This window comes from Barnesiella sp. An22 (genome assembly GCF_963931395.1).
GTDB classification, from domain to species: domain Bacteria; phylum Bacteroidota; class Bacteroidia; order Bacteroidales; family Barnesiellaceae; genus Barnesiella; species Barnesiella merdigallinarum.
This window is the reverse complement of sequence record NZ_OZ007014.1, coordinates 2,306,351-2,347,500: the sequence shown is the minus strand read 5'-3', so window position 1 is coordinate 2,347,500 and position 41,150 is coordinate 2,306,351. Positions and strand designations below refer to the sequence as shown.

Below are 41,150 nucleotides of genomic sequence, written 5' to 3'. Positions count from 1 at the left end.
TATATCACATTCCATTCGCAAAAAAGCACCCCTCATGCTTTTGCCCGCAGGGGGCATTCCTGCCCGCTTTCCTGCCTGCCTCCTGCTTCCCATTGCAGCCGGAACAGACGCCTGACGGATGCTTTGCGCAAAGCCGGCTGTCGAACTTCCGGTCATGACCCTCCACGCAGGACTTTTTGGCCCGCCATTGGCTCCTTTTTGCCGCTTCAATGTCAAGCGGGTGTGGCTGGCCAGCCGACTTCATGCCGGCACTACGGGGAGAATATGCCTGCTTGCGCCTTGCGGACACGTCCTTCCGAAGCCCGTCGCTTCGTGTTCTACTTTTTCACTACTGCTTTTGGCCGAAGTCACAATCATTTTCCGCCGCAAAGATAGTATGCGGTCGGGAGCGGCTTGACAAGCCTTGACCAATGCACAGCTGTACAAATCTTCCTTTATCGGGCCTGCGGTTTTGGGAGACCAAAAATAAAGAGTATTTGCTGGCAGTCCTTGGTGCATCCCTTTGCGGCACCTACTTTTTGGGGCATCGTAAAATTGATTTGTTTAACTTCTAAAAGCATTGAATTATGAAAAAGATTGAGAACACATTCACAGTGACAGGTTTCGTAGGTAAGGACGCTGAAATCCGCAGTTTCACCAGCGCAAGTGTAGCACGTTTCTCCCTGGCCGTAGGCCGTCAGGAGAAGTCCGGTGATCAGACCAGCCGGATATCCGCTTTCCTGAATTTTGAAGCGTGGCGCAAAAACGAGAACAAAGGGTCTTTCGACTACCTGGCCAAAGGTACCTTGCTTACCGTGGAGGGCTATTTCAAGCCCGAAAGATGGACAGACAAAGACGGCATCGAGCATAATAGCATCACGATGGTAGCCGTCAAGTTCTACCCGGCAGCGGAAAAGGAGGAAGCTCCTGCGGAACCGGCAGCGAAACCGAAACGGGGCAAAAAATAACCTCCTGCTTCCCGGTCAAAAGCGGCCTTCGGGTCGCTTTTCTTATGCTCATTGTTATCCTCTTCGAGCCTGTTCCTTTTATACTGCATCCATGCCGGTCCCGCCGTCCATTGATTTTCCTGTGCAAAGTTAAGCCGGGCGGGAACCGTCAAGGCGCGGCTACATTTGTGGTTAACAACCATCAACTCGCAAGCTCGTCAATACTTCTTGAACACAAATGCAATCGTCATGGACTGTCCGCTTCCTCCTTGCCTTGTTCCCTCCTTTCCGGCTTGTATCCTGCACATAAAATCAAATCCCGTCGGACGAGGCGAAACCTCCGAAGAGAGGGAAGAAAAACAAACAATTAAAATCATATCAAATGGAGACAATTTACAGCTTCAAAGGATGGGTAAAAGCAATCATCGACAATGAAAACGCAGAAGTTCTGTGTCAGTTGGAAGAAAATGGGGTCGGCAATATAGGGAAAAAGACTCTGGTTGAAATGGCGAAAGCGCAATTTGAACACTGGAAAGAGTTTTGCCAACTACTTGACACAGAGAGCAGAATAGCGGTGCATGTTTATGTATACGGCAATGACATTCTACCCAACGGCTTACTTTGCCGGAAAGAGCACGAATGTGTCTATAGGGACTTCGTTAAAATTGAGCCGCACAGGAAGAATATTAACTTATAAAATTAAAAGACATGAAACAGATTATTTGGTCGAGCGAGGACAGGTTGGATGATAATGCAAGAGAAAGATACCAGGAATTTCAGCGTGAGGTGCAAGATGACAACACTTACATTGTCAGTGAAGAAGAATGGGCGGACGAGGTGTACGGCTATTTGGATGACGAACGGCATAACTTGAACAAGCACATTGACGGCGTTATCATGGTGTTTGCCGATTTAGGGCTGTGGTATGGCCGGAGGCAAGGCTACCAAATACTGGGCAGCAATATCGCCGACATATTGCACTCCCAATGTGATGAAGCCGAGTGGTACGGTGATGGTTACAACATTCGGGGGCGCATGATTCACCATGACGGAACAAACTATGTTTTGTACCGTATAGCCAAAGACAGGGACGAAGCGGAACGCATTGCCGCCAAAATCTACAGTGGGGAAATCGACGAGGAAGGCTTTCGCCGGAGAACCCGCTCCCTCTATCCGTATGTCGCCGATGTTTACGGCTGGAAGACCAGAAACCGTAAAAAGTCCGCGTGAGAATGACAAACATGGCAATGAATGCCGCAGCCGTCTATGGGATGTGTTGCGGCATATTCCTTTCATTCTGCATGAAAGACCCTTTTGCGGGCCGGGCAACCTGTTCTGACTCATCCGGACTAACCTTTATATATCTTTCCCTTTTCTATTATTCTCTGTACACCTACCTCTATAATCCGGACCGTAAGCCGTCTATTGTTTCTGCAAATTTCGATTGCCGCCTGTCAGTCCGCTCAAGGACCTCCTTGTTTGCTGGCGAAAAATCTTCCTCACCGTCTCCGCTGGCGAGCGTATTTTTCGCAGCATCCTTGTTCTTGGACTGGCCGCCAATCCTCGGGCAGAAAAATAAACAGCCTTCCGGTACAGGATTGTATCAGAGGGAAAATAAAAAATCAAACTTAAAATTGAAGTATTATGACATTCAGAGAATTTATGAGCGAGAACGGTTACACGGTACAGACAACCTTTTGGGAAGATTTCACAATAGCCGACCTGTTTGGGCTTTCGGCTATCCGGGACACATACAACCGTGCTTTCAAGGAGTGGAATGAGGACTACAAGTTTCTGACCGAATTGGTATTGGTTCTCAATCACAAGATTTGGCAGCATCACAAGAGCCACCCCGAAGTCGCAGCACTTTACAATGACCTATGGAAGCAGGCAGACCTATACGCGGTTGAAAATCTGAAAGATGACGAGTTGAATTATTTTTTTGAGGTAACGGATTAAACAGATATTAAAATAGAAAAGATATGACAAAAGAAGAAGTTTTACAGCATGACAAGAAGTTCCGCTATATGCTTTTGTCCCGAATGCAGTCGGATTGCGAGTATTATCTGAATTATGGCAACAGGAACCCAAAACGCCTGTGGGCTGGCGATGAACAGCGACAAATCGAGTACATGATACTGTTGCATGACAGTTTCAAGGAGGATGAGAAACCGCAGTGGCTTTCGCTTGATGAAATTCTCGATTACCAAAAGAGAATGCTTAAGCCTGTCGCCTGATGCGAAAAGTAGCTGCAGCCGTCCTGATGGTGGCGGCTGCGGCATTTGCTGAGGTCTATCCCAACTCCTTTTTTATCGGCCACCGACATTCGCTTCTGACATTTTTATTCTATTCAATGCCATGCGGCATAATAATTTATGAAAAGGTTTTATGAAAAAGAAGTATATCCGTCCCAAAGCATTGTGAAATTTAACGGATGTGCAGATACTGATTGCCTGCTCCGATTTTACCAGCTCGCCACACTCAATCTTGATTTCAAGAAATAGATGCCTGTCGTCTTTTTCAATTTGTATGTGATTGGTGGAGTTCTCCGTTATAAGGTCGTTAAAGCCGTTACTGGTTTTCAGCCCGAACCTTTTTACAATTTTATTACGGATATTGAAAAGCAACCTTACAAGAGGAGGATAGTCGGAGAAAATCATGTCGTACACCTCCTGTGCCGTAATCTGCTTTTTCGTACATACGCTTATCGAATATTTGTCTATGTAATCCATTTTACTGTTTTTTATTGCAACATTGCACGTTTATAATTTGACAATACATTTTCTATTCGGTCAAAAAACATTCCCCATCAATGTCTTTAATACGGATGACAGGAATACCCGTGCCATCCTCAAACTGTAGAACCCCTTTGTCCGGCTCTACACTCTTGACAATCCCGGTCGCCGTATGATAACTTCCACCCTCTTTCTTATCATCAGGCACAAAATAAGTAACACTAATAGTCGGCTTTTCATCCAATGATTGCAGATAAGCCAGCTTCCTGTTCAGCACTTCAGCATCACTTTCGGACAGTTCCTGTTCCGCCTCCGTCAGCCTTGCAGCTTCCGTGATGGCCGAATCATGTCCGGTCAATGCGGCAAAGGGAGCAAACTGGGCAGCACGGTTATACATGGACATCTGCGGATGCCTTTCGGAAACATGGTGTGGCAGGTCGATAATGTCATCATATGGATGCTTCATGCCTTGTGTCCTCCTATCTGTTCATTACGTTCCTTGGCAGTGGCGCCCTCTTCATAATTCAGTCCTTTCAGAATGGCGTTCTTACCGAACTGTTTCTTGATGTTCAGAATGGCCGTCTGTATTTGGCGCTCCTTGGCAAGCCTTTCCTTTTCTTCCCTCTGTTCCCTTTCCAGCGCTTCATAGTCTGTGAACAGGTCATACTGCACCGGAGCTGGGTTCTTGGCTGCCGTTTCTTCATCGACGACATGGTTCGTGGTCAGGTTGATGCGTCTCACCAGCAGGTTGGGATTGACAATCCGGTCGAAAAGTTCCATGACGGCTTCTGATATGAGCCGGGCGGATGATGTCGGGCTTTCAAGGTTGGCCGTGCCATGTGCGTGCTTCGGGACTTTCCGGCCATAGTAGTCGGTCGTTACTTCACCCTTATATGTTGTCCGTGCATCTTCATTGGACAGACTGGCTGTATCATAGCCGATGGTCAGCACGAGCTGGTCTGTAACCATCCTTTTGTCAAGCAGGTCGAGAGCGGCACTTTCCGCCATTTCCCGGACTACCACACGGGCTTTCCGTACCGTGTATGGCTCCTGGAGCACCTGCCCGCTGCTGAACGAGTTCGTTGCCGGCTTATAGGCTTTTATAAATTCCATCGTGCAAGGCTCCCATCCCCAGGCATGGTCTATCAGCAGCTCTGCATTGACGCCAAACAGCTGATACAGCACCTCCTCGTTCCTGACGGACTGCCTTGCGATGTCTCCCATCGTGTAGATGCCGTATTGCTCCAGTTTGCTGGCTATGCCTTTTCCCACACGCCAGAAATCCGTCAGCGGTCGGTGCGTCCACAGCTTCCTGCGGTATGTCATCTCGTCCAGTTCCGCTATGCGCACACCGTCCTTGTCCGCCGGGATGTGCTTGGCCTCGATGTCCATTGCTACTTTGCAGAGGTACAGATTGGTGCCAATCCCTGCGGTTGCCGTGATGCCAGTCTGCCGCAGTACATCGCCGATCATTCTTCTTGCCAATTCGTGTGCCGTGACTCCGTAGGTGGACAGATAATCCGTTACGTCCATGAACACTTCGTCTATTGAATATACATGGATGTCCTCCGGGGCAATATAGTTGAGATATATCTTGTAGATGCGCGTGCTGTGCTCGATGTAATAAGCCATGCGGGGCGTAGCGGCGATATAGTCCACCTCCCAGTCCGGATGAGCTTTCAGATCAATGTCCGACACAGATTTTCCTGTCAGCCTGTATCCCCTTGAGTTTCTTCTGCGCCCGGCATTGACTTCCCTTAATTTCTGCTCAACCTCGAACAGCCGGGCCCGGCCGGGAATGCCGTATGCTTTTAGCGAAGGACTGACGGCAAGGCAGATGGTCTTTTCCGTCCGGCTCCTGTCGGCCACGACGAGATTGGTCGTGAGCGGGTCAAGCCCACGTTCCACACACTCGACCGAGGCGTAGAACGACTTCAGGTCAATAGCTATGTATGTCCTGCCTGTGTCCTGCATGTTCATCTTTCCAACGGGTTATCGGTCTCTCCGGTAATCAGACTTCCTGAATCCGCCCCACAGCCCTTTAAGGATTTTGCCTACTACCCAGAACACGGCTATAATCACCAGAATTTCCATACTCTTCTCTTTTTATATAACCATATAATTATGCACTTATATAATTATGATTTTATATAATTATATATTATAACAATATCAATTCTATAACTCATTGAGGCTCTCCTCATTCTCCTCAATGTAAGTCATTATTATTGCGGCTGCAAGCGACCTCAAAGGAATATTACGGTGTGCATTAAGGCGGATTAGTTCAAGCCGTTTCTTTACCTCTTTGGGAAGCCAGATGGCAAATCCCTGCTCGCTTATGCCGGTATATTTTGCGAGGTTTTCCTCAAAGGCTTTCTTGCCTCTCTTGCGGCGTTTTGTCTCCCTTTCTGCGGCAGGGTCGCCGTTCGCATCCACGACGGGTTCTTTATCCTTGCCTGGTGTCGTTATGCCCCGCACGATGTCGTCCAGTCCCATGTTCGCAAGCGGGTTGTCTATTTCTGGTCTGCTGTTCTTTGCCATAGCCTTTATTTTTTAAGATCAAGTTCCTCGATGATTTTATTGAAAGCCGGTTCAAGCAGTTCCGTCTGGTTTTTCTCCAACGGGTACAGCGTGGAATATCTCTTTATGGCCACGCTCTGCCTCACCATCGGTGTAACGGTGCCGACCAGCCCGAGATACCCGATGGTCTGTTCCCGTTGCCGTATCTCTTCCGCCTTCCTCTCGGCCGCGTTGATTCGGTTGGGGATGAAAATCAGGCCGGCTGATGACACCGACTTCAGAGCCTTGACGAATATGCCTGTGGCGTCCACAGTGTCCGCGTCGAATGATATGGGTATTATTGCCGTATCCGCTGATTGGTAGATGTATGCCAGGTTGCGGTCGTTCAGGTTTCCCGGACAGTCTATCAGTACGATGCCCGGCACTTCTTTCAGTTTGCCCATTACCTGCACGAGCCGCTTATGGTCGGACGTGTCAAGCATCTCCACGTTCCACGGGATCTGTGCGTCCGGTGCGGCGTCCTTTTCACGTTGGCGGTGACGGAACAGCGATGCCTGAAGGTCCGCATCTATCACAAATGAGGGGAAGCCATGCTCTATAAGATGATTTGCGAACAAGGCACAGAGGGTCGTCTTGCCAACGCCTCCTTTGATGTTGCTGAATATGACAATCTTGTTTTTCATGTCCATGCGAATTTATGCTATATAATTCACCTACAAAGATACAAAATTATCGGCTCACAGCAAAGGAAAGACAGTTAATAATTATATATTTATGATTTTATATATTTATATAATTATATAGTTGCATCTATTTCGTATCTATTTGTATATCAAATATGAAGAATGTCATATAGTGAAATTGTACAAGAATGAATATAAGGTGATTGAATTCATTTTATATATGATTATATAACTATATAATTATATAATCACACGATAGAAGTCATTTCCGTCTGAAGGCTTTTCAACAAGGTTGTAGTAATTCAGCTCCTACTTACCACCTTGCATTTGAAGCAATCCGTTCACATCACCATTCCCGATATAAGCCAAGCATCTCCGTATCTTTTCGGCAGACAAGTCCCACCATTTCAGTGTTTCGAGTTTCCGTATCACTTCTTCATCGAAACGCTTCCTTATCGGTCGGGCAGGGACACCACCGACTATCGTATAGGGCGGCACGTCTTTCGTAACAACGGCACGGGCGGCTATGATTGCCCCATTGCCGATGTGAACACCAGCCATAATCACCGCTTCGTAGCCTATCCACACATCGTTGCCTATCACGATGTCACCTTTGTTGTCCCAAGCCGTTGCCACGTCCGATTTCTCCAAATCCCAGTCTTCATAAAAGAGCGGGAAGGTGTAAGTGGATAGGGATTTTAAGGTATGGTTGGCACAGTTGAACAGGAATTTCGCGCCGCAGGCAATGGAACAGAACTTGCCGATTATCAGCCGCTCGTGGTTGATAGGGTAATGGTAAAGCACATTATTTTGCTCGAAAAGCAACGGGTCGGACACAAAATCATTATAGATGGTATAGTCTCCCACCTCGATAGACGGGTCTTTCACGACGGCATTCAGGTACACGGTCTGCGTGTCGCCTGCGCGTGGATATATCTTTTTCATTATGACGTTCTGTTTTTAATAGTGTTTATATTTCAGATAAATGACAGAAAGCAAGCCGAGTAATATCACATACAGATATTCTGCTGTCCAATAAACGGACAATGACGTGCTGAAACTGCTTATGCTCCACAAATAAATTTGATAAGCCACGATAGTTATCAGTTGGAAGATAAACGTCATGCGTGTCGCCCCCGTACCTGTTACGCTGTTCATATAGACATAGCCGGGCAAGGCAAAGATGTAGTTCAGCAACATGACTACAAACGGCAAATGGGCAATCTGCATCAGAGCTGTGCTTCCCGTATAAATACCGATAATCGGACGATAGAAAATCACGGCAAGGATGACCAGCGGAAAGCCGATGGCATATCCCAAACGGACAACACAGTTACATAGCGGGATGACCTGTCTCTTTTGTCCGGCTCCCAACAAATTGCTTACCAGCGAACCGGTAGTAGCCGCCAGCGAATTGACGATGACAAAGAACACCGTCGAGACACTGCGTATGACATTGGTGGCTGCCAGTTCCATTTCTCCCAAATGCTCGACAGCTACGAAGAAAGCAAGCCACGAGGCCACTCCGATAAACGAATGGAACATGCTCCATACGGACACACGACAAACATGATGTAACAAACCTTTATCAAAGTTCCAATACAAACCATAAAGTCGTCTGTCCATTTTCCGTAAGACATGAATTGTCAGCACAGCCAATGAACACGCTTCGGCAAAAGACGATGCGACGGCTGCACCCGCTATCCCCATGTCCCAATGGAATATGAGCAGCCAGTTGCCCGGAATGTTCACCAATACGGCTGTCAGGGCCGCCACGTTCAAGGCTTTTGTACGGGTAATGCCGACCAAGAAAGAGCGCAAGGCAAGGAACGGAAAAGAGAACAACAGTCCCCAAATTCGCCCATCCAAATAATCAATCACGGCATGATAGACTTCCGCAGAAGTAATCAGCCGACTTAGAATAATCGGAGAAAACAGTTTGGAGAGCAGACACAAAAAGACAGCAAGTCCCGACAGGAAAAACAATCCTTGAAAGAACGTCTTCCCTGTTTCGGAATAGTGTTGTTCGCCGTTGCGCCGTGCGATAACGACCTGCAAGCCCAGACTGAAACCGAAGCCGAGCATATAGACAGCCAGATACCAGATCCCGGCAAGGGCGGATGCGCCCAATTCTATTTCTCCCACATGCCCCAGGAAAATGGCATCGGTGATATTGATAAGTTGTTCGATAAGGATGCTCATCATTACAGGAAAGTTGATGAGCCAAATATGCTTATATGTATAGTTCATTGTTCAACTTGATAGGATGCGACAAATCCTGCTGCATAAGGCGGCATGACACATCGCATGGTTATAAATTTGGAATAATGGCAAAACAAGAAAGGACAAACCTGTTATAAGCCTGTCCGTTGCTGAATAGCTATGACTAAAATGCTATCCGTTAAGCGCAGCTATATGCACACTTGCCATTTCATATTGGTTGAACAATTCTATTTTTTCTGTTACCTTTGCAAAGGTAACATTTGTTCTTGATTATACCTCCAAGTTTCCAGTTTCTTTTTGTAGGATTTCCAACATTTCCCTCAAATTGACTTCGCTTTTTGGGGGATATGCACATTCCGGGTATTCACATCTTGTTTTTAATCCACTTATAAATTCTGGGTGTTACGATTTGCATCAGGCAAAGATTGGCAATACAAATAACCAGGCTTAAAACACCTAACAAAGCGTTTTCTACATTGGAATATTGCTCTTGACCAGCACTTATTGCCATGACGCAATAAGGCAAACATAACACGGTGCTGACAATGGCAGGAATATATTTGCGAATGATAAAGAATTGTATAATGTGGGCAACGAAATGCAAACTGAAAGCCAGTAAACAAATATACCAGAACAACATGTTTCCTGTAATGATTGTAGCCATAGTACAAGCACTTACAATAACAAACTCCTCACATACGGCAATGCCGAATGCAGGACTTTGTAGAAAAGAAAATTTTGACCGCAATGCGGGAAACCTTCGGGATAAATCTTTTTCATTCTTTTCAATCCATGCAGGCAGCATAACCATTTCCTCAAACTCATGGAGCATGAATAGGATAGGAAGCAAATATATCAATATTAAAGTCATTCCATTCTATATTTTCGTTTCAAATTCAGCAAAATCAGTGTTGCTTGCTTCAATCCGCATCTTGCAATGTTGGCTTCCGCGTAAAATAGATTCACAAATGGTTACTTGGAATGTCCTGTCTTTCCACAACGACTGTAAGACATAAAGGATGCTTTGCCTTGAGCATTCACAGAGCAGAGGTGTAGAGACATAGCCCCGCTTGTGCAGTTCACATGTACATTCCAGAAAATACAGGTTATAAACAGCGTCTTTCTCTACCGTTTCACATCTTACGCCGGGCTGTTCATCGGCTATGGCGAAAAACCGGTCAAGGTCTCCGGCCGCCTGTTCATACAGGTCTTTATAAACCTGAAGTGTACCGCACTGCACGCAGTTTCTACCGCACTCGCGGAAGAAAGTCTCTCTTTGCTCTTCCGACAGTTTGGCGATTCCATCCTCAAAGCCTTTGAACCAGTTCGATAATTCCATAAAATTGATATTTTAGGTAATCAAACTATTATCTTTCTTTTGATATATAAACAGGGTAATCGTCTTTAGACAAACTTTTCACCAACGTGTCTGGATTTACATCCCAAAGCGTAGGAAGATACTCAAACACGGCTTTCCCCTTATCAAGATGAAAACGGACTTTGGCATCGAACGCAGCAGGCTTATAATTGCCATCTCCTATGGGGCTGTCTCTATACAACAACTGGTTTTCTTGCCATTTCAGCTCTTTGCCGTCAAAGTTCACATCGAATATTCCGCATACCACGGCTTCCATCGTCTGATTTTTAACTGTCGTTGAGATACAGCGCATATAGCCGGTAAACTGACCGGTGCTTTTCCGCATGGCCAGTTCATAACAGAACACGCTCGTCCCGGTGTAATCCTTGGCAACAGTTGTCCTGTTGTCTTTATTATCCACATAATATATCAGTTCATGAGTAATGGTTGTCATATTGAACTTAAAACCATTTTCAGTCTGCACCAAATCAGAGAAAATCATTCTGTCGCTATATACGCCTTCCAATTTCCCGTTTTCCAGTTTATAGACAACATCCTCGGTAAACAAGTTCCTGCCAATGATGTTTTCCTTCAAAAATAGAATTATTCCGTCTTTCATATCTGTCATTTATAATACGATGTGCTTGAATTTTCGGTCTATCCAGAAAGTGGCTTCTTCTGCATGAAAGCAAAGAATACAGTAGTCCGGATCGTCCGGACCTTCCGGAAAATAATGCTTCATAAAGTCTTTCCAGAGAGCATGGCGGGTTTCCATGTCTGAAATGATTTCAGCCGTTCCAGTTAAGGTAACGCTGTCAGCCTCATGGACATAACAGATTCCGGCCTTTGGCTCCTTTCTCAAATGTTTCACTTTTTCCGAAGACAACGAGGTCGTCATCCACAGTGTTGCTATTCCGTCATGTCGCAGCACATCTATGGCCACAGGGCGGGGGAACCCGTTCCCGTCGATTGTCGAAAGTATGACATATCCGCACCGGTCGAGTATCCATGCCGCCTGTTGTACAGCAGGCATCCAGCGCTTCAGGTTAGTGAGGTCTGCATGTCCTTTTCGTCCGGAGACGGCAATGGCTTTCTGCTGTTCATCAAGCGAAGCTGCTGTGAAAAATCCTTTTTGAAAGCAATTCCTGCAATATTCTGAACACGGATGCCCATCTCCATGAGTACCGAACATATATTCTCCAGACATAGGTAATCCGCAACTTTGGCAGACTTGTATTGTTTTTATGCTCATATTTCAATAGTTTAACTCTTTCTTCATTACATAATTGGTCAAATAAAGCCGGTTTGCCTTCGCTTTCTGTTCTTTCACCATCTTGTAGCCATGCTTCTCAAAGAAAGGTCGTGCGGTGATGCTGACTTCAGCACTTATTTTGTGCACCCCGTATCCGAGAGCCATTTTTTCTACCTCAGAAAGCAGCATACTCGCCACGCCTTTATGTTGCCAGTCCTTGTGGACGAACATGGAGTGCAGATAGCCTTCGGTGTTCATGGAAGAAAAGCCGATGATATGCCCCTCCTGGTCAAGGGCTGCGACATAATTGTGTACGGAGAGAACTTCTTTCCAATGCTCTATGCTGTCTCCGCAGGAAGCCCAATCTTCTACTTCCTCTTGGGTGTAGTCTTTGGAGTTGACGATAAGTACGGTATTTCTGAACAATGCCTGCAGTTCCGGAATGTCTTTTCCTTCAATCTTCCGTAGCTTATATCTGGGTTCTAACCTCCTGATTATCCTACACGGATTTCCTGCTGCAACGCATCCTGCAGGTATTGACTTTGTTACAACGCTTCCCGCACCTACCACACTGCCGAACCCAATAGTTATACCTCCCAATATTATACTTCCACCACCAATCCATACATTATCCTCCACGGTTATCGGCAATGCACTTGTCCTGAAAAATAGTTCACCTGACGACTCATCCCAGTTCTCCACGAAACGCTCCCGGTAGTCTATCGGATGAGAAGCCGTATAAAACTGCACATTTGGCGCAATCAGCACATTATTGCCTATGTGTATGTAGTTTTCGTCCATCATCGTGCAATTATCATTGACTATTGTTTTCTCTCCGATAGATATGTGTTTGCCACACTGACATGTGAAGTTCCTGCCGACACTGGAGTATTTTCCGAAATTCTTGAATATCTTTGAAATTATTTCTTCTCTGTTCTCTCCCGAGGTTTTTATGTCGTTCAGTACGGAAAGATATTCTGTTGTCTGTGCAATCATTTCTAATACCTCTGGCCCCAATCGGTTGCAGCATTCCCCAGAAAGAAAACGGCTATATGAGCCGGATTCATCCGCCGACCTTTTTGCCATTACATATTCCTCCTTGGACTCTTTTACTGCTTCAATTTTTCCCCATTCCGCCTTCGTTATCCGCATGAAATGCACGGTGCGGATATCGCCCAGAGGGGAAGGATTGCCTTCTTCTGTATGGTGGAAACGGAAACCACATTTGTCCATCACTCGGCGCGACTTCGTGTTGCCGTCATAATAGCCGCACCAGACGGCAGTCATTCCCAAATCCTCGAAACATCTCTGCAGTAGGCGGCGCACGGCCTCTGGTATAAGACCCTGTCCCCAGAACGGCCTGCCTATCCAGTAGCCTATTTCAGCCTCGCCTGCCTGCATTTGAGCACTGTGCAGACCTTCTCCGTCCATGATTCCTGCGCTCCCGACAGGCTCGCCTGTCTCTTTCAGGACCACAGCATAGGTCTCCGGAGCGGAAAACACAGTCCGGATCACATTCAGGCTGTCTTCCACAGAAGTATGAGGAGGCCAGCCCGCAATAGGGCCGATTTCGGGATCCCGGGCGTATTTATATAAGGATTCTGCATCCGACTCTTGCCAGGGACGCAATATAAGTCGCTCTGTAACTATCTCTTTATCCATTGTTAAGACTTTAATTTCACTCTGTTTCTTCTGTTCCCTTTTTCCGTCTCGGTCCTTTGGTCCGTCCTCTGTTCAAATCGACATTGTATTTGTTCAGAATACGGAATATCGAACTCCTGCTGCTGAATCCGCTTACATTGGCTATGTCATCCATAGAATAACCGGCATTGTACATATCCACGATGGTTCTTTCCCGTTCAGTCCGGGATAAAGTCTTCACCGTCTTGGCCGGAGATTTGATGTTCTTTTGGAACAGCATGATATGGCTGGAAGACTTCCGCAATGCGGCTATTTCTTCCGGAAGGGCTCCAATCATTTCAAGAACCTCCGCTGCCGTAGTTTCCTTGAACAGTTCATTACGGCTGTCAATTCGGTCATGGATGGAAATCAGACGCACGACCTTGATCCTGCACATCTCTATGCAGACGGCAAGTTCCCGCACCCCACGAACCGCGTTACTGAACTTCGATACCACAAGCTCGTCGCCCCGGTCAAGGGCATTCATGAGCTGTTTCCATTGCGGACGCATCAACTCATGGTCAGTCTCTTCCTCAATCACCTGTACACAGCCGAATTTCAACATCCATTCCTTATCGGCCTCGTATGAGTCATAGTGATTAGCCTTGAATATGTATCCAACTTTTGCCATTGTCTTATGCTGTAAATAATAACCGATGCAAAGATAATGTTTTTTGTTTGTCTGAAATCATACTCCGACATATTTATTCTAAAAATCGTATTCTGACCTTACTTTTTCTTTCACTTGTTTTCATTGGAAATCATACTGTTGAATATGAATAAAAATAATTATCAAAATGCGGTTTTACATCGCGTTTTATGGCAAATATTGTATAGTTTTGTGTCGTTTTTAGTCTGAAATTGCAAGATGATAGATACAAAATCATATTCAAAATCAAGGTCTCTTTTGACCGGGTTGGTTGCCGCATCGGCAGCCATGTTCCTGTCCGTATCTTGTAGTAACGGAAATGGCAGTGCCGAATCGTCAATGAAAGAAGATCCTGCCGGAATATACGGAAAGTTCCTGAGTGAAATCAGAAACATGGACAGCCTCCCGACGGAAGAGCTGGCAATCCATATCAACCGGTGGCAGTCCCTCAAGGATTCCGTCTTTTTCTATGCGGCACAGGACACTTCCGGCAATTCCCATTCCGACCTGTACGGTAAATGCAACGAGGTTCACGATTCTCTCCGCACGGAGTTCACCCGTCTGGCAGGGTCAGCACCGCGTTCCTATCAGGACGTGTTTGTGCTCAAGGAAAGGACTTCTCCCTATTGCGACGACAAAGAACTGGCAGACGCGGCAGACAGTATAAGGCCTTTTTTTGTTTCTCTTGACAGTATTCCGCCCCTTGCCATTGATGGCAACGGCATTCGTTCAGCATACCGTCGGTTACTTGCCCGAACGTTGCAGGGTGGAATACATAATCTTACCGACTTGAAAACTTTCATCAGAGACGAGGATGTAATGTTCCGCATATTTCTTACACACCTTGATGGTCTGACTGGAGAGGATGTGTCGGATTTGACAAAAGACACGGAACGATGCTGCTCGCTGGTTTTTCTTGCTGCGGAGAAAAAGGAGATATCCTACCGGGATGCAATGATATACATGGCCATGCGTACCAACCGCCGGATTATACAGAATGCGGTTGCCTGCCTCAATGACATCCGCGAGGACAAAGTGAAATCCAAGGCGCAGGCATTCGGATATGCGTGCATGATACTGCAGCCCTACATCTCGATGGACGGCATTTGTATGGCCTTGCTTTCCGGATACGAAAAAGAGAAGTTGCGCCACATTGCGGAACAGACGCCTGCGGCTTTTACCCTGCTGGGAGATGTCCTGCAGTCGGACAATAACGGACTGGCGGAACTGCCCGGCACGCTGATGGGGATATACATCCGGACATTATGAACGAAACACAAACAGACATGAATATGCTACGACATTTTCTGAACGATTTCCTTTCTTTCGTCCCGTTGCAGTTGCCGCAGCTTCTCGACGTGACGACAATGGAGGAACCGCAGTTCTACGGAGACTATGTACTGCTTACATTTCCTCTGCGCGACACCTACGAGTTGGAAGAGGTAATGGACATGTTCGAGGACGACATGGAACTGATTACGCTGTACCACCATATCCCGATGCCGACGGAGCAGTACGGGCACAGCACCTGTGCGTACTCCAATCCCGCATTCGGGCAGATGTTCAAGATGAACGCCAAGACCGATGCCGATGGCAGGGTCAGCTGCGTTTTCGCCACTATTTACGATTCGCTCGATCTGATGTACGGCGACCTTTGCCTTGATCTCAAACTGCATTCGAAAAGTGGCACATTGAAATACAGGAGGAACAAGGAAGACTTATTGATGGATTTTATATGAGAAATACATTGTACCGACAGATGGTGTACTGGATCAATGCACACAGGACATGGATTGAGGTGGCCGATGCCAGCCTTTACAGGGAGCACGTCATCGCAAGGAGCAACAGGACAGACTACCTCGTTTCCCGCACGCTGGTCCTACGGGCTTTCAAGCCGAACGGAGGCTGTGCCGAAGGCACCGTGTGGAACATTCCCGAACACGATTTGGACAGGGCGTTGGCCACATTGCGCAAGCAGGACAGGCAGTTCCGTCAGCGAATCAAGAAAGCCGCCATGTATCTCACGGCTCCAGATGCAGAAGCCATCATACTGTTGGCCACACACGGCATTGTACGTTTGGAGCTGCTTGAACAGCCCATACATTTGACATCAAAGCCATCCTACCTATGACCAGCCTTCTATTACAATTTGTATTCATAGCACTGCTTGTCATTCTGCCGATGGCATTGTACAGGAGCCGCCGTCCTTTCATGGCAGTATTCTACCGCGCCATGACAGGCAATGCCCGGGCACGCAAATTCTACACGCAGGTGCTTGTGGTACTGTTGCTCCTTTTCCATTATGTCTATACGACCGGACATCCCGGACAGTTCGGCACGGTATTGTCTGCCATCGTATGTGCCGCCATGTTCTCCGCCAGGAGGACGGACAGATGGCTCCGCAAGCTGCTCGACCGTCCGAAGGCATTTGTCGCCTGCGGCGTCTTCGCACTGGCTGTATGTATCGTGCCGCAGTTGTTCACCCTGTCCGTTACCGTCTCATATATCCTTCTGGCAGCCCTGTTCTATCCCTCCGGCAGAGTTCTGGCCGAATGGGAGGATAGGGACAGGAGACTTTACCTGTCGGAACATCCGGATGAGATGTCCGACATCTACCATTGCAATCATCACGCGAGGCTGCCATGATAATGCGGACAGAAGCGGCCTTATCTTATCCGCACAATAGTCAATCACAAAAAACAGAATGAAGATGAAGAATAAAGAAGAAATGACCGCAACCATATCGACATGTATCGGTCTGTTCGACTTCCTCAAGGAAAAGGTCGGTGAACGCAAGACAAGGACGGAAGCCTATTGCGACCTGTTGGACAAGTCGCTGGCAGGCTTTGTTTCCCCTTTTTTAAGAAATCAGGATTTCGAGCTCAGGCCGAGGCAGTGTCATGTGACCGTTTCAGACCTCGCAACCGAATGGCGGTGGCACAGGGCCACTGTCCGTTCCTTTCTGGATACGCTGGAATCATTCGGACAGCTGGAAAGGACGAAACTGCCGAAAAGCATGGTCATCACCATGCACCTGCATGATGGCAGCCATGCCGTACCCGATATTGTACAGGGAACCGCAGGCATTGTCCGTCAACTGAACGGAATCCTGTCCGAATGGATAAACGGCAGCATCACTTCCGATGACGCCGGTATTGCGTGTGGTCAGATTGTACACCAGGCCATCACCGATGCCGGACTCAAGTATGAACTGCCGGAAGACGACTGCCGTGTCACCTTGCAGAAGTTGCCGGAGAGAATGAACGCGCGAGTGCTGGAAATCCACACCGCCGCTGTGGAGTGCATCGTCCTTGCTGCCCTGCGGAAAGTGTTGCGCCGGTCGAAGCCGGAAGAAAGCATGAAGCTCATGCAATACTTCTGTTTTGATCTGGGAGCAAGCTGGCCGTCATTCATTGACCTGTCAAAGACCCTTGCAGAGCAAATTCTGAACTCAGGGAAAGAAAAGGACATCGACCACGACGACGACCGTCAGCTGCTCCTTGACGACCTTCACGACCCGTTCCTGTCGGCTGCGGCGAAAGCCCTGGAGAAATCCGCAGGTGCGGACTGTCGAACCCCATTGTATAACCACGGATAATCCGTCCTTCAGCCGGCGTAGCCGTCCTGCCGTTTATAGCAGGCATCCGGGCTTGCCCGTCTGCCACCAAACAAAGGGATGGGGAGCCTAATACCCCAATGACAGGAGCCATTGGGAGAGATGTCCAGGCAGGCAGCAAGCTGGGATGAAAGATTATCCAATGCAACAGAAGAAGCAGTATGACAAATGCAAAACAGGTTCTCGACGTTCAGGTCTCCAAAGGCATCACCACCGCCCAAAGTAACGAACATCTGCGTAACCGCAGTGAGAAGGCGGCGGAATATGCCATGAAGAAAGGTAACTACGACCCGACAAGGGAACATCTGAACTTTGAGATAGTAAACGGCAAGGTGCGTCCTGTGGACAAAAGCCGGAGTATTCCGGATAGGATGGCCGACAGTCTCCGTCAGCGGGGTATTAAGGACCCGAACGAAGGACTGGTGGAACCCAAGTACAGGACGGTGGTCAACATTATCCTCGGCGGCTCCCGCGAACTGATGCGGCAGCTTGCCTTTGGAAAGCAGGATGTGGATTTCGAGCAAGGAGCGGATAACAGCCGAATCGTCAGAAAGCCGGAAATTGAACAGTGGGCAAAGGATGCCTATAGATTCATCTGTGACAAGTATGGCGAACAGAATATAGCGGCGTTTGTTGCGCATCTCGATGAACAGAATCCCCATGTACATTGTACGCTACTGCCAATAAAGGACGGCAAGTTTGCATACAAGGAGATATTTGCCGGAAAGGACAAATACGAGTACAGCGCGAGAATGAAGCAGCTGCACAGCGACTTTGCCGAGGTGAACAGGAAGTGGGGACTTGCCAGAGGTAGCAGCGTCTCAGAGTCCGGCGCTCGTCACAGAACGACCGAGGAATACCGCCGTATGCTGTCGGAGGAATGTACGACCATCGAGGAGCAGATTGCCCGTCATAAGGAAGTCCTTTCGGACCTCCGGTCGGACATCAGGCTGGCAGAACGCAGGGTCAAGGGATTGACCTCTATGGTGGAAAATCTCCAGAAGAAGCAGGCGGAGAAGGAAGCAAGGCTCGCTGTTCTTGAAGACGAACTGAAAGAGCACAAGGGCGATGCCGATGCCATATCCGCCGAGACGGACAAGCTGAAAAAGGAGCTTGCCTATATCCAGCTTAAACTGGCAGACAAACAGGATAAGCTGAAGCTGGCTGACCGACAGCTGTCCGACCTCAAAGAGAACATGGATGCCATTCAGGAGAGGACAGAACATCTCAAGGAAGAAGCCTACAAATACTCCCGTGATGTCCATTCCAAAGTGGACAGTCTGCTCAAGGACGCGATGCTGGAAAATATGGTGAATGAGTTCCGTGACCTTTCGGCTCGGATGACCGGCCCGGAACGGCAGATGTTTGACGGCACTCTTGTACAGTCTATAGCGGAACAAGGGAAAGAGGTCATGCACTGCGCCACCTTGCTATTCCTGGGCATGGTCGATGATGCCACCACCTTTGCCGAAACACATGGCGGAGGCGGAAGCAAGAGCGATCTCAAATGGGGACGGGACGAAGACGAGGACAACCGTGCATGGGCGCTCCGCTGCATGAGGATGGCAAGTCGCATGATGAAGCCCGCAATCGGCAGGAAGCCCAAGCGTTGACCGGCATCCTTGTCCCATAAATCAAAAGAATCAACCAATAAAAGTATCAGATTATGACGAAACATATCATTTTATTCTTTGCGGCACTTTGTTCGCTGCACAACTACGCGAATGCCGCATCGTCGGACAACGATACTGTCCGATATGACGGTTTCTGTAGCGGTATCGAAATGCTACGCCCGATACAGCCCTCTTATCTTGACGGAGTGATAGTCCCGACACGCAGGAGCGGCAACTGGTTTGTCAGCCTGTCTGGAGGTGCAACGGCATTTCTCGGCACGCCGCTCGGATGTGAGGACATTTTCGGGAGACTCAAGCCCTCTTACACTATAGGTGTGGGCAAATGGTTCACGCCGTCAGTCGGTGCCCGTATCAATTACAGCGGACTTCAATTCAAAGACAGCCGTCTGTACACACAGGAATATCATCATATCCATGCGGATCTGATGTGGAATCTGCTCGGAAGCAGGTATGCGAAACAGGATAATGTCCGATGGAGTCTTTCTCCGTATGCGGGTCTTGGGCTGTTGCACAATGCAGACAACGGACATAATCCGCTTGCCATATCATACGGCATACAAGGTCAGTACCGTTTGTCCAAGAGGGTAAGTGTCCTGATGGAATTGTCCGGGATAACCACCTTCCAGGACTTCGACGGATACGGTAAAGCGAACCACCTCGGAGACCACATGCTTTCATTGACGGCAGGCTTTTCGTTCAGCATTGGCAAAGTCGGCTGGAAACGTGCTGTTGACACCCGTCCGTATGAACGGCATAACGAGTGGCTGACCGGCTATGCTAACACCCTTTCTGAACAGAACAGGCAATATGTTGGCAAACTGGACAAGGAAAGAAGGGTCCTGGACGAACTGAAGAAGATTCTCGAAATCGAAGGGCTGCTCGATACTTACGGGCATCTGTTTGATGACATGGATGTCGATGACCGGAGGTTCCCCGTAAACAATTACAGCGGGCTGAACTCACTCCGTGCTCGGTTAAAGAATCGCCATTGGAACGGCAATTCGCCTTTTACAGCCGAAGTGGGCACAGGCATTACACAAGACTTGGAGACAGACAGTATCTGCAAAGCCGGTCAGGACAGCATTTCCGGAATGCGGAACATGCCAGCCAATCATTCAGATACCATTTCTGCGGCCGGTTATTTCGCCCTCATGCAGCATGGAGACGAATGTATAGGCTCTCCGGTCTATTTCTTCTTTGACCTTAACACCGCCCACCTTACGGACTCTCTGCAAAAGGTCAATCTTGACGCGCTCGCTCATGTAGCCAAGAAGTATGGACTGTCTGTGAAAGTTACGGGAGCGGCAGATAGCGCAACCGGCACAGCTTCCATCAACAATGCGTTGAGCACAGCCAGAGCCGATTACATTGCCGGTGAACTCATCAAGCGTGGCTTATCGGCAGAAAGCATTACCAGAATGTACGAGGGCGGCATATCGTATTATGTACCGAACGAAGCCAACAGACACACGAAAGTAGAACTTTATTTCAGATAAGTAGTCTTTTTGTTCATAAGTAAAAACAACTTTTTCATTTTTTGAGAGCCTGTCCGTGACGGATCGGCTCTCATTTTCGCTAATATATTTCTATGAATTTGTTTGGGTTGAAGGCCAAATGTTCATTATAGAATACATAGCCGAGTTGGTTTGTGACACATTTTGTCCCGCCGATAATTTTATCAATATTACGATGTGAATGACCGTATATCCAATAATCTATAGGATTGTTTGTAATATAATCGGTAAGATCGACTGTAAAAGCTCCGTTTAACGGACTTCCCGTGAACTCTGGCGCAAGCAATTCATGTGACGGTACATGGTGCGTAACTACAATGATATGTTCCTTATTGCTTTTGAATATGCTTTCTTTGAGAAATCTAAAGCATTTGTCGTGCTCCATATTGAAGCGCGTCCAGTTAAGAGAATCGTTGTCCCCACATTTGATACGCCGGAAATCCGATATAGCCAGTTCTGTCCGGAATGCATCCTGCCGTTCTATATGAGACCATAGTGTGGTCGCTATTATTTCAGTATGTTCGGACAAAGGAATAACAGCATTATAATAACAAATGACATTAGTCCGTATTCTTGATGTCCAACCGTTATATAAAGAGTCAAGATTGAACATTTTGTAAAACTCATGATTTCCTGGAACAACAATTACTTGCTTGTAATTGTCGGAAGCCCAATCCCAAAACGGATGGCGGCTGTAGTTCTCATCTCCGAAATACCCTATGTCACCTGCCAATACAAGAATATCTCCTGCAACTTTCAGCGGATTATGCTTGATATAACTGGCATTCTCCGCAAATTCCAGATGAAGGTCGGATGCGTATTGTAATCGAGTCATTTTACAAAAAGCTGGCTTTCAGTTGCTCCAACATCTGCTCTCCGGTAATGTTTCGCAAACCGGCCGATTTGAAGAAATCCTGGTTGGGAAGTTCGTCCTTAACTTCATCACAGAAATGTGACACATCATCTTTTAATGTCTGTGGTACATCCTCGAAACTGTCGGAAGGAGCAAGCATGGCTGCAAGCCTGAACACATCCTTTTTGTGTTTCTGTATATGCTTGCTGTCCACTTGTTCCCCTTTCGCCTTTCTATCGGACATTTCAAGAAATGCTTTGCATTTCAGGCAGATAAGGCTCTCTACATTTGCAATGTGAACACCATCTTCAACATAGCTGTGTTTTATCGTGAAATTGTAATAGCCATCATCCATAAGTATGGCAGAAAGGCTTGACAAATCATCATCTGTCGGGATGGGGGTTATGTGGGCGTCTTCCGGAAAGTCCAACAGTCCTATATTGCGTGAGAAAAGCTCTATCTGATAGGGAAACTCCATACTTGCCGGTTTCATAAACCGATAATACTCGTGTTTATGCTGATTGCCTTCACTTGTTCCTATATTGCGCTGCTCATATCCTGCGGCTTTTACCAGTTCCCAAAACCGGGAGACAAATTCGTGGGACAGGGCTTCTACTACGAGAATGATGTCTATGTCTTTGGTTGCCCTTGGAGTCTGCGCATATAGTTCCTCGTGAATTTCACATGCCGTGCCTCCAATTATAACATAGGAATCTTCAAATCCCTTGAAGAACTCCTTGAACTTCTCAATACCTTTTACCATTGTATGTCGTTTAATAGATTATCTAATTCAATTTGAACTCGCTCGTCGTCATTGTCTTTGAGAGACAAATACAATGACAGTTTGTCAACTGTTCCCGTATGGCTCAACAGTTTCGGGTCATATTTCCAGATTTCAATACGGAATAATCCATATTCTTTATTGATTGGAATATCGGACTGATGCATATCAGTCCTGTTGATGGCATACATATCCGAATTTTCCTCATTGATTAGTGTATATTCTGATAGAGCATTTATACCGCATTTCAGGCTTCCGCTCGGAAGGAAATCGGAAAAAGCAATTTTTTCAACCGGAGACACGAGGAAAGGCATGGCTTTCTCCCATAGTTCCTTTCCGTAGTAAATCAATCTTACTTCTTTTGTCTTTTTCCCTTCAAGTGAAACCAAACCGTTTTCGCTCAGCCACCGTAATGAACGATTGATGGTCGCGTATGAGACTTGAAAGATTTCCATCAAATCTTTTGTCTCACATCTATCAATGGACTTTATTTCCAGATTGTAAAGTAGTAAGCACTGTGCCATAGGAGGTATGGTCTCCTTTATATCTATTCCTGTTGCTTTTGCCTTTTTAAGGTCAATCAGCAGAGATGGAATGAACATCTGTTTTTTCGGAATGATGAAATTTGACCTTTGTGAGGTCAGTCTTCCCACATTATAGGATGCTATGTTGTCTGTAACAAGTACGACCGGGCATTCACATTTATGCTCTATTAGATTAAATGTCCGTTTCAGCTGTGCAGGAGATATTTCATTCCCATCATGAGTTAAGGCAAATACAACAGCGTGACCGAGCAATTCAACTTTATAAAGATTGAAGCTCTGTGTTACTGCAATGGGAATAGTATCGGATATGCATTTTTCTAATGGGACAAGAGTTACTTTCTCATCCAAGACGGAGAGAACATAGTCTGTCACCAATTTTATAAATTCATCGTTATTGCACATAATCATATTGATGTGATTTTGTGCAAAAATAGTGATTTTATATTGATAGGCAAAGGTATAGCATCTTTTTTACAGATAATATCCATCTTTTTACTCATTCTCGTACTCATCGGCTGCCTGTCAGCCCTGTTTTTCCGTGCAAAGGTACTGCGGAGGGCGAATGTCAAGTACCGCCATGCTGACAGGCCTGCGTACCGGATGACAGCTTTCCGCAAATCACAGATTTGGGTATTTCATCAGCTACTTTGCCGTCCACTTGCCTTATTGCCCCTGACCCGCAGTCTTTTCACGCACGAAAATCATTCCCGACCGGAAGCCGTAAGGCTCCGAGAAAAGGGAAAGATAAAGAAAAAGTTTAACGGATTAAATTTAAGAGTTATGCCTAATTGGTGTTCAAGTGCGTATGTGATAGAGGGCGACGCAAAAGAAATCAAGAGCCTCTATGAGTTAATGAAAAGACTGGAAGACATGGAAAAACCTTCAGTGGAAAACGGCTTCGGGACTACATGGCTGGGATGCCTTGTGGATGCCTTGGGCAAGGATTGGAACGATGTATATTGTCGTGGTGAGTGGAGCAGCCTTGAAGTGGACGGCGAAGTGATAAGATTATACACCGAGACGGCATGGTCTCCCTGCAATGAGGTGTTTGACCTTGTGAGGGAAAAATATCCGTCACTTTACTATTATTTTCAGGCGGAAGAGCCGGGCATGGGAATTTATGAAACGAACGACAGTTCGGGTGTCTATTTCCCCGACAGGTATTTTTTTGATGCCTGTACGCCCGAAGAAGAGTACATCAGCGAATACTTCGAGAATCAGGAAGATGCGTTCAAGTGGATTGAGAAAGAGACTGGGAAATCAATAAGGTCGGCAAAGGATGTCGAAGCTCTTGATGCAGAATGGAGTGAGAAGTGCGAAGATGCTTTCTGCTACCTGCATGAGTTTGAGGTGATAAGTTGACTCGGGTAAAGGGGGGCATATCTCCCGGGCTGCAAGTCAGTTCGGGGGATTTTTCATGTCATCACAATCCTTTTTCCAGTTCCTGCTCCCAGTTTTAGCCGGATGCCTTGAAAGGCACTGCAACCTTTTGTATGTCCCTGCCGTCCTGTCTTTTTATTCCGCGACTTCTGTCCGCTTTTATCATGGGCCATCGACCGTTCCTCCGCTTCGGCATTCCCCGTCGGAGTGATTTTCCCATGCAAAGGTACAGCGTCCGTCCAGCCGTCAAGTACCGCTACGCTAACCGGTTCACGGATTGAGCGGCAGCCTTCCCAAATCGAAGATGAACTTTCAGTTCCCCGCAGGGTTGGGTATTCCGTTAAATCCCTGACGGTTTCCTTGCCTTTCCTGTTCTTTACACGCTGTCTGTCTTGCATGTAAAATCTTTCCCGACAAGGAAGCTGAAGAAGGCTTCCGAGAAAAGGGAAGAAAAAAGTTTAACAATTAGTGTGTCCAGTTCTACGTTCCTAAAAAAGCAGTATCAAACGCCCTTGTTATTGTTCATATTATGCTCTGAAATTTAACACTTTAGCAGGCAAAATAGTTTTTTGAAGATTTGTGTATTTCATTGATATTTAGTAATTTAGTAGAATAATTAAGTAACTGAAAACAATGAAAAAATCAGATTCACAATCCAATAAAGAGACCCTGGAAGAAGAGGTAAAACGTCTTCGTAAAGAAAATGCCAAACTGAAATCTCAAAAAGCAGCCAAAGAGGCTAAGCTTAAAGAAGCGAGAAAGGAACTTAAAAAAAAAGACGTAAAGACCGTGACTGTGACCGAAGAACAAATGAAATTGTTATCGAACCTTAATTCCGCAACACTATTACAAATATAACTTTTTAAGTACCTGAGCAACAAAAAGTTGCTCAGGATTTTGCCATGTCAGATTTTTCACCTATCTTAGTGTTGCAAATCAAAATATGTATCAAACCCGACAGACATGGTAAAGGTAGCAATAAAATCTGAGAAACTCTCTCCTTTTGGAGGAATTTTTTCAATAATGGAGCTATTTGACTCCAATCTCTCATCTGTAATCGACTCAACTCTCGGTATGAGATGCAGGCTGTATGGTTATCAATACAGCGAAATCATCCGTTCGCTTATGAGCGTTTATTTCTGTGGCGGCTCATGCATAGAGGATGTCACCACTCATCTGATGTACCACCTCTCGCTTCATCCGACATTTCGCACATGCAGTGCCGACACGATTCTCAGAGCCATAAAGGAACTGACCCAGGATAACATTTCCTACACATCCGACACTGGCAAGACCTACGACTTCAACACGGCAGACATGCTGAATACACTGCTCCTCAATTGCCTATTGTCCACAGGGCAGCTGAAAGAGGGCGAGGGGTATGACGTTGACTTCGACCACCAGTTCATAGAGGCTGAGAAGTTTGATGCGAAACCCACATACAAGAAGTTTCTCGGGTACCGTCCAGGTGTGGCTGTCATTGGCGACATGATTGTCGGCATAGAGAACAGCGACGGCAACACTAACGTTCGTTTCCACCAGAAGGACACGTTGAGGAGATTCTTTGAGAGGATTGAACAGAAAGGATTGACAGTCAATCGTTTCAGGGCAGATTGCGGATCCTGCTCAGAGGAAATTGTGGAAGAGGTCGGAAAGCATTGCATGACTTTCTATATCCGCGCCAACCGCTGCGGTTCGCTCTACGATGACATCTTTGCACTCAGAGGGTGGAAGAGAGAGGAACTGGGCGGCATTGAGTTTGAACTGAACTCCATTCTTGTTGAGAAATGGAAAGGGAGGGCATACCGTCTTGTAATCCAAAGGCAGAAGCGAATTGACGGTGAGATTGACCTGTGGGAAGGCGAATACACCTACCGCTGCATCCTTACAAATGACTACGAGTCTTCCGAGAAAGAGATTGTCAAATTCTATAACCTCCGTGGAGGGAAGGAACGCATCTTCGATGAAATGAATAACGGATTCGGCTGGAACAGGCTTCCAAAATCCTTCATGGGAGAAAACACGGTGTTTCTTCTGCTTACGGCACTCATACGCAACTTCTATAAATTCATCATGGCGAGGCTTGACGTGAAGAGGTTCGGACTCAAAGCAACAAGCCGCATCAAGGCGTTTGTCTTCAAGTTCATCTCTGTGCCAGCCAAATGGGGCAGGACATCAAGGCAGTATGTGCTGAATATCTATTCATGCAACAACGCTTATGCTGATGTGTTCCAGAATGACTTTGGATAACACCGACAACTTATGGTCGTGACTTTGCGTATTGCCTCAAGTCGCATGGTGGGGTAAGGGGCGTTTATATGTCTTTATGGTGACATTCGATGCACTGTGCCCCCTTTTTACTAACGATGCAGATTATTTTCGCTTCTGTATCATATAGGCGCGTAGTTGCGGATTTGAGGCTTCTTGTTCCATTTGCCAAAAGCCAAATATAAAAAATATGCCAGCAAGCGTTGCTCCTTAATCCATTCGACAGGTTTTACAAACTTCGCTTTGTCAAAAATCCCATTAAAGACATCGAGCGTTGTATCAGGAGCAATATACTTGTATTTTATCAGCTCGTTGTACATCTTGGTTATATCTTCTGGACTTTGTGGGGTATAGAAGGTCTCAATCCCACACGATGACTCTAAGGGCGAAAAGTCCACTTCTGGATAAAGGGATTTCGCGTATTCGTAGAATTTGGTCCTGTATTTAGGGATACTGCATGTGCTGATTCTATACGAGGTAGTATGGCTCCATTGTTTCTCGAAATCTACATAAATTCGTGGAAATTTGCATATAGAAGATACTGCAAATGCAATGACTCTCAGTTGTAGTGTTTTTGTATCTGGAGTTGGCTGGAAATGATTGTCCAACAGTCCGGCATCAACGGCTCTTTGCAAAAGGGTTGCTACTTGCTCATTGGCCAGCGTCTCTACCAAATCCTTGTATTGGCCTTTTTCTTCACGCTGATACTGCCTGCATATTTCAAATAATGACTGTAACCTTTTAATAGAATCAATAAGTAGTGTCACGCAAGCAGTAGGAGTTATGTCTTCCTTGTGTTTTGCCAGATACTTTTTTATTTCGTCTGTATATCCTATGCTTGTAATTTGCCGTGCAAGGGAAGGGGATGGCTCTTGGCTTATATATTGCTGTATGTCTGCCGTCCATTCCGCTAACATTAATAACTGAGGTGTAAGAAAAGAAAAATCCTGAATAGTGTCTATGTCTATCCCATATTTTAATTCTCCCAGAATCTTGTTTATCTTGGCTACTTTTATAACGAAATCTTGTCTTGTCATAAATCAAATGCTGTTAACCGATTTCCGGAATAAGTGATACTGCGTTCTGCTTGTTCTTATCAAGAACCTTGGCATATATTTGTGTCGTGGAAAGTTCTTTGTGCCCGAGCAGTTTTGATACGGTATAGATGTCCGTGCCCAAGTCGAGCATCAGGACTGCGAAGGTATGGCGCCCGCAATGGAATGTTAAATTTTTCTTTATTCCTGCAGTCATGCTCCATCGTTGCAACTCTACGGATGTCCAGGAGCCGTATGTGAATCCGGTAAAAACAGGATCTTCTGGATTTCCTCTTTCTCCAAGATATTTTTCCGCTTGAGGTGAAATATCCAAATATTCCTGGCCGCCGGTCTTTTTCTGTTTGAAGATAATTCTTGTGAACTCACCAAATTTTTGCACGTCTCCCCACAAGAGTTTTTGGATGTCGGATTTACGCAATCCAGTCAGGCAGGAAAAGAGGAACGCACGTTTAAGTACGGGATAGCGGCACGGCGTTTCCGCTAATTTTCTGACTTCCTCTAATGTCAGATAATCACGCTTGACCTCTGCATCTTTGAACCCTTCAATTCCGCGTAATGGATTGACGGCAATAATCCTTTCATCATAAGCATGGTTGATACAGGCGCTAAGTTTTCTGAAATAGGACGCTTTCGAATTTTGAGACAGACCTTGAAACACATCACGTTCTCTGCGCGGCCCCCTGCGTTTGTGTGTGTCCTTTTCAACACTTTCTAAGAAATCTTTGAACCCCAAAATAAATTCTGGTGTAACATCTCTGAAAGTTGTTTTCTCATCGCAGTACAGCTCCAGATAACGCAAGCAACTTTGCCAGTTGCCATAGTTGCCTCTTGTATCTGGAGTATTCCGTTCTTTAACCATGTTACGGTAATATTCCAGGAATGGAGTATCCTCCTTGAATTGATGAGTGAATGTATATTCCCCGTTTTGAATCTCAATTAAACGCTTTGATTTAATTGCTTGAGCCGTTGCTAAAGTCTGTCGGTTCTGTTCCCGCTCGATAGGTGTTTTTGCTTCTATCAAGTATAGTTTCAGGTATTCTTTGTGACGCTTCCCGTTTCTATATATGTCAAGATACAGGCTGATGTTTCCATTGCTCAGCTTCTTCTCACGGAGCTTGACCGGTTCCTTTTGTGCGATAGTTTTCTTTGCCATGACTGTTTCCTGCTTTATTGGTTATTAAATTTTCCCTTTGTCGGGGGACAGTTTTTTGTCCCTCATTAATGGTCTGGGGGACAAACTGGGGACAAAAATAAGGAAAAAATATGTAATTACGCAGAAAACATGAAGAAAAAGAGAAAATACATATATCTTGAAAAGTGCCTGATAATACGCATTTTACAGATATATATTTTCTCTTTTTATGATTTTCTTTTCTTTATATCACTTTCCTATGCAGAATTTGGAGAAGATGGTACCGAGGATTTCGTCGGTCGAGATTTGGCCGGTGATTTCGCCCAGGTAGTGCATGCATTCGCGGATGTCTTGGGCAAGGAAGTCGCCCGAGAGGCCGGTTTGCAAGCCGTCAAGGGTGCGCAGTATGGCATCGTGGGCGTGCATGAGTGCCTCGTAGTGGCGGGCGTTGGTGACGATTACGTCGTTCTCGTCGGCCTGGGGCAGGTTGACGGTATCGACCAGCATAGACTCGAGGGCGTCGACGTTCTGGTTGTGCGACGCCGAGAGGAATATCATTGCGGTGTCGGTCATCTCGTGGGTGAGGCGCTCGTACAGTCGGGTGAGTTGCTGCCGGGTGGTGTCATCGATTTTGTCGACTTTGTTGAAGGCGATGATGAGGTGCTTGCCGCGGCAGCGAGGGAGTATCTTCCGGGAGAGCTCCTCGATCTCTTGCGGGGCGTGGGTGGCGTCGATGAGCCAGATGACGATGGTGGCCTGGTCGAGTTTCTGGAAGGTGCGCTCGATGCCCATGCTCTCGATGGTGTCGTGGGTCTCGCGGATGCCGGCGGTGTCGATGAAGCGGAAGGTGATGCCTTGCAGCACGACGGTGTCTTCGATGACGTCGCGGGTGGTGCCGTGGATGTCGGAGACGAGGGCGCGGTCTTCCTTGACGAGTCGGTTGAGCAGGGTCGATTTGCCGGCGTTGGTCTCGCCGATGATGGCGGTGGGGACGCCGTTTTTGATGGCGTTGCCGAGGCTGAACGAGTCGGAGAGGCGCTTGATGACGCGCTCGATTTCGCGGGCCAGGTCGGTGAGTTTCTGGCGGTCGGCAAACTCTACCTCCTCTTCGCTGAAGTCGAGTTCGAGTTCGACGAGCGATACGAAGGTGAGCAGTTGCTCGCGCAGACGGGCGAGCTCGCGGCTGAATCCGCCACGCATCTGCTGGATGGCCAGGCGGTGCGAGGCGGCCGAGGTGGAGGCGATGAGGTCGGCCACGGCTTCGGCTTGCGACAGGTCGAGCTTGCCGTTGGTGAAGGCGCGGCGGGTGAACTCGCCGGGGGTGGCCAGCCGGCAGCCCTGGCGCAGCAGCAGGGCCACGATTTGCTGTTGTATGTAGATGGAGCCGTGGCACGAGATTTCGACGGTATCTTCGCCGGTGAAGGAGTGGGGGGCGACGAAGAGGGTGGCGATGACGTCGTCGAGGGTGTGGCCCGCCTCGTCGGCGATGGTGCCGTAGTGGGCGGTATTGGGCCGGGCCTCGGCCAGCGGTTTGCCGGTGGGGGCGCGGAATATGCGGTCGGTGATGGCGACGGCCTCGGGGCCGCTCACGCGAACGACGGCGATGCCGCCTCGGCCGGGAGCGGTAGAGACGGCACAAATGGTATCTTGGGGCAGGGAGGTATTCAGTTCAGGTTCCATGTTTCGATCCATAACTTGCTTTCTATCGGGGTTTCTATGCTGTCGGGCAGATTGTAGAAGAAATCTATCCCGGTTAATTTTTCCACGCTGTCGATGGTCACGGCCAGGGCACGCATGCGGGGCTGTTCGTCGCTGTTGTCGAAGAGGAAGGCGATGCCTCGCGGCGGGTCGACATAGGGGGCGGCCACGACCTTGAAGTAGCGGTCGGGCACGGCTATGCGGTTGCGTCCGATGGTGCGTGGCGAGTCACTCACGATGGGTCCGCAGGCCACGAGCAGGGCACTGTCGCGCTGGGCCCATTCGCGCACGAGCTCTTCCAGCTCTTTCCAGCGGCCGCGGTTCAATCCCGGGGCCTGTGGGCAGATGTTCGAGAGCAGGAACGACTCGTCCATGGCCAGTTCGCTCCACTTCATGTCGCCGGCGGGAGCCATGTGGCCCCGGTCATATCCGCTACGGGTGTAGTCGCGGGTGTCGGCCGGGGTACCCTTCACGTCGGGGTCACTCACAAATCGGTCGCTGCGCGATACCTCGCCCTCTGTTTCGTTGCGCAACAGTTCGTAGCTCACCCAGTTGGGCAGCTTCCATTGCCGGTTGTACGAGGTGGCATATCCCGTGCGGTAGAGTATCTGCGAGGGGCGGCCGGCCGGGGTGCGGGCCAGTTCGGCCTTCTCGATGTGGGCCCGGTCTGAGCGGGTGACCTCCGAGATTACCGACGACGAGTCGGCGTGCTGGATGAGGTACCACAGTCCGCCGGCAATGAGTAGCAGCAGTAGCAGCGACTTGAGGCTGCTCCTCTGGCTCGACGACGATTTTTTCCTCTTTTTTTTCTTTTTGGCCATACGCTCTACTTTTGAATGCGGTAGTGCAAATGTACGAAAAAAAATTTTTACCTTTGTTCGTCTGTTGGACGAATCCATCGGACCGTGAACCGGAAAGAAAAACCAATAAAAAACATATACGATGAATTTAGTAGATCGTTTTCTCCACTATGTAAGTTTCGATACCCAGTCGGACGAGCTTACCAATATGACTCCCAGTACGCCGGGGCAGATGGTCTTTGCCCAGGCTTTGGCCGAAGAGCTGAAGCAGATAGGCCTTACCGAGGTGACCCTCGACGATAACGGCTATCTGATGGCCACGTTGCCTGCCAACACCGACAAGAAGGTGCCGGTAATCGGCTTTATCGCCCACCTCGATACGAGCCCCGATATGTCGGGGCGCCACGTGTCGCCCCGCATTGTCAAGAACTACGGCGGTGCCGATATTGTGCTGTGTGCTGAGGAGGATGTGGTGCTGAAGCCGTCGGAGTTTCCCGAACTGCTGCACTACGTAGGGCAAGACCTGATTGTGACCGATGGCAAGACACTGCTCGGTGCCGACGACAAGGCCGGTGTGGCCGAGATTGTAACGGCCATGGAGTACCTGTTGGCCCACCCCGAAATCAAGCACGGCAAGATACGGGTGGCCTTCAACCCCGACGAGGAGATTGGCAAGGGGGCTCACAAGTTCGACGTGAAGGCTTTCGGTGCCGAATGGGCCTACACGATGGACGGTGGCGAGATTGGCGAGCTGGAGTATGAGAACTTCAACGCTGCCGTAGCCCGCGTTACCTTCAAGGGCCGCAACGTGCACCCGGGCTATGCCAAGCACAAGATGATCAACTCGATACGTATCGCCAACCAGTATGCCATCATGCTGCCCCGCTGGGAGACGCCCGAGCATACCGAAGGCTACGAAGGGTTCTATCACCTCATTTCGTTCGAGGGCAATGTCGAGAAAACGGTGCTCACCTATATCATTCGCGACCACGACCGCGACCGCTTCGAGCGCCGCAAGAAGGAGCTCGAGCACCTCACCCGCAAAATCAACAACGAGTTCCCCGGTTGTGCCAGCATCGAAATCTCTGACCAATACTACAACATGCGCGAGAAGGTAGAGCCGGTGATGCACATTGTCGACCTCGTCTCCGATGCTATGCGTGCCGTCGATGTGGTGCCCATGGTGAAACCGGTGCGCGGCGGTACCGACGGCGCCCAGTTGTCGTTCAAGGGCCTGCCTTGCCCCAACATCTTCGCCGGCGGCCTCAACTTCCACGGACGCTACGAGTTCGTGCCCATCCAGTCGATGGAGAAAGCCACCGAGGTGATTGTACAAATCGCCCGCATGGCAGCCGAGAAATAACAAACCGTTTTATCCCGACGAAGCAGCATGAGGCACCAGTGGTAGGCCCGGCTGTTTCGTCGGTCTTTTTATATCAATCCTTCATCTTATGGCAGGAACCCTCCTTGTATTGACCGGTCCCACGGGGGTGGGAAAGACCGAACTCAGCCTGCAGCTGGCCGAGCACTACGGTGCGCCTATCATCTCGGCCGACAGCCGGCAGTTCTACCGCGACATTCCCATCGGTACGGCGGCCCCCACGGCCGAACAGCTGGCCCGGGTCAAGCACTATTTCGTGGGGCAGCTGGCCTTGACCGACTATTACAGCGCCTCGTGCTACGAGGAGGAGGTGCTGCGCCTGCTCGACACGCTGTTTCAAGAGCACGCTTATGTGCTGCTCACCGGGGGCTCCATGATGTATATCGATGCCGTGTGCAAGGGAATAGACGAGATTCCTACCATAACCGACGAGGTGCGCCGCGAGGTGCTGGAGCACTACCACCGCGTGGGGCTCGAGGCTCTGTGCGAGGAGTTGCGCGAGCGCGACCCGGTCTACTACGGCGAGGTTGACTTGAAGAACCACAAGCGGGTGATTCATGCTATTGAGATTTGCCGCCAGACGGGCGGCCGATATAGCGACCTGCGCACCCGGCAGGTGAAGCAGCGCCCCTTCCGTATCGTGAAAATCGGACTTATCCGCCCGCGCGAAGAGCTGTTCGACCGCATTGCCCGCCGCACCGAACAGATGATGGCCGACGGCCTGCTCGACGAGGCCCGTCGGGTCTATCCCCTCCGTCACCTCAATTCGCTCAATACCGTGGGGTATAAGGAGCTGTTTGCCTGTTTCGACGGAACGATGACCCTCGACCAGGCCATCGAGAAGATTAAACGCAATACCCGGGTCTACTCCAAAAAGCAGGTGACCTGGTACAAGAAAGACCCCGACATGCACTGGTTCTCGCCCGACGACAAGGAGGCGATTATCGAGTATATCGACGGGTGTAAGTAGTTAAGATTTTTGGGGATTGTTTGCTTTTCCTTACGTGTATATATCCCGTCCGGGATATTTCTGGATTCCGCGTCGCAGTGTGGAATGACCGGTTTGTCACACCGTACTTGATGCGGGGTCTATGGGCGTCGAATGTGCACTTCCCGCCCTGGTATTTAATTAGTCGCGTGTCTTTATAAAATATTCCTTTACACCCCGATTGTAGCGCGAGAAGATTTCGCGAGCCTTTTGCAGGAACCCCTTCAGGTGGGGGCGTTGCGGGTGAGCCTGCACCTCCTGTTCTGCCGGAACGACCACGAAGGGGTCGGCCGCTGTGACAGGTCGGCGGGTGTAGACCAGCGTATATTGGGCCGACTTCAGTACCACCCGGTTTATCGGGTCGCGGGCCACGGTCACTTTTACCAGGGCTCCGCCCACGGTGTCGCGCGTCTTCATGTTGGAGATGAAGTTGCCCAGCGAATAGACGACCAGCGCCTGTGGATTGCCCTGCTTGTCGCAGCGCAGCTCCATGGGTTGAATCACATGCGGGTGGGCCCCGATGACCAGTTGCACCCCCTCGTCGACCAGCAGGTCGGCCAGCTCCTTTTGTGTGGCGTTGGGCAGCAGTTGGTATTCGTTGCCCCAGTGCAGGCAGGCCACAACCAGTTCGGCCTGGAGCTCCCGGGCCCGGCGGATGTCGCGCTTGATGCGTGCCCGGTCTATGTAGTTGACGATGAGGGGCGGTGTGGGGGTGAAGCCGTTGGTGCCGTAGGTGTAGTTGAGGAAGGCGATGCGTATGCCCTTGATGTTGGTGACAAAGGGGTGGAAACGCTCGAGCGAACGGTCGGACTCGTAGGTGCCTATGTGGTCGACGCCGAGGGAGTCGAGCCGTTGCAGCGTGCGCCGGGCTCCACGCGACTGGCGGTCGAGACAGTGGTTGTTGGCGGTGAGGAAGAGGTCGAAACCCGCCTGTTGCAGGGCGGCGGGAAACTCGTCGGGGGCCGAGAAGCAGGGATAGCCCGTGTAGGGGGCGCCTCCCGTGGGGGCTTCGAGGTTGACCACGGCATAGTCGGCCGCCGAAACCTCGGGGGCAATCAGTTCGAAACAGCCCGAGTAGTCATAACCTTCGCCGGTGCGAGCCGAGGTAATCTGGGCCTGGTGCTGCATGGCATCGCCCGCAAAAAGCAGGGAAACTTCGGTAGCGGGAACTACCGGAGTTTGCCCTAATAAAAGCGGTGCTAAAAAGGTGACAAGCCCTGTCATGGCCCGAAGGTCTTATTGGTAAATGGCTTTCTTGCCGGCCAGCAGGGTGTTGCGCATGAGCGATACGATGGTCATGGGCCCTACGCCGCCGGGTACGGGAGTGATGTAGGAGCAGAGGGGTGCAACCTCGCTGAACTTCACGTCGCCGGTGAGTTTGAAGCCCGACTTCTTCGTAGCGTCGGGTACGCGGGTGGTACCTACGTCGATGATGACGGCACCCTCTTTCACCATATCGGTCGTGACAAACTCGGGCGAGCCGAGGGCGGCGATGATGATGTCGGCCGTGCGGCATATCTCTTTGATATTGGGGGTAGCGCTGTGGCATACGGTTACGGTGGCGTTGCCCGGGTAGGCTTTCTGCATCATCAGAGTAGCTACGGGTTTACCCACGATGTTGCTGCGGCCCAGCACCACGCAGTGTTTGCCTTTGGTCTCGATGTTGTAGCGGGCCAGCAGCTCCATGATTCCGGCCGGGGTAGCCGATACGAAGCAGGGCAGGCCGATAGACATGCGGCCCACGTTTACAGGGTGGAATCCGTCTACATCCTTGCGGTAGTCGATGGCCTCGATTACCTTCTGTTCCGAGATGTGTTTGGGCAGAGGCAGTTGCACGATGAACCCGTCGATGTCGGGGTCGTTGTTCAGTTCGTCGACCTTGCGCAGCAGCTCCTCTTCGGTCACGTCGCTCTCGTAGCGGACGAGTGTCGATTTGAATCCGCACTGTTCGCAGGCTTTTACCTTGTGGGCTACATAGGTTTCACTACCGCCGTCGTGTCCTACCAGGACGGCTGCCAGGTGGGGACGTTTGCCGCCGGCATTGCAGATGTCGGCAACCTCCTGGGCGATTTCTTGTTTGATGCGGTCGGCCACCGCTTTTCCGTCGATTAGTTGCATAAGCATTAGAGATTATATAAAAAACTGCCGGACACACTCTCTATTTGCCTAGGGGGCAATCGGTCGTTGTAGTGAGAGTATATCCGGCAGTTTCATGGTTGATAATGTATGTTTTCTTATTTCCGTCTGAATCCTTTCATCATGGCGCCCTTGTTCTGGGTAACCATTCGCATCATCTTGCGCGTCTGGTCAAACTGCTTGATGAGTCGGTTCACCTCCTGGATGGAGGTGCCGCTACCGGCGGCGATGCGCTGGCGGCGGCTGCCGTTGAGCAGCTCGGGGTTGCTGCGCTCTTTGGGGGTCATTGAGTAGATGATGGCTTCGATGCTCTTGAAGGCGTTGTCGTCGATGTCCATATCCTTGATGGCTTTGCCCACACCCGGAATCATCGAGGCCAGGTCTTTGAGGTTACCCATCTTCTTGATTTGCTGTATCTGGCTGAGGAAGTCGTTGAAGTCGAACTGGTTCTTGGCAATCTTCTTTTGCAGCCGTTTGGCCTCCTCTTCGTCGTATTGCTCCTGAGCCCGCTCAACCAGCGAAACGATATCGCCCATGCCCAGGATACGGTCGGCCATACGGGCGGGGTGGAAGTAGTCGATGGCTTCGAGCTTCTCGCCGGTACCGATAAACTTGATGGGCTTGTCGACTACCGTGCGGATAGAGAGGGCGGCACCACCGCGGGTATCGCCGTCGAGTTTGGTCAGAACCACGCCGTTGAAGTCGAGGCGGTCGTTGAACTCCTTGGCGGTGTTGACGGCATCCTGACCGGTCATGGCATCGACCACGAACAGAATTTCGGTGGGGTTTATCTTCTTCTTGATGGCCTCGATTTCGTTCATCATCTGCTCGTCGATGGCCAACCGGCCGGCGGTATCGACGATGACCAGGTCGAAGTGGTTTTCTTTGGCATATTTCACGGCATTGGCGGCGATGCTCACGGCATCCTTGCTGTCGGGCTCGGTATAGACCGGTACGTCAATCTGCTCGCCCAGCACCTTCAACTGCTCGATAGCGGCGGGACGGTACACGTCGCAAGCCACAAGCAAGGGGCGTTTGGCCTTTTTCGATTTCAGCATCTTGGCCAGCTTGCCCGAGAATGTGGTCTTACCCGAACCCTGCAAACCCGACATGAGGATAATCGACGGATTTTGCGACAGGTTGAGGTCGGCCGTTTCGCCTCCCATCAGGGCAGCCAGTTCGTCGTGTACGATCTTCACCATCAACTGCCCCGGCTTTACGGCGGTGAGTACATCCTGTCCCAGCGCCTTCGCCTTTACGGTATCGGTGAATTGCTTGGCCACTTTGTAGTTGACATCGGCATCGAGCAGCGCACGGCGCACATCTTTCAGCGTCTCGGCCACGTTGATTTCGGTGATTTTGCCTTCACCTTTCAATATTTTAAAAGACCGTTCCAGTCTTTCACTCAGGTTTTCGAACATAGTTTTTCAAACAAAAATTTTTACACTGATGGATAAATCGGTGCAAAATTACTCAAAATCGGCGGAATATGCGAATAAAAACCGAAGAATAACATACGTTTCTCTTCGACCCGTTGCGAAAGTCGCGCGAGGCATGCAATTATTTTGTATGACAGACGTGGAAATTAGAAAAAAATTTGCTATTATTGTCAATGATTTACAGGTCTGCCGCTCCTTCTGCACAGGACTTTTCTCGGTAGTCGGGGTGGGGTAGGCCGACGAGACTTTGATTTTAATCGATTGCAGTATGAAAAAATTCTTCACATTTCTTCTGGTTGTCGTGTTGGTATTGTTGTGTCTTCGAATTGCCGGTGTATGGAAGAGCGAACCCGACGATGAGAATAAGGATTTGGAACCGGTCGAGGTCGATGCTACGGCCGACTCGGTGGCTATGGAACAAAGCACACACTTGAAATTCAAAGGCGTACCTATCGACGGGTCTTTGGCACAATTCCTCTCGCGCATGCAAGGCAAAGGTTTCGAAGTGACTTCGGGGCGACGAGACGAGATACATCGTCTCGAGGGCGACTTTGCCGGGTTCAAGCAGTGCGAGGTCTATGTCTCCACGCTCGACAACCAGGACCTGGTCTCCCGGATAACCGTCTGTTTCCCCATTCAGGACCAGTGGAAAAATCTGTATGGCGATTACAAGACTTTGAAGGAGATGCTGGTCGAGAAGTATGGCCGGCCCGTATCGTGTGTCGAGCGGTTTACAAGCTATATGGGAGATGAAGATGATGCTTGGCGCATGATAGTTCTTCAAAACGGAGAGTGTAAATATGTCACTCGGTTTTCGGCAGACGAGGGCGACATCACTCTCAGTATAGAGCGCCGAGAGGTTTTGTCTGGTTTTGTGCAACTGGTCTATCAGGATAAGGAGAATGGCCAGGTTGTGCGAAAGTCGGCCATCGACGATTTGTAGAAATAAAGAGCCGGAGCCACCTGTTGGGGCGGCTCCGGCTGTATTTGTTTGTTCCCTTATATCTTCTTGTTTCTCCAGTTTGCCTTCTTGAAGAAGAGAGCCGAAAGCATCAGTTTGAATCCCCAGTAGATATACTCGACGGTCCAGCAGAGCGAGATGTCTACGCGGTTGCGTACGATAATCACATAGATGGCCAGGGTGTAGAAGACGATGGTTACCATCTCGATGAGGAAGGCGGTGCGGGTGTCGCCCGTGCCCGATACCGATTGAAACAGCAGGTTACCCGGCAGGGCCAGCATGTAGTAGATGGTCATCACGTAGATCGAGGCCGTACAGCTTTCTATGAGGATGCTGTCGTTGGTATAGATGCGCAGAATCCACTCGGGGAAGATGCACAGCAGGACGATGAGGGGTACCACAATGGTGTAGCACATCTTGATAATGCGCTTGATGATGGGTATCACATCGTCGGCGCGGTGGGCCCCCATGGCGTTGCTCACGAGGGTGCAGGCGGTAGCGCCGAAGGCATTGACCGGCATGAACAGCAGGGTAGAGGTGCTGCGTATGATGTTCGAGATGGCCAGCGGCTGTTCGCCCAGATGCTCTACGGCTACGAAGAAGAGGAACCATGTGGCGATGGTGAGGAAGTAGAGAATCATGCTCCATACCGACACGTTGAGTATCTCGCGGATGAGTGCGAAGTTTTCGAAGCGTACGCGCGAAAGCTGGTATTTCTCCCGGTCGATGCAGAAGAGGGTATAGAGGAAGAAATGCAGCGCTGCAGAGGCTTCGGCCAGGACCGAACCCAGGGCGGCACCGGCGATGCCCATCTGGGGAGCCCCGAAGTTACCGAACACAAAGATGTAGTTGAACACGACGTTGGCCACGGTCATGATGATGGCGTTGACCATGAGCACGCGGGTGCGGGTGATGGCCACGAAGAAGGCGCGGAACATGACCCCTATCGAGGTGAATATCAGCCCGAAGATTCGGTACTCCATGTAATCTTCGCCGGCCTTGCATACGGCGGGCGATGAGATGAGCAGGTCGAGCAGTCGCGGTGTCCACACCAGCGAGGCCCCCACGAGCAGTATCGAGAAGAAGACCAGAAAGAGGGTGCCCTGTCCCATGATGGGGCCCAGTGCCTGATATTTCCTCTCGCCGTTGCGCCGGGCCATGAGTATCTGGGCTCCGGTGCTGAAGCCGAAGATGACCATGTAGAAGGCCAGATAGAAGACTCCGGCCAGAGCCGAAGCCCCCAACTCGACCTGACCCACGCGCCCCATGAAGGCGGTGTCGGTGATGTTGATGAGGTTTTGAACAAATAGACTGATTAAGATGGGGAGTGCGATGCTCCAGATATCTTTGCGGCTGTACATACGATAAAGCAGGTCGTTTGGTTGTTATCGGTCGGGTTACATAGCGAAAATGCCCACTCGACGAATCGGGCAGGCATTCGCAAGCAGGTTATTCGGTTATATCAGTTTGTTGGTAGCGGTGTCGGGGAATACGACGGCCGGTGTAAACTCGCGAGCCTCTTCGGGAGTCATCAGGGCATAGGCCATGATGATGACGATGTCGCCGGGTTGTACCTTGCGGGCGGCGGCTCCGTTGAGGCATACGACGCCCGAACCCCGTTCGCCCTTGATGACGTAGGTCTCGAATCGTTCGCCGTTGTTGTTGTTGACGATAGAGACCTTTTCGTTGGCAATGATGTTTGCCGCGTCCATCAAATCCTCGTCGATCGTGATGCTACCGATGTAATTCAAATCGGCTTGAGTAACGGTTACTCTGTGAATTTTTGATTTTACAACCTCTATAAGCATGGTTCTGATGTGTTATTTTTCGGGACGTCGATAAGCGATGTTGTCGATCAGTCTCACCTCTCCGTTGTATACGGTAATGCAACCCACGATATAGTCCGAGTCGTTCCAGTCGGCAACGGGTTGCAACGTGTTTCCGTCGACGATTTCGTAGTATTCTACGCGCATCTCGGGGATAGCGTTGAGGGTGGCGACCACTTCATCGATAGTCTCTTTCACCGAATGATCGGCTGCAAAGGTACGACTTTTAAATAAAGTCTCGGCTATTTTGGGGGCATTTCTTCGCTGCGACTCGGTGAGCCGGGTGTTGCGGCTGCTCAGAGCCAGGCCGTCGGCCTCGCGCACGATGGGCACGGCCACGATGTTGAAGGTGTATCCCAACTGGGCAGCCATGGCTCGGATGACGGCAATCTGCTGGAAGTCTTTTTCTCCGAAATAGGCATTGTCGGGGCGCACGATGTCAAAAAGTTTGCTCACGATTTGGGCCACGCCGTTGAAGTGTCCCGGACGATATTTACCCTCCATCACCTCGGCCACGGGGCCCAGGTTGAATACACGGGTATCTTCGGTCGGGTACATCTCCTCGACCGAGGGGGCGAAGGCATAGGTGCAGCCTACCGACTCGAGCAGCTGACAATCCTTGTCGAGCGTGCGGGGGTAGAGCCGCAAATCGTTTTTATCGTTGAATTGGGTAGGGTTGACAAATATACTCACCACCGTCACGTCGTTGTTGGCGACGCTGGTCTTTACCAGTTGCAAATGTCCGTTGTGCAAGGCGCCCATTGTCGGTACAAGTCCTATCGTTTTACCGGCATTCCTGTCCGAATCGAGCTGTTGGCGCAATTCGGCGATTGTTGTGAATACTTTCATAATTGAACTTTGGTTAAAAAATCGTGCAAAAGAAGCAAATAAAACCCAATTGACGAAATCAAAGAGAGCTTTTTTATGGATTGTGGCCTTAAATATTTTGGGTTGAGGGGAAAATATGAGAAGTCTGACGATTTTTTGTTGTTAATACTTCTAATATTTCGTGGTTCCCGCCGTTTTTTTTATTATCTTTGCAAAACTAATCGAGTTTAAAGAGGTAGAATGAAAGAAGCCAAAGTTCTATTTATTGCCCAGGAGATCACTCCTTATTT

45 protein-coding genes and 1 pseudogene (1 of these 46 cut by a window edge) are annotated in these 41,150 nt (G+C 49.2%); 19 read left to right on the top strand and 27 right to left on the bottom strand.

Annotation, left to right across the window (positions count from 1 at the left end):
* Positions 1-566 precede the first annotated feature (566 nt).
* The 5 genes from ABGT88_RS09740 (at position 567) to ABGT88_RS09720 (ending at position 3,163) form a co-directional block, all read left to right on the top strand.
* Positions 567-947 carry a single-stranded DNA-binding protein gene (locus ABGT88_RS09740; RefSeq protein WP_087397948.1) on the top strand — a complete coding sequence of 127 codons (381 nt, stop codon included), beginning with the start codon at positions 567-569 and terminating at the stop codon, positions 945-947.
* Between the two features lie 361 nt (positions 948-1,308).
* A complete protein-coding gene (locus tag ABGT88_RS09735; RefSeq protein ID WP_346701811.1) occupies positions 1,309-1,623 on the top strand; it encodes a hypothetical protein in 315 nt (104 codons plus the stop codon).
* Between the two features lie 11 nt (positions 1,624-1,634).
* Positions 1,635-2,156 (top strand): hypothetical protein, encoded by a 522-nt coding sequence (locus ABGT88_RS09730; protein ID WP_013616431.1) that lies wholly within the window; start codon positions 1,635-1,637, stop codon positions 2,154-2,156.
* Positions 2,157-2,570: 414 nt separating this feature from the next.
* A complete protein-coding gene (locus tag ABGT88_RS09725; protein WP_259012285.1) occupies positions 2,571-2,885 on the top strand; it encodes a hypothetical protein in 315 nt (104 codons plus the stop codon).
* A gap of 23 nt (positions 2,886-2,908) precedes the next feature.
* Complete coding sequence (locus ABGT88_RS09720) at positions 2,909-3,163, top strand: LPD11 domain-containing protein (protein WP_346701808.1); 255 nt, start codon at positions 2,909-2,911, stop codon at positions 3,161-3,163.
* Positions 3,164-3,235: 72 nt separating this feature from the next.
* Here ABGT88_RS09720 and ABGT88_RS09715 read toward each other — a convergent pair whose 3' ends face one another.
* The 14 genes and pseudogenes from ABGT88_RS09715 to ABGT88_RS09650 all read right to left on the bottom strand — a co-directional run bounded on the left by ABGT88_RS09715 (position 3,236) and on the right by ABGT88_RS09650 (position 14,007).
* Positions 3,236-3,658: a DUF2867 domain-containing protein gene (locus ABGT88_RS09715; RefSeq protein WP_178265340.1), complete on the bottom strand. Its 423-nt coding sequence runs from the start codon at positions 3,656-3,658 to the stop codon at positions 3,236-3,238.
* Positions 3,659-3,710: 52 nt separating this feature from the next.
* On the bottom strand, positions 3,711-4,127 hold the full coding sequence (locus ABGT88_RS09710; RefSeq protein WP_346701805.1) for a hypothetical protein: 417 nt from the start codon (positions 4,125-4,127) through the stop codon (positions 3,711-3,713).
* On the bottom strand, positions 4,124-5,635 hold the full coding sequence (locus ABGT88_RS09705; RefSeq protein WP_346702868.1) for a DNA methylase: 1,512 nt from the start codon (positions 5,633-5,635) through the stop codon (positions 4,124-4,126). The genes ABGT88_RS09710 and ABGT88_RS09705 overlap by 4 nt, the downstream gene beginning before the upstream one ends.
* Before the next feature lie 204 nt (positions 5,636-5,839).
* Positions 5,840-6,202: a hypothetical protein gene (locus tag ABGT88_RS09700; RefSeq protein WP_013616438.1), complete on the bottom strand. Its 363-nt coding sequence runs from the start codon at positions 6,200-6,202 to the stop codon at positions 5,840-5,842.
* Between the two features lie 5 nt (positions 6,203-6,207).
* A complete protein-coding gene (locus ABGT88_RS09695; protein WP_013616439.1) occupies positions 6,208-6,864 on the bottom strand; it encodes a ParA family protein in 657 nt (218 codons plus the stop codon).
* A gap of 309 nt (positions 6,865-7,173) precedes the next feature.
* A complete protein-coding gene (locus ABGT88_RS09690; RefSeq protein WP_346702866.1) occupies positions 7,174-7,812 on the bottom strand; it encodes a CatB-related O-acetyltransferase in 639 nt (212 codons plus the stop codon).
* 12 nt (positions 7,813-7,824) lie between these two features.
* On the bottom strand, positions 7,825-9,114 hold the full coding sequence (locus tag ABGT88_RS09685; protein WP_346701801.1) for an MATE family efflux transporter: 1,290 nt from the start codon (positions 9,112-9,114) through the stop codon (positions 7,825-7,827).
* Between the two features lie 337 nt (positions 9,115-9,451).
* A complete protein-coding gene (locus ABGT88_RS09680) occupies positions 9,452-9,958 on the bottom strand; it encodes an HXXEE domain-containing protein (RefSeq protein WP_346701799.1) in 507 nt (168 codons plus the stop codon).
* A gap of 6 nt (positions 9,959-9,964) precedes the next feature.
* A complete protein-coding gene (locus tag ABGT88_RS09675) occupies positions 9,965-10,426 on the bottom strand; it encodes a hypothetical protein (protein ID WP_346701797.1) in 462 nt (153 codons plus the stop codon).
* A 28-nt stretch (positions 10,427-10,454) separates the two neighbouring features.
* The gene (locus ABGT88_RS09670; protein WP_346701795.1) at positions 10,455-11,063 is read right to left on the bottom strand and encodes a hypothetical protein; all 609 of its coding nucleotides are present in this window, start codon (positions 11,061-11,063) and stop codon (positions 10,455-10,457) included.
* A gap of 9 nt (positions 11,064-11,072) precedes the next feature.
* Positions 11,073-11,696: a pyridoxamine 5'-phosphate oxidase family protein gene (locus ABGT88_RS09665; RefSeq protein WP_346701793.1), complete on the bottom strand. Its 624-nt coding sequence runs from the start codon at positions 11,694-11,696 to the stop codon at positions 11,073-11,075.
* 3 nt (positions 11,697-11,699) lie between these two features.
* On the bottom strand, positions 11,700-12,497 hold the full coding sequence (locus tag ABGT88_RS09660; RefSeq protein ID WP_346702864.1) for a GNAT family N-acetyltransferase: 798 nt from the start codon (positions 12,495-12,497) through the stop codon (positions 11,700-11,702).
* 321 nt (positions 12,498-12,818) lie between these two features.
* Positions 12,819-13,358, bottom strand: a pseudogene (locus ABGT88_RS09655) (GNAT family N-acetyltransferase); the annotation flags it as partial.
* Between the two features lie 16 nt (positions 13,359-13,374).
* Positions 13,375-14,007 (bottom strand): recombinase family protein, encoded by a 633-nt coding sequence (locus tag ABGT88_RS09650; protein WP_151896398.1) that lies wholly within the window; start codon positions 14,005-14,007, stop codon positions 13,375-13,377.
* Between the two features lie 276 nt (positions 14,008-14,283).
* Between ABGT88_RS09650 and ABGT88_RS09645 the strand changes: the two genes are divergently transcribed.
* The 7 genes from ABGT88_RS09645 (at position 14,284) to ABGT88_RS09615 (ending at position 20,771) form a co-directional block, all read left to right on the top strand.
* Entirely contained in the window at positions 14,284-15,294 is a 1,011-nt protein-coding gene (locus ABGT88_RS09645) for a hypothetical protein (protein WP_346701790.1), read from the top strand.
* 17 nt (positions 15,295-15,311) lie between these two features.
* Entirely contained in the window at positions 15,312-15,764 is a 453-nt protein-coding gene (locus ABGT88_RS09640; protein ID WP_072544728.1) for a hypothetical protein, read from the top strand.
* The gene (locus ABGT88_RS09635; RefSeq protein WP_346701788.1) at positions 15,761-16,156 is read left to right on the top strand and encodes a hypothetical protein; all 396 of its coding nucleotides are present in this window, start codon (positions 15,761-15,763) and stop codon (positions 16,154-16,156) included. The genes ABGT88_RS09640 and ABGT88_RS09635 overlap by 4 nt, the downstream gene beginning before the upstream one ends.
* Complete coding sequence (locus ABGT88_RS09630) at positions 16,153-16,671, top strand: hypothetical protein (protein WP_346701786.1); 519 nt, start codon at positions 16,153-16,155, stop codon at positions 16,669-16,671. The genes ABGT88_RS09635 and ABGT88_RS09630 overlap by 4 nt, the downstream gene beginning before the upstream one ends.
* 64 nt (positions 16,672-16,735) lie before the next feature.
* Entirely contained in the window at positions 16,736-17,623 is an 888-nt protein-coding gene (locus tag ABGT88_RS09625; protein WP_119965898.1) for a hypothetical protein, read from the top strand.
* Between the two features lie 179 nt (positions 17,624-17,802).
* Entirely contained in the window at positions 17,803-19,254 is a 1,452-nt protein-coding gene (gene mobV / locus ABGT88_RS09620) for a MobV family relaxase (RefSeq protein ID WP_346701783.1), read from the top strand.
* 53 nt (positions 19,255-19,307) lie between these two features.
* Complete coding sequence (locus ABGT88_RS09615; RefSeq protein ID WP_346701781.1) at positions 19,308-20,771, top strand: OmpA family protein; 1,464 nt, start codon at positions 19,308-19,310, stop codon at positions 20,769-20,771.
* Between the two features lie 79 nt (positions 20,772-20,850).
* On the opposite strand, the gene ABGT88_RS09610 is transcribed toward ABGT88_RS09615, so the two are convergent.
* The 3 genes from ABGT88_RS09610 to ABGT88_RS09600 are packed head-to-tail and all read right to left on the bottom strand — an operon-like array spanning position 20,851 to position 23,376.
* Positions 20,851-21,624, bottom strand: coding sequence for a metallophosphoesterase (locus ABGT88_RS09610; RefSeq protein ID WP_346701779.1), 774 nt, complete (start codon positions 21,622-21,624; stop codon positions 20,851-20,853).
* Between the two features lies 1 nt (position 21,625).
* Complete coding sequence (locus ABGT88_RS09605) at positions 21,626-22,405, bottom strand: hypothetical protein (RefSeq protein ID WP_346701777.1); 780 nt, start codon at positions 22,403-22,405, stop codon at positions 21,626-21,628.
* Positions 22,399-23,376, bottom strand: a complete 978-nt coding sequence (locus ABGT88_RS09600; protein ID WP_087397934.1) for a hypothetical protein — start codon at positions 23,374-23,376, stop codon at positions 22,399-22,401. Before ABGT88_RS09600 ends, ABGT88_RS09605 begins: the two co-directional genes overlap by 7 nt.
* 372 nt (positions 23,377-23,748) lie before the next feature.
* Here ABGT88_RS09600 and ABGT88_RS09595 point away from each other — a divergent pair, with 372 nt between their 5' ends.
* From ABGT88_RS09595 to ABGT88_RS09585, 3 genes are all read left to right on the top strand, one after another.
* Positions 23,749-24,330, top strand: a complete 582-nt coding sequence (locus ABGT88_RS09595) for a hypothetical protein (RefSeq protein ID WP_346701774.1) — start codon at positions 23,749-23,751, stop codon at positions 24,328-24,330.
* A gap of 651 nt (positions 24,331-24,981) precedes the next feature.
* A complete protein-coding gene (locus tag ABGT88_RS09590) occupies positions 24,982-25,206 on the top strand; it encodes a hypothetical protein (protein WP_346701772.1) in 225 nt (74 codons plus the stop codon).
* A gap of 105 nt (positions 25,207-25,311) precedes the next feature.
* Positions 25,312-26,598 (top strand): IS1380 family transposase, encoded by a 1,287-nt coding sequence (locus ABGT88_RS09585; protein WP_148331112.1) that lies wholly within the window; start codon positions 25,312-25,314, stop codon positions 26,596-26,598.
* Positions 26,599-26,738: 140 nt separating this feature from the next.
* Here ABGT88_RS09585 and ABGT88_RS09580 read toward each other — a convergent pair whose 3' ends face one another.
* The 4 genes from ABGT88_RS09580 to ABGT88_RS09565 form a co-directional block, all read right to left on the bottom strand.
* Positions 26,739-27,653: a hypothetical protein gene (locus ABGT88_RS09580; RefSeq protein ID WP_346701770.1), complete on the bottom strand. Its 915-nt coding sequence runs from the start codon at positions 27,651-27,653 to the stop codon at positions 26,739-26,741.
* A gap of 13 nt (positions 27,654-27,666) precedes the next feature.
* On the bottom strand, positions 27,667-28,824 hold the full coding sequence (locus ABGT88_RS09575; protein ID WP_021947372.1) for a site-specific integrase: 1,158 nt from the start codon (positions 28,822-28,824) through the stop codon (positions 27,667-27,669).
* A 228-nt stretch (positions 28,825-29,052) separates the two neighbouring features.
* Positions 29,053-30,459, bottom strand: a complete 1,407-nt coding sequence (gene mnmE, locus ABGT88_RS09570; RefSeq protein WP_346702861.1) for a tRNA uridine-5-carboxymethylaminomethyl(34) synthesis GTPase MnmE — start codon at positions 30,457-30,459, stop codon at positions 29,053-29,055.
* Positions 30,460-30,467: 8 nt separating this feature from the next.
* Positions 30,468-31,322 (bottom strand): DNA/RNA non-specific endonuclease, encoded by an 855-nt coding sequence (locus ABGT88_RS09565; RefSeq protein ID WP_346701767.1) that lies wholly within the window; start codon positions 31,320-31,322, stop codon positions 30,468-30,470.
* A 121-nt stretch (positions 31,323-31,443) separates the two neighbouring features.
* Here ABGT88_RS09565 and pepT point away from each other — a divergent pair, with 121 nt between their 5' ends.
* Positions 31,444-32,664, top strand: a complete 1,221-nt coding sequence (pepT, locus tag ABGT88_RS09560) for a peptidase T (RefSeq protein ID WP_087409621.1) — start codon at positions 31,444-31,446, stop codon at positions 32,662-32,664.
* A gap of 88 nt (positions 32,665-32,752) precedes the next feature.
* Positions 32,753-33,652 (top strand): tRNA (adenosine(37)-N6)-dimethylallyltransferase MiaA, encoded by a 900-nt coding sequence (miaA, locus tag ABGT88_RS09555; protein WP_087409620.1) that lies wholly within the window; start codon positions 32,753-32,755, stop codon positions 33,650-33,652.
* Between the two features lie 159 nt (positions 33,653-33,811).
* Here miaA and ABGT88_RS09550 read toward each other — a convergent pair whose 3' ends face one another.
* From ABGT88_RS09550 to ffh, 3 genes are all read right to left on the bottom strand, one after another.
* Positions 33,812-34,894 (bottom strand): CapA family protein, encoded by a 1,083-nt coding sequence (locus ABGT88_RS09550; protein ID WP_346701764.1) that lies wholly within the window; start codon positions 34,892-34,894, stop codon positions 33,812-33,814.
* Between the two features lie 12 nt (positions 34,895-34,906).
* On the bottom strand, positions 34,907-35,788 hold the full coding sequence (folD, locus tag ABGT88_RS09545; RefSeq protein WP_298662954.1) for a bifunctional methylenetetrahydrofolate dehydrogenase/methenyltetrahydrofolate cyclohydrolase FolD: 882 nt from the start codon (positions 35,786-35,788) through the stop codon (positions 34,907-34,909).
* A 116-nt stretch (positions 35,789-35,904) separates the two neighbouring features.
* Positions 35,905-37,227 (bottom strand): signal recognition particle protein, encoded by a 1,323-nt coding sequence (ffh, locus tag ABGT88_RS09540; protein WP_087409618.1) that lies wholly within the window; start codon positions 37,225-37,227, stop codon positions 35,905-35,907.
* A gap of 286 nt (positions 37,228-37,513) precedes the next feature.
* Here ffh and ABGT88_RS09535 point away from each other — a divergent pair, with 286 nt between their 5' ends.
* On the top strand, positions 37,514-38,188 hold the full coding sequence (locus ABGT88_RS09535; RefSeq protein WP_346701761.1) for a hypothetical protein: 675 nt from the start codon (positions 37,514-37,516) through the stop codon (positions 38,186-38,188).
* 56 nt (positions 38,189-38,244) lie between these two features.
* On the opposite strand, the gene ABGT88_RS09530 is transcribed toward ABGT88_RS09535, so the two are convergent.
* From ABGT88_RS09530 to panC, 3 genes are all read right to left on the bottom strand, one after another.
* Complete coding sequence (locus tag ABGT88_RS09530) at positions 38,245-39,567, bottom strand: MATE family efflux transporter (protein WP_346701759.1); 1,323 nt, start codon at positions 39,565-39,567, stop codon at positions 38,245-38,247.
* Between the two features lie 96 nt (positions 39,568-39,663).
* Entirely contained in the window at positions 39,664-40,014 is a 351-nt protein-coding gene (gene panD / locus ABGT88_RS09525) for an aspartate 1-decarboxylase (RefSeq protein WP_025279494.1), read from the bottom strand.
* Between the two features lie 12 nt (positions 40,015-40,026).
* Positions 40,027-40,881: a pantoate--beta-alanine ligase gene (panC, locus tag ABGT88_RS09520; RefSeq protein ID WP_087409615.1), complete on the bottom strand. Its 855-nt coding sequence runs from the start codon at positions 40,879-40,881 to the stop codon at positions 40,027-40,029.
* Positions 40,882-41,100: 219 nt separating this feature from the next.
* On the opposite strand from panC, the gene ABGT88_RS09515 reads away from it, so the two are divergent.
* Positions 41,101-41,150, top strand: partial view of a glycogen/starch synthase gene (locus tag ABGT88_RS09515; RefSeq protein WP_087409614.1) — the start only. Its footprint extends 766 nt past the window's final position; only the first 50 of its 816 coding nucleotides appear in the window; the start codon lies at positions 41,101-41,103; the stop codon falls past the right edge of the window.

Coding starts and splice junctions, on each gene's coding strand:
- ABGT88_RS09625 (WP_119965898.1), top strand. CDS start 16,736: ATGAAGAATAAAGAAGAAATGACCGCAACCATATCGACATGTATCGGT.
- mobV (WP_346701783.1), top strand. CDS start 17,803: ATGACAAATGCAAAACAGGTTCTCGACGTTCAGGTCTCCAAAGGCATC.
- ABGT88_RS09530 (WP_346701759.1), bottom strand. CDS start 39,567: ATGTACAGCCGCAAAGATATCTGGAGCATCGCACTCCCCATCTTAATC.
- folD (WP_298662954.1), bottom strand. CDS start 35,788: ATGCAACTAATCGACGGAAAAGCGGTGGCCGACCGCATCAAACAAGAA.
- ABGT88_RS09695 (WP_013616439.1), bottom strand. CDS start 6,864: ATGAAAAACAAGATTGTCATATTCAGCAACATCAAAGGAGGCGTTGGC.
- ABGT88_RS09585 (WP_148331112.1), top strand. CDS start 25,312: ATGGTAAAGGTAGCAATAAAATCTGAGAAACTCTCTCCTTTTGGAGGA.
- ABGT88_RS09650 (WP_151896398.1), bottom strand. CDS start 14,007: ATGGCAAAAGTTGGATACATATTCAAGGCTAATCACTATGACTCATAC.
- panC (WP_087409615.1), bottom strand. CDS start 40,881: ATGAAAGTATTCACAACAATCGCCGAATTGCGCCAACAGCTCGATTCG.
- pepT (WP_087409621.1), top strand. CDS start 31,444: ATGAATTTAGTAGATCGTTTTCTCCACTATGTAAGTTTCGATACCCAG.
- ABGT88_RS09565 (WP_346701767.1), bottom strand. CDS start 31,322: ATGGCCAAAAAGAAAAAAAAGAGGAAAAAATCGTCGTCGAGCCAGAGG.
- ABGT88_RS09735 (WP_346701811.1), top strand. CDS start 1,309: ATGGAGACAATTTACAGCTTCAAAGGATGGGTAAAAGCAATCATCGAC.
- ABGT88_RS09615 (WP_346701781.1), top strand. CDS start 19,308: ATGACGAAACATATCATTTTATTCTTTGCGGCACTTTGTTCGCTGCAC.
- ABGT88_RS09575 (WP_021947372.1), bottom strand. CDS start 28,824: ATGGCAAAGAAAACTATCGCACAAAAGGAACCGGTCAAGCTCCGTGAG.
- ABGT88_RS09715 (WP_178265340.1), bottom strand. CDS start 3,658: ATGGATTACATAGACAAATATTCGATAAGCGTATGTACGAAAAAGCAG.
- ABGT88_RS09685 (WP_346701801.1), bottom strand. CDS start 9,114: ATGAACTATACATATAAGCATATTTGGCTCATCAACTTTCCTGTAATG.
- panD (WP_025279494.1), bottom strand. CDS start 40,014: ATGCTTATAGAGGTTGTAAAATCAAAAATTCACAGAGTAACCGTTACT.
- ABGT88_RS09580 (WP_346701770.1), bottom strand. CDS start 27,653: ATGACAAGACAAGATTTCGTTATAAAAGTAGCCAAGATAAACAAGATT.
- ABGT88_RS09670 (WP_346701795.1), bottom strand. CDS start 11,063: ATGAAAGACGGAATAATTCTATTTTTGAAGGAAAACATCATTGGCAGG.
- ABGT88_RS09630 (WP_346701786.1), top strand. CDS start 16,153: ATGACCAGCCTTCTATTACAATTTGTATTCATAGCACTGCTTGTCATT.
- ABGT88_RS09740 (WP_087397948.1), top strand. CDS start 567: ATGAAAAAGATTGAGAACACATTCACAGTGACAGGTTTCGTAGGTAAG.
- ABGT88_RS09730 (WP_013616431.1), top strand. CDS start 1,635: ATGAAACAGATTATTTGGTCGAGCGAGGACAGGTTGGATGATAATGCA.
- ABGT88_RS09665 (WP_346701793.1), bottom strand. CDS start 11,696: ATGAGCATAAAAACAATACAAGTCTGCCAAAGTTGCGGATTACCTATG.
- ABGT88_RS09550 (WP_346701764.1), bottom strand. CDS start 34,894: ATGACAGGGCTTGTCACCTTTTTAGCACCGCTTTTATTAGGGCAAACT.
- ABGT88_RS09725 (WP_259012285.1), top strand. CDS start 2,571: ATGACATTCAGAGAATTTATGAGCGAGAACGGTTACACGGTACAGACA.
- ABGT88_RS09535 (WP_346701761.1), top strand. CDS start 37,514: ATGAAAAAATTCTTCACATTTCTTCTGGTTGTCGTGTTGGTATTGTTG.
- ABGT88_RS09600 (WP_087397934.1), bottom strand. CDS start 23,376: ATGATTATGTGCAATAACGATGAATTTATAAAATTGGTGACAGACTAT.
- ffh (WP_087409618.1), bottom strand. CDS start 37,227: ATGTTCGAAAACCTGAGTGAAAGACTGGAACGGTCTTTTAAAATATTG.
- ABGT88_RS09610 (WP_346701779.1), bottom strand. CDS start 21,624: ATGACTCGATTACAATACGCATCCGACCTTCATCTGGAATTTGCGGAG.
- ABGT88_RS09705 (WP_346702868.1), bottom strand. CDS start 5,635: ATGCAGGACACAGGCAGGACATACATAGCTATTGACCTGAAGTCGTTC.
- ABGT88_RS09675 (WP_346701797.1), bottom strand. CDS start 10,426: ATGGAATTATCGAACTGGTTCAAAGGCTTTGAGGATGGAATCGCCAAA.
- ABGT88_RS09605 (WP_346701777.1), bottom strand. CDS start 22,405: ATGGTAAAAGGTATTGAGAAGTTCAAGGAGTTCTTCAAGGGATTTGAA.
- ABGT88_RS09660 (WP_346702864.1), bottom strand. CDS start 12,497: ATGGACGAAAACTACATACACATAGGCAATAATGTGCTGATTGCGCCA.
- ABGT88_RS09720 (WP_346701808.1), top strand. CDS start 2,909: ATGACAAAAGAAGAAGTTTTACAGCATGACAAGAAGTTCCGCTATATG.
- ABGT88_RS09710 (WP_346701805.1), bottom strand. CDS start 4,127: ATGAAGCATCCATATGATGACATTATCGACCTGCCACACCATGTTTCC.
- ABGT88_RS09635 (WP_346701788.1), top strand. CDS start 15,761: ATGAGAAATACATTGTACCGACAGATGGTGTACTGGATCAATGCACAC.
- ABGT88_RS09680 (WP_346701799.1), bottom strand. CDS start 9,958: ATGACTTTAATATTGATATATTTGCTTCCTATCCTATTCATGCTCCAT.
- miaA (WP_087409620.1), top strand. CDS start 32,753: ATGGCAGGAACCCTCCTTGTATTGACCGGTCCCACGGGGGTGGGAAAG.
- ABGT88_RS09640 (WP_072544728.1), top strand. CDS start 15,312: ATGAATATGCTACGACATTTTCTGAACGATTTCCTTTCTTTCGTCCCG.
- ABGT88_RS09590 (WP_346701772.1), top strand. CDS start 24,982: ATGAAAAAATCAGATTCACAATCCAATAAAGAGACCCTGGAAGAAGAG.
- ABGT88_RS09595 (WP_346701774.1), top strand. CDS start 23,749: ATGCCTAATTGGTGTTCAAGTGCGTATGTGATAGAGGGCGACGCAAAA.
- ABGT88_RS09700 (WP_013616438.1), bottom strand. CDS start 6,202: ATGGCAAAGAACAGCAGACCAGAAATAGACAACCCGCTTGCGAACATG.